We start from the raw sequence: 57,671 nt of genomic DNA on the forward strand, positions 1-57,671 counted from the left end.
GCCCGTTGCGACGGGCGACTCAGGGCTCTGCCCTGAGAACCCGCAGCCTTTGAAAAGGCTGGCGAAACTTTTAGCTCGCCTGCGGGCGGGACGGGAGATTGGTGCGGTGCTTGGGTTAACCACAGTTTTTATCCCCAACCTGTGGAGAACTTCTGTGAATTATGCTATCATTATCTTACATCAATTTCCCAGAAAGGGGTCGGTTCTCTTGCGCAAGACCCGCAACACCAAAGGTCGCATCGTCTCTGCCGCCTGGCGGTTATTCTATGAGCAGGGCTATGACAACACCACGGTCGACGAGATCATCCTCAAATCCGGCACGTCAAAGGGTTCCTTTTACCACTACTTCGAGGGCAAAGACGCGCTTCTCAGTTCTCTGTCTTATCTCTTCGATGAAAAATACGAGGCGCTCGTCTCGCAGATGGATGAGTCGATGGACAGTTTTGACAAGCTCATTTACTTAAACCAGGAGCTATTCTCCATGATCGAAAACAGCATCTCGCTCGATCTGTTAGCGCGTCTGTATTCCTCCCAGCTCATCACCCGCGGCGAAAAACATCTGCTCGACCGTTCGCGGTTTTACTATCGCTTACTCCGGCAGATCATCCTCGAGGGACAGCAGGCCGGACAGCTCTGCGACGATCTCTCGGTCAACGAGATGGTCAAAATGTACGCGCTCTGCGAGCGGGCGCTCATTTACGATTGGTGCATTTCGGGCGGAGAATACTCGCTGCGCGCCTACGGCAAGCAGATGATGCCCAGATTCCTTACTACAATCCGAAAAAATCCTGCACCTGTTATTACCTGATTTCCTAATTTTCGTATAGCTCTTTTTTCCCGGATTTCCATGCGGTTTTCCGGGTTTTTCTCTATCTGAGTATAGAATATAGTCTATACTTTGTTCTGCATTGCAGTCTATTTTTTGTCATGCTATAATAAACTAAATTGTCGCACAAGAACATTGGAAAGGGGTAACACTTCAACATGACAACTGCACAGATCGGCATTTCGGTCACGATCGTCGTGTATTTGATCGGTATGCTGCTCATCGGCGTCTGGTGTTCCAAGAAGAACAACGATACCGGTGATTTTTATTTGGGCGGACGTAAGCTCGGCCCGTTCGTCACCGCGATGAGCGCCGAGGCTTCGGATATGAGCTCCTGGCTGCTCATGGGTCTGCCCGGTCTGGCTTATCTGACCGGTATCGCGGACGCTGGCTGGACGGCGATCGGTCTGGCCATCGGTACTTACATCAACTGGCTGATCGTCGCAAAGCGCATCCGCCTGTACACCCACGTTGCGGGCAACTCCATCACCATCCCGGACTTCTTCCACAATCGCTTCCGCGATAAGAGCGGTCTTTTGATGGGTCTGTCGGCTATCGTCATCATCATCTTTTTCATTCCCTACACCGCGTCCGGCTTCGCTGCCTGCGGTAAGCTGTTCTCCAGCCTGTTCGGCGTGGACTACTTCTGGGCGATGGTGATTTCTGCAATCGTCATCGTAGGCTACACCGCGACCGGCGGCTTCCTCGCAGCTTCTACCACCGACTTTATTCAGTCCATCATCATGTCCCTTGCGCTGCTCGTCGTTCTGGGCTTCGGCGTATACTCGGCCGGCGGTATCGGCGCGGTACTGGACAACGCAAAGTCTCTGCCCGGTTACCTGAGCATGACGCAGACCTACGACCCGGCAACCGGTACGGCTTCGACCTACGGTGCGCTGAGCAGCTTCTCTATGCTGTGCTGGGGTCTTGGCTACTTCGGTATGCCGCACATCCTGCTTCGCTTCATGGCCATTGAGGACGAGAAAAAGCTCAAGCTGTCCCGCCGCGTGGCTTCGACTTGGGTCGTCATCTCGCTGTTCGTTGCACTGATGATCGGTGTGGTTGGTCTGGGCATGACCAAGGCAGGCAATCTGGCATTCCTGGAAGGCTCGACCTCTGAGACCATCATCGTTCGCATCGCTGACCTGCTCAGCCAGAACGGCTTCGTCTGTGCCGTGCTCGCCGGTCTGATTCTCGCCGGTATCTTGGCTTCTACCATGTCTACCGCCGACTCCCAGCTGCTTGCAGCTTCCTCTTCGGTTTCTGAGAACCTCATTCAGGGTGTCTTCGGCAAGAAGATGACCGTTAAGCAGAGCATGACCTGTGCACGTCTGACCCTGCTCGGTATCTCCATCATCGGCGTTTTCCTCGCACGCGACCCCAACAGCTCGGTCTTTAACATCGTTTCCTTCGCTTGGGCTGGCTTCGGCGCTTCCTTCGGCCCGGTCGTTCTGTTCGCGCTGTTCTGGCGCAGAACCAACCGCTATGGCGCAATCGCTGGTATGTTCGCCGGCGGCGTGATGGTATTCGTTTGGAAGTACCTGATTGCTCCGATGGGCGGTCTGTGGGATATCTACGAGCTGATGCCCGCATTCGTCATCGCTTGCCTGGTGATCTGGATTGTGAGCGTGCTCACGCCTGCTCCGTCTGAGGAGATTGCCGCAGAGTTTGATAAGGTCAAGGCACTCAACGCTGAGGAATAAGTAAGCACCGCAGCCAAAATTGAAGCTTTCGCTCAAGCCTTTCTCGAAAGGCTTGCGGAGTCTTGAGGCAGAGCCTCAAGTCGCCGTCCGCAGACGGCGAAACTCTCTTTTTGATTTTCGCCTTGCGAAAATCAACTAAAACAAAAAAATAATCGCTCGCCGCAGCGAGCGAAATACTCCGCGGCCATTGGCCGCTCATGGGAAAGACCGTCCGAAAGGACGGTCTTTCCTTTTTGTTTGTTTTAATTGAAACCCGGGTCGGACACCGGGTTTCAAAAGGGGATTTCGGACTCTGCGGAGTCCGACTCAGGGCGCTGCCCTGAGAACCCGCAAACCTTTGAAAAGGTTTGATCGAAACTTCAATATGGGTGCGGTGCTTATCCTTACAATGTTTCACGTGAAACTTTGTCCGCGGCAGAACATCAACGTGATCGCCTCCCACGTCTTTTCATCGGTCACGCCGTCGGGTGTTAATCCGCACGCACGCTGGATGCGCATGATCGATTGTCGGGTCGATTCATCGTACTGACCGGACGGTTTGGGTGGATGAATGTTGATATAATGCCGTCCGATGGCGGACAGCATGGCTTGCAGCAGCCAGACGGTATCCGACTGGCTGCCCGGTTTGAGTGGGCCGTTGAAGGCGAGCGGGTAGGGCTGTTTCATGGGGTGACCTCCTGTGTTTGGCTTTCGATACGGGCGGCTTGGCGCGCCAGAGTATCCCAAGTGATCGGGCCGACAAAGCCGGTGGGTGTCAGGCCGAGGATGGACTGGGCGGTGGTGAGGGCTTGGGTGGTACGCGGGCCGAACATGCCGTCGGCGGTGAGTTTGGGAATATCGGGGAATTCGGTCGACAGGATATTCAGCCACTCCTGCACCTGACGCACGTCGTTGCCCTGCATGCCCTCGACCAGTCGGCCGGGGAACAGGGGAGCGCCGGCAGCGGCTTCCCACTCGGGCAGGGCTGCGCCGATGTCGTTATAAATCTCGGTGATCTTTGCCCAGGTCTGCGGGCCGACGATGCCGTCGACCGGTAAGCCGTAGTCGCGCTGGAAGATGCGCACGGCCTGCTCGGTCAGGGTACCGAAATCACCGTCGATCGGGATCTGGTCTTCTCCGGTGAAGAATACGCCGATTGCATTCAGGTAGTATTGCAGCACGCGCACGTAGTCGCCCTTGTCACCCCGTCGCAGGTAGTCCGGGAAAATACCGGTCACGTCCTCCAGTCGCACGCCCTCGCTGTTGAGTTCGGCCAGCTTGGTGATCGCGGTATACAGGTAGGCGATGCGGTACCAGGTCGCCTTGCCCACGATGCCGTCCGGGGTCAGATCGAACACCTGCTGGAATTTCTTGACCGCGTCCAGCGTGCCCTGATCGAACACGCCGTCGACCGGGTAAATCTTCGGGATGGCCGGATAATTGTTTGAAATGCGGTTGAGGCGCAGCTGGATGGTGCGCACGTCGTTGGACACGTCGCCCAGACGCAGGGGAGAGCCCGGGTACGAACCCAGATTGGGCGCGGTCGGCGCGTCGCGCACGATGGCAAGGTCGGGACCGTAAAACTCGGTCAGAATTTCATAGGGCGACAGTCCAGCCTCTGCCAGCGGCACCGTGCCCCACTGGCTCAGGCCGTCGCACTGGACGCGGTCGCCGTCGCAATACTGCGCAAACAACGGCTCGACCGAACCCGGTCTGACCAGATAGTCATTGAACAGCTCGTCGGCGATCTCTGAGATGTTGTCGAAAATATCACGCCCCTCGACGTACGCCTGATCGAATGCCGTCGAGTTTGTGATATCAAAATCATAGCCCTGTGAGCGGTACCACTCGGTATAGATGCGGTTGAGCGCAAACGAAATCTGCGCGTACATGTTCGCCCGGATTGCAGCCTCCGGCCAGGTCGGATAAATCTCCGACGATGCCACGTTCTTGATGTAGTCGGGGAAGGGCACGGTCACATTGCGAGCCGTCGGGTCGTCCGGTCGCCCAAGATGTACCGTGATCGTCTCGGGAATATACGGTAATGCCATGTTCCGCTCACCGTCCTCTCTTGCTAAACTGCGTGTCCAGCAGCTCGGGCGGCAGGTCGGTGATCTCGGTTGAATTCCCGCTCGCCGTGGACGGCGTCAGCGGTACCGGCAGCGTCGAGGCAATGCCCGGGAAAATCGAAATGTCCCGCACCTCTGCCGTTTGATACCCCGGCAGCGATACATTCACCGTATAGTTCAAATACGGCGTGGGCTGGTCGGGACTGAGCGAATCAGAAAGTGACGGCGCGGGAAGCTCCAACACCGGCGTGCGCCCCGATGTGTCCGTCCGCACGATTCGATACAAAACCGGCCCGTCCTCAGTCTGCGCCGATACCGTCACCAATGCCCCCGGCAGCGGGATTGTCCCTTGCGCGGTCGTCACCGCCACCACCAGCTTTCCTACTGCCTGCGTCACATCTGCCATCCAGACATCACTCCCTCTTTTTTATGGTTAGAACCATTCTATGACCGGGAGACAGATGGTATGTCGGGGGAAAGAAGGAGAAAAGAGAATGTTTCACGTGAAACATGGGAGAGTGAGGCACCGCACCAATTCCCACGTCCCGCCCGCAGGCGACAAGCGGGTCCGGGTCTGCGACCCGGCGCGGTCCAGCCGCGCAGGCTGGCCGGACTCCGCAGAGTCCGGAACTCTCTCTTGAAACCCGGTGTCCGACCCGGGTTTCAATTAAACAAAAAATAAAAGCGCGTCCGCAGACGCGCAATCTCTGGAAATACCGTCCGAACGGACGGTATTTCCCATGAGCGCACTTTGTGCGCGGAGTATTTCGCTCGCTAGCACTCATTTTATCCGCGCACGGCGCGGAAATTAAGATAGTGACCTACGGGCCGGAGCGCGACTATTTTTCTAGTTTAGTTGATTTTCGCAGAAGCGAAAATCAAAAGGGGATTTCGGACTCTGCGGAGTCCGACTCAGGGCTCTGCCCTGAGAACCCGCAGCCTTTCGAGAAAGGCTGGCGAAAGCTTCAATATGGGTGCGGTGCTGGTCTTGCGTGACAAAGTTACATTTCTCCATCAATTTACACTTCGTTCAAACTTCATCCGCAATCCGTACATATTCCCCTGCTATAATCAATCTATACAGTAGGGGGGCACAGTCTATGCCCCGGAAATGAGGCAGTATTATTATGAAAGAAGTTAAACAGCCCGACAGAAAACGCATATTCTATTTCTATGCAATCGCAATCGCGCTTCTGTTCATCGCAAACATGCTCCTGCCCAGCCTCATCGCTCCAAAAACCCAATCGGTTACGTACGATCAGTTCGTCACGATGGCCGAAGCCGGTCAGGTCGCAGAGGCCGAGATCCAGAGCAGTGAAAACAAGCTGGTGTTTACCTCGGAAGTGCAGCAGGCTGACGGTAAGACGCAAAAACAGGTCTATGAGACCGCGCTTGTCGACGACCCCAATCTGGTCGAGCGTCTGCTGGATGCCAACGTCAAGTTTACTCAGATTACACCCTCGACCCCGTCGCCCATCCTCACCGCATTCCTTCCGCTCGTTATCATCATCGGTTTCGGTGTCTGGATGACCCGCTCGATGCAGAAGAAAATGGGTGCCGGTGCGATGAGCTTCGGCAAGTCCAATGCCAAGGTCTATGTCGCAAGTGAGACAGGCATTCACTTCTCCGACGTGCAGGGTGAGGACGAGGCTAAGGAGCTCTTAACCGAGATCGTCGACTTCCTGCACAATCCCCAGCGCTACGCCGACATCGGTGCGCACATCCCCAAGGGTGCGCTGCTCGTCGGCCCTCCGGGTACCGGTAAAACCCTGCTGGCTAAGGCGGTCGCAGGTGAGGCAAACGTGCCCTTCTTCTCGATCTCCGGTTCGGAGTTCGTTGAGATGTTCGTCGGCATGGGCGCTGCCAAGGTACGCGATCTGTTTAAGCAGGCAAACGAAAAGGCTCCCTGCATCGTCTTTATCGATGAGATTGATACCATCGGTAAGAAGCGTGATGGTGCTGGCGGCATCAGCGGCGGCAACGACGAACGTGAGCAGACCTTAAACCAGCTGCTGACCGAAATGGATGGTTTCGACGGCAGCAAGGGTGTTGTCATTCTGGCTGCAACCAACCGTCCCGAATCCCTCGACCCTGCGCTGCTGCGTCCCGGTCGTTTCGACCGCCGTGTACCCGTTGAGCTGCCCGACCTCATCGGTCGAGAAGCCATCCTGCGTGTACACGCCAAGAAGGTCAAGTGCGAGCCCGGTCTGGACTTCAATGCCATCGCGCGCATGGCTGCCGGTGCATCCGGTGCAGAGCTTGCAAACATGGTAAACGAAGCCGCGCTGCGTGCTGTCCGTGCTGGTCGCGACAAGATCTCGCAGTCCGACCTCGAAGAGAGTGTTGAAGTCGTCATTGCCGGCTACCAGAAGAAAAACAAGATCCTGTCCAACAAGGAAAAGCTCATCGTCTCCTATCACGAGATCGGTCACGCGCTGGTTGCTGCGCTCCAGACCCACTCGGCTCCGGTCACTAAGATTACCATTATTCCGCGTACTTCCGGTGCGCTCGGCTACACCATGCAGGTCGACCAGGAAGAGCACAACCTCATGAGCCGCGAGGAACTGGAAAATAAGATCGCGACCCTGACCGGCGGCCGCGTCGCAGAGGAGCTTGCCCTGCACTCGGTCACCACCGGCGCGTCCAACGACATCGAACAGGCGACTCGTCTGGCGCGTGCCCTCATCTCTCGTTTCGGTATGAGTGAGGCCTTCGGTATGGTCGCTTTCGAGCAGGTACACAATGCTTACCTTGGCGGCGATGCATCCATGGCTTGCGCTGACCAGACCGCGGCTGAAATCGATCGTATGGTCGTTGAGCTGGTGCGCCGTCAGTATGAGAAGGCAAGACAGCTGTTGAGTGATAATATGGATAAGCTGCATGCACTGTCCAAGTATCTGTATGACCACGAGACCATCACGGGCGAAGAGTTTATGAAGCTCATGGAACAGCCCAAGCTCGAAATGGGAATCTCTGAGGAGAAAGAATAAGCACCGCACCCCTAATTGAAGCTTTCGCTCAAGCCTTTCTCGAAAGGCTTGCGGAGTCTTGAGGCAGAGCCTCAAGTCGCATCCCGCAGGATGCGAAATCCCCCATTGAAACCCGGTGTTCGACCCGGGTTTCAACCTGAAAATTAAAAAAATCGCTCGCCTCAGCGAGCGAAATACTCTGCGGCCATTGGCCGCTCATGGGAAAGACCGTCCGAAGGGACGGTCTTTCCTTTTTCTTTGTCCGGACTGCGGCAGCTTGAACGGAGGGAATGTACGAACGGCAGGAGAGGGGAAAACCAATCCCGCAGGTTGGTTTTCCATGAGCCTTACGGGAAAATACCCCGGTGGGGTATTTTCCCGTAAGGCTGTGGCCGACTTGTTCGGCCAAGCCATGAACGGAGAACGGAAGGTTTTCGCTCGCTGCGGCGAGCGCTTTTGTTTTTGTTTTAGTTGATTTTCGCAAGGCGAAAATCAAAAAGGGGATTCCGCTCGCTGCGGCGAGCGGCTCAGGGCGCTGCCCTGAGAACCCGCAGCCTTTGAAAAGGCTGGCGAAACTTTCAGTAAGGGGTGCGGTGCAGGGGATTTTCAAACTCTACCGTTCGTCGATTGTCTTTTCTCGCGAAATCTGATAAGCTTTACAGGGTGATAGGTTTATGAATCAACAGAAATTCGGCGCGCTCATCCGCGTGCTGCGCCGCGAGAAAGGCATGACGCAAAAAGCTCTCGCTGACCGTCTCGGGCTCAGTGACAAGGCTGTTTCCAAGTGGGAGCGTGGACTCGGCTGCCCCGACGTCTCGCTGCTCGGTGATCTCTCGGTCATCCTCGGAGTCGATCTCGCGCGTATGCTTTCCGGTGAGCTCGCGCCCAACGATTTTGTAGGAGGAAATATGAAAAAAGCAAAGTTCTACGTCTGTCCGGTCTGCGGCAATCTTACTCTGTGCACCGGCAATGCATCGGTGTCCTGCTGTGGCCGTACCCTCGAAGCACTCGAGCCCAAAAAGGCGGATGATACACAGAAACTGAAGGTCGAAGTGATTGAAAACGATTGGTATATCACGAGCGATCATCCCATGACCAAGGAAAATTATATTTCCTTTGTCGCGTTTGCAACCGGTGGTCAGATGAATCTGATGAAGCAGTATCCGGAGTGGGATTTACAGGTCAGATTGCAGAAGCGCGGGCATGGTATGCTGTATTGGTACGCGAGTGATCTGGGACTGATGTATCAGTTGCTGTAAGAAACGGAATCCCGCCCGCAGGCGAAATGAAGTTTCGATCAAACCTTTTCAAAGGTTTGCGGAGTCTTGAGGCAGAGCCTCAAGTCGCCATCCGCAGATGGCGAAATCCCCCATTGAAACCCGGTGTCCGACCCGGGTTTCAACCCAAACTTACAAATAAGGAAAGACCGTCCGAAAGGACGGTCTTTTCCATGAGCGCACTTTGTGCGCAAAAGTATTGCGCGACCTGCGGGTCGCGCTTTTGTTTTTATTTTGGTTGATTTTCGCAAGGCGAAAATCAAAAGGGGATTCCGTGTCCTGCGGGACACGGCTCAGGGCTCTGCCCTGAGAACCCGCAGCCTTTGAAAAGGCTGGCGAAACTTTTAGTAAGGGGTGCGGTGCTGATCGTTTTTTGCGCAAAAAAAACAGCACGGTTTTCCATGCTGCGCAAAACAAAGCAAATCAAAATATTATTTTTCTCAGAACAAAAAATCAGAACAGAACAATTCGCGTCAAATCAATTCCACGTCATAAGTACGGAACCAATGGTCGATTTGCAGCAGATACGCGAAGATTTGCGGCGTGCGCATGAGCTGACCGTACCACGGCTCGGGCAGGTCGTTCGGGTGTTCCATCAAATCCTCCAGAACATCCCAGCGGAAGAACTGCGGCAGGATGGACGTTTTATCGTGCATCTTCTCACGCAATGCGTCCGCGACGATCTGGGTATAAACAGGGGAGAAGGTCTTGGGGTAGGGGCTTTTCTTGCGCCAGGTGATTTCCTCGGGCAGGTCGTTTTCGAACGCCTTGCGCACGATGCCCTTTTCCCGACCGTCCAGCGCCTTCATGCTCCACGGCATATTATAGGCATACTCTACGATGCGATGATCGCAGAAGGGGACGCGCACCTCCAAGCCGGAATACATGCTCGTGCGGTCTTTGCGGTCGAGCAGGGTTGCCATGAACCATTGCAGGTTGAGCACGAACATCTCACGCATGCGGGCATCCTTGGGACTGTCGGAGTCCAGTTTGGGCGCCGACTGGCAGGTGCAGGCGTAATGTGCGCGGACAAACTCCTCGCCGTCGCGAATCAGGCCATCGTGCAGCAGCGACTGTCTGAGGGCGGTGGAGCGCGACCAGGGGAAGCAATCCTCGAACAGGATCTCTTCGCGGTGGTACCACGGATAGCCGCCGAACAGCTCATCGGCGCACTCGCCCGACTGGCACACGGTAAATCCCGCGTCCTTCACGGCCTTGCAGAACAGCAGCAGGGAAGAGTCCACGTCCGCCATGCCCGGCAGGTCACGCGCTTCGGTGGCGTCCATGAGTGCCCTTGCCAGTTCGTCCTGTTCGAGCACGACCGTGTGGTGTGTCGAACCGATGGCGTCCACCATAGTCTGAATATACGCACTGTCGGAATTTGGCTGAAAAATACTCTTTGTAAAGTACTTCTCATTGTCCCGGTAGTCCACCGAGAAGGTGTGCAGGGTTTCGCCCTTGTGCTTCATCTCCCGCGCGGCGAGCATGGACAGGATGGACGAGTCCAGACCGCCCGAAAGGAAGGTACACAGCGGCACGTCGGACACCAGCTGGCGTTTTGCCGCGTCCTCAATCAGAAAACGGGTGTGTTCGATGGTCTGGTCAAGGGTTTCGGTGTGCTCCTTTGCGGTCAGCTTCCAATACAGCTGGTAATCAAGTCCGCTCTCGTCGAACACCAGATACTGACCCGGTGTGACCGATCGAATCCCGTGGAACACGCCCGAAAATGGCGGTCGTGCAGGCCCCAAAAGCAGGATGCTGCGCAGGCCGTCTTCGTCCAGCTGGGCGCGCATTTCCGGGTGGCACAGGATGGCTTTCTGCTCCGACCCGAACACCAACATCTTGCCCCGGCGCGCGTAAAATAGTGGTTTTACCCCCAACCGGTCGCGGCACAGCGTCAAACGCCGTTTGTCCTTCTCCCAGATCGCAAAGGCGTAAATGCCGTTGAGCTTCCCAAAGGCTTCGCATCCCCAGGCCAGGTAGGCGTGCAGCACCACCTCGGTGTCCGAGTGTCCGCGAAAACGATGACCAAGATCGGTCAGCGCTCGACGCAGTTCGTCAGTATTATATAACTCTCCGTTATATACTAAGACTGTATTCCCGTCCGGGCTTGTCATCGGCTGACTGCCGCCTTCGGGGTCAACCACGATCAGGCGGCGGTGCACCAGCAGCGCCTGCGCATCCTGATACACACCTTCGGCATCCGGTCCGCGGCGCGTCAGCGCCTGCGCCATACGTCCGGGTAAATCGCTTAGTTCGCGCACGTCACGGGTAAAATCAATCGTTCCGGCAATTCCACACATAACTAGATCACTCCTTTTTTCATTGGTATCCTATGCGCGGTGCGGCGGTTATGCAACCGCCGGTCACCACGGTTCGCTCCAAAAATCTTTGGGCGGACGGACGGACAAGATCCGACGCACCTGCCGCTCGGACAGGTGATAGGTCGCGCACAGCTGGGCCACCGTTGCCCCGTGCGCTGCATCCTGCCGAATCTGCCGGTTGCGGCTCGGTCGGTCAACGCCCTCCAGCTTGGGGATGTACAGCGTAGAGCCGCCGAACGCTCGGCACAACTTCCGCGCATTGCGTGTGCCGATGACCGCTTGCAAAGCAGCCAGGTTTTGCGGCGGCACAGCCGCGGTCGGTTTGACGGGTTTCATCGCAGGCCCTCCGTTTCTTTGGGATATCTACATGATAACGCATAGATCGCCCATTGTCCAGATATTTTTCAAACAAATGTTCGAGCACCTTCGACACAGCGGACAGTCTTACGACGGCAAACGACGGCGTCAAACCAAACACTACACAAGACATTTTGCCCCAAAATATGACACCGGTCGGTTTTTGGGGGACAAAGACGGAAATATGCACAGGGCTGTGGATGGGCTCGCTTACGACCGAAAAAAGCTGCGGAAAAACCGCGCGTTCGGTCGTTTTTTTGTCCCTGCACCGCGACACCGTTCGACACTGCCTGCACACCCTGTGGACAAAAATCTCAGACATACGCCGGATAGACGGTGTCATAAAACCATGTTATGCTATTAACAACGAACATAAGTTCGAACACTTTGCGACAGGAGGTGAAACCTGATGGCCAATCGCCGACAGGACGCAGCAGTCGAACAGGCGCTCTTCCGCAGTGCGGTCGGCGGCGTGCGGCCGGTCAGCAAGCTGTTTAAGGTCAAGCGCGTCGAGTACGACGATCAGACCGGCAAGAAACTGCGCGAGTACGAGGAGATCGTGCAGGGAACCGAGGAAGTCTACGATTCCCCGTCCACTACCGCACAGCAGTTCTGGCTCAAAAACCGGATGCCCCGCGCCTGGGGCGGTGAACCCGCCGCGCAGGACGGCGAAACCGAGGGCGGCGTCATCGAACTGCCTCAGCCCATGCCACCCGAAACCGAATCCTGACCCGGTTTTCCAAAATCACACATTTCCCGCGTTTTCCCATTTTTGCAGGACATTATGTTACAAATTTCATGTATGCCGATTCTTTAGCATAATTATGCAAAACGGAAAACCATCGAAAGGAGGCGTAAAACGTGGTGCTCTGGAGCCCGCAGAAGCGGCAGGAAATCTTTCTCTCCCGCTTCGAGGACGAGGCACTGTACGGCGGCGCGGCGGGCGGCGGTAAGAGTGAAGCGCTGGTGGTTGAGGCGCTGCGGCAGGTGCATATCCCGCACTACCGCGCACTCATCCTCAGAAAAACTTACCCCGAGCTGTCCGAGCTCATCGACAAGTCCCAGCGATACTACCGCGGCGCGTTTCCCGCTACGCAGTGGAGTGAAGCCCGGCACGAGTGGCGTTTCCCGTCGGGCGCGAAGATCAGTTTCGGCGCGATGCAGCACACAAACGACCGTTTTAAATACCAAGGCCGCGCCTACGACTACATCGCGTTCGACGAGCTGACCCACTTTACCCAGGACGAATATCTCTACCTGCTCTCGCGAAACCGCGCGTCCGGTCCGGGTACGCGCGTCTACTTGCGGGCTTCGGCAAACCCCGGCGGCATCGGTCACGGATGGGTCAAAGCACGGTTTTTGACCCCGGCACCGCCCATGCAGACGATCTGGGAAGATGTGAGCATGCTCACACCAGACGGTGCCGTGCTCAACGCAAAACGCAGCCGAATTTTCGTTCCCAGTACGGTTTTTGACAACCAAATCCTGCTCAAAAACGACCCTGCTTACGCTGCCCGTCTGGCAGCCCTGCCCGATGCGGACAAACGTGCGCTGCTCTACGGTGACTGGGACGCATTCGCCGGTCAGGTCTTTTCCGAGTGGCGCGCTGACCCTGCTCACTACGCCGACCGCCGCTACACCCACGTCGTCGACCCGTTCCCCATCCCCAAAAACTGGCGCATTGTCCGCGGCTTCGACTTCGGCTACTCCCGTCCGTTCTCGGTCGGCTGGTGGGCCATCAGCCCGGACGGCGCTCTGTGCCGCATCCGCGAACTTTACGGATGTACCGGCACGCCAAACGAGGGCGTTCGCTGGGAACCCGCTCGCATCGCTCGCGAAATCAAACAAATCGAACAGGACGACCCCAACATCAAAGGCCGCACCGTGCGCGGCGTGGCTGACCCCTCCATCTTCGACGAGAGCCGCGGCGAAAGCATCGCGCAGATGATGGAACGCGAGGGCGTGTTCTTCGATCGCGGCGATAACGCCAGAATCGCGGGCAAAATGCAGGTGCATCATAGATTGGCGTTCGACCATAACGGCATCCCCGGACTGACCGTGTTCCATACCTGCCGGCACTTTATCCGCACCGTGCCTGCACTCGTGTATGATTCGACCAATGTTGAGGACGTCAATACGTCGATGGAAGATCATATTTATGATGAAATGCGGTATGTTGTCATGGAGTTTTCGCAGTGAATCGATCAGCAGCGCACCCATTCCCGCCCGCAGGCGAAATGAAGTTTGGATCAAACCTTTTCAAAGGTTTGCGGGTTCTCAGGGCAGAGCCCTGAGGCGCGCTCCGCAGAGCGCGAAATACCCCTTTTGATTCCGGTCAACGACCGGAATCAACCAAAATAAACAAATAATCGCTCGCCGCAGCGAGCGAAATACTCTGCGCGCCAGGCGCGCTCATGGAATCCGTTCCCTGCGGAACGGATTCCCAAACCGCAGCTGCATCTGTTGCCGCGTGGACTGAGCTGCACCGCTGGGGCGGGAACGGCAGGGGAAAACCAACCAGTCGGTTGGTTTTCCATGAGCGGCCGAAAGGCCGCAGGGGAGTCTTGCCGCCTGCGGGCGGCGCTTGGAATTAGTTTTTGTTGATTCCGGCTGTTGACCGGAATCAAAGAGGGGATTTCGCGTCCTGCGGGACGCGACTCAGGGCGCTGCCCTGAGAACCCGCAGCCTTTGAAAAGGCTGGCGAAACTTTCAGTAAGGGGTGCGGTGATTCTTTTAAAAAAAAAGGAGGTTCTTTCTTTCGTGCAATCCAAAAAACACGTGATCGGCAAGGCCGAAGTCCAACGCGCTGCCGATTTACTCGAGGCCTACCGGCGCGGCAAGCAATCGCTCGACCGCCGCATTCTCGAAGATGAGCGATGGTATCGCTTGCGGCACGGTGCCGCCGTTCGCTCCGGTGAGCCTGCGCCGGCGTCCGGTTGGCTGCTCAACAGCTTACTCGGCAAGCACGGCGACATGATGGACAACTACCCCGCACCCGACGTTTTACCCCGTGAGCCGTCGGACATGCAGGATGCCAAAACCCTATCACGGATTCTGCCGGTCATTCTCGAGCGGTCGGACTTCGAGGGTTTATACTCGCGCAATGCTTACCCAAAGCTCCGCCACGGCACGGCGTGTTACGGTGTCTTCTGGGACCCCGAAGCCGAGGACGGACGGGGTGACGTAAGGGTCACGGCGGTCGATCTCTTAAATCTCTTCTGGGAGCCGGGTGTGCGCGACATTCAGGACAGCCGCAATCTGTTCCTGGTCACCCAGTGCGACAACGACCTGCTCGACGCGGCCTATCCGGCGTTACGCGGCAAGCTGCGCGCGCCCATCGACAGTACCAACCAGCGCATTCCCGAGGATGTGCTCGACCGCTCGGGCAAGTCGCAGGTCGTGGACTGGTACTACAAAAAACGTCTGCCAAACGGCAAAACCATCGTACATTTCTGCAAGTTCGTCGGTTCGACCGTGCTTTACGCCTCTGAAAACGAACAAATGTTTATGAGTCAGGGGCTTTACGATCACGGACAGTATCCCTTTGTGCTCGACGTACTCTTTCCCCTCGAGGACAGCCCGGCCGGGTTCGGCTATGTCGATCTGATGAAGGGCACGCAGGGGTACATCGACCAGCTGGACGCGATCATCTTAAACAATGCCCGTCTGGCCGGTCGGCCGCGTTGGTTCTATCGCGATGCATGCGGTGTCAACGAGCAGGAATTTGCCGACTTTACCCGTGATTTCGTCCACGTCACCGGCAGGCTCGACCCCGACGACCTCCGGCAGATTGAGGTCGAACCGCTGCCCGCGTTCATCGCGAACCACCTGCAAAACAAGGTCGAGGAACTTAAGGAGACCAGCGGCAACCGCGATTTTGCCCAGGGTGGTACCAATTCTGGTGTCACCGCGGCTTCGGCCATCGCTGCCTTGCAGGAGGCGGGCAGCAAGCTCAGCCGTGACCTCATCAAAGGCAGCTACCGCGCGTTCACCCAGGTGTGCACGCTGGTCATCGAGCTGATTCGTCAGTTCTACGACGACAGCCGCGCCGTGCGCATCACCGGTGAGGACGGCAAGCCGGTATTCCTGACCCTCGGCGGTCTGGCGCGGCGCGATCGCCACGTCGCCTTCGACATTCAGGTGCGCGCCCAGAAGGCAAGTCCCTTTACCCAGATGAGCCGCAACGAACAGGCCAAGGAACTCTATCGGCTGGGCTTTTTCCGTCCCGATTTGGCCGGTCAGGCGCTCATTGCGCTCGAAATGATGGACTTTGACGGCATCGAGACCGTCAAAAAGCGCATCGCCGCGCAAGCCGGGGTCCAGCAATCAGCGGTCAATCCACAGGGCACGGCATCGAATGCCAAACAGGGCGCACCGCTCACGGTCGCCCAGCAGCTCATTCCAAAAACAGGCACGTCCGCAAGTCGGGCAGGGGAGGGTGAAACACCATGATTATGATTTTCGCGGGCAGGCGGGACGACCGCTGCGCTCTGCATGTCGCCGGTCACGCCGGCTACGATAACCGCGGACAGGACATCGTCTGCGCCGCCGTCAGCACACTGGTCAATACCCTGGCCGGTGCCCTCGCTGCCTTCGACTGCCGCGGCTTCCATGCCAAGCTCCAGCCCGGTGACGCGCGCATCACCTGTGCCGCCAGCGGTGCGACCGACGTGCTGTTCTACGCCGCCGTCATCGGTCTGGCGCAGCTGCAAAACACCTATCCGAACTACATCCAGATGCGCACCGAAGGGTATTTCTGTGCCGATCGAGAGGAGGAATCCGTTTGAAACAGTCCGTAAAATCCGACCCGTCCCGCGAGCGCCGCTTCCGCGCCCTCATTCAGGGCGAATTCCGACCGGAATTCAACCGCGAAGTCGCCATCGCCGTGCGCCGCGCGCTGCGTCAGGCGCGTGCCAAACAGCAGGGCGCGTCCGATGAAACGGGAAAGACCGCGCTGCCCGTGCGTCTGGCAGCGGGTGACCGTCCGACAGGCGAGGGGATGCGTCCGGGTATCGACCCGGCGCGTGTGATGACCGAACCGGTTCGTCCGGGCGAGCAGCCCGACGAGCGTGTGCGCCAGACCGTGCACGATGCGCTCGTGCGTGCGCAGTACAAGGTCTGGCAGGCGCAGGAGGCCGAGGCCAAGCGGCGTTATCCCGCCATGTCGCTCGAGCGGGAGCTGCAAAACCCCGACTTTGTTCGTCTGCTCACCGACCCCAAGCGTCCCATGACCGTATGCCGCGCCTATGAGGCCGTTCATCTCGACGACATTCAGGCCGACATCGCACGCGAAGCCGCTGTGCGCACCGCCGTCCGCATGGCTGCGCTGTCCCGCCGTCCCCGCGAGAGCGGTGCCGCCCCGCAGGCCGGTCTGCCCATGCATTACGGTGCGTCCGACCCCAAATCCCGCGCCGAAATCGCACGCCGTGCCCTGCGCGGTGAGCGCATCACGCTGTAAAAAATTCATGTTCCACACGAAAGGAGAAACATCTATGTCCTTTAAGTTTGATTATCAGCTGTTCGCCATCAACACCACCGAGACCATGCCGGACGAGATCAAGACCTACTACGACGACTATCTGATCGACTGCTCTAGCCCTAAGCTGGTGCACGATCAGTTCGGTCAGAAGCGTCCCATCCCGGCAGGCCGCGGCAAGACTATCGAGTTCCGCAAGGTCAGCCCGCTGCCCGTGTCCACCACGCCGCTGACCGAGGGCGTGACCCCGGAAAGCCAGCAGCTGACCATTTCCACCGTCGAGGCTCCGGTACAGCAGTACGGCGGCTATGTCGAGCTGTCCGATATGGTCGTGCTGACCGCCATCGACAACAATCTGGTCATTGCTGCCAAGCAGCTGGGCGCACAGGCCGGCAAGACCCTGGACGCCATCACCCGCGAGGTGCTGGCTGGCGGCACCAATGTCCAGTACGCCGAGGGTCAGGTCACCGAGAGAAACCAGCTGGTCGGCGGCAAGGAGGAGGGCAACCACTACCTGACCGTCGATGCCGTCCGCCGCGCCGTGCGCACGCTCAAAAAGCAGGATGCCGAGCCGATCGGCGACAGCTTTATCGGCATCATCCACCCGGACGTTGCCTACGACCTGATGAGCGACCCCAAGTGGGTGAACGTCAAGTCCTATTCCGACCCGGAGGGCATTTACGAGGGCGAGATCGGCAAGATCGAGAACGTCCGCTTTGTCGAGACCTCCGAGGCCAAGGTGTTCGAGGGTGCGGGCTCGGAAGGCCGTGACGTGTACGCTACCCTGATTCTGGGCGACAACGCCTACGGCACCACCGAGATCGAGGGCGGCGGTCTGACGCTCATCGTCAAGCAGCTGGGCTCGGGCGGCGCGTCCGATCCGCTCGATCAGCGCGCGTCGGTCGCTTGGAAGGCAACCAAGGCCGCTGTCCGTCTGCAGGAGGCGTACATGGTGCGCATCGAGACCACGTCCACGTTTACCGGCGAGTGATTTCGGAATATTTATCCGAAAGATGAATAACGGAATGCAGGATAAAATTTAAAATCCTGCAAAATAAAAGCGACACACAAAAGGGAGGAGACTGACCCATGAACAAAGCCAACCAGAAAGACGAAGAGCTCGTTGAGATCACCCTGTTTGCCGACGGCGACCGCTATCAGGACGACGTGTTCGTCTGCGTCAACGGCGAGAGCTGCCTGATTAAGCGCGGCGTGCCGGTCAAGGTGCGTCCGATGTTTGCACGCGCACTGGCCGACTCAGCTGAGCAGGACAAGCTCGCAGAGTCCATGATGCGCCGGGCGCACGAGCGAGGGGAGGCGGTTCGATGACCATGCAGCAGGCACTCGAGCAGCTCGCACGCCGCTGGCCCACCGCCCACGGCGACGACGAGGCGCTCCCGCTCGTCCTGCAAGCCGAAAATATCGCCCGCGCCGAGGTGCTCGGTCAGCAGCCGCTGACCGAAGCGCCGGGCGGTGAGCTGTCCATCCCCGCGCCCTACGACATGGCTTACGTCCATTTCGCCGCCGCCCTGCTCGCGCAGATGGATGGCGTATACGACCGCTACAACGCAGAACTTGCGCTCTATAACGGCCTGTACGAGACTTGGGCACGGGCACATCGACGCGAAAACCTGCCCCCGCGCGGCGCGGAGGTGGTCGCCTATGGCTGATTACCCCTACCTTTCGGGCACGTCTCCCGCGCGCACCCGCACGGACAGCTTTTCCGGTCTGGATCGCCGTGACCGCGCCTCTGCCGGTGCGGTGCGCGACGGTCTGCACCTGTCCACCGACGCGCTGCCCGCCCTGCGCGTGTGTCCGACCGACGAGAAAGTCCAGGATCTGACCGCGTGCACCGACCTGCTTTCGGCCTGCGGCTGTCTGATCTGGACGAGCGGCGGCAATCTGTACGTCGACGGCGTCAACAAGGGCGGCGTGCGCGACGAAAAACACCAGATGGTCGTGCTGGGCAAGCGCCTGTTCCTGTTTCCCGAAAAGCAATATCTGACGCTGGGCGAGAGCGGCGGCTTGCAGAACATGGAAGCGCGCGTGGTCGGCGGTGCGACCTTCACCGACGATTCGCTCGAACTGACCACGACCAAGGGCTTTTCGGTCGGGGACGGCGTGACCATCGAAAAGTGCACCCGCTACCCGGAAAACAACAAGACCGCCGTCGTGCGCGAGATCGACGGCAATACGCTGATTTTCTCCGAGGGATGCTTTACCGCGGGCACTGAGAGCGCGATCATCGTCACCCGCAAGGTGCCCGACCTCGACTTTGTCTGCGAAAAGGACAACCGCCTGTGGGGCGTACATGATAACGCCGTGTGCTGCTCGGTGCTCGGCGACCCGCTCAACTGGATGGTGTACGAGGGTTTGGCGACCGATGCGTTTGAGGCCGAGGTCGGCACCGACGGCGCGTTCACCGGCATTGCGGCTGCGTCCAGTCACGTGCTGTGCTTCAAGGAAAACTGCGTGCACAAGATCTACGGCGCGAAGCCGTCCAACTTTCAGGTGCAGGTCAGCAGCATTCCGGGCGTACAGGCCGGGTGTGAACGCGCCATCCGCAACGTCGGTGAGACCGTTTACTGGTGGGCGCGCGATGGCCTGATGGCCTACGGCGGCGGCATTCCTGACCGCCTGAGCGCACCGCTGGGCGATGCCGGATACACCGACATGTGCATGGGCGAGGACGGTCACAAACTGTGGCTGTCCGGCCTCAGAGACGGTCAGCCTGAGACCCTCATTTACGACATCGAACAGGCCGCCTTTTTGCCCGTGGACAGCCGGAAAGCCGTGCAGTTTGCCTGCCACGACGGGGCACGGTATCTGGCCGAAGAGACGGCGCTTTGGAAGACCGGCACCGATCGCAAAAACACCGACTTTGCCGCCGTGTTCGGCCCCTTCCGCCAGACTTCACCAGCCGTGCTGACCGGTCTGACCATCCTGGCCGACTGCGTGGGCGAGTGCACGCTGGCTTGTGCCGTGCGCACCGAGCGCGGCGACTGGATGCCGGTCTGGGCGAGCGGGAGACTGTCAGACGGCAGAGCGCGCATCCCCGTACCCGCCGTGCGCGGCATGCAGTTCTGGCTGCGCGTGACCGGCAGGGGAGACGTGACTCTGCAATCGATCGTACGTATCCTGCACCCCGACGGCCCGGACGATCTGTAAACCCGAAAGGAGTGATTTTTTCATGGCAGTCTTAACCACAGACGCGCTGCCCAAATACGACCCCAATGACCTGCCCGCGACGGTCAAAAAACTGCACGACTACACCACGTCGCTCACCGAAATGCTGCGCTTTGTGCTCATGAACCTGGACGAGGACAACGTGCAGGGGCTGGACACCCTGAACCGCGAGATGCAGGACGCACAGGGCAATCTGTCCCAGATCCAGCAGACTGCTCAGGGCATCCTCACCCGCGTGGAAAACGCCGAGGGCGACCTGTCTGCCGTCATGCAGACCGCCGACGGCCTGACCACCCGCGTCGAGTCGGCTGAGGGCAATTTGTCCACCCTCACCCAGACCGCAGATTCCCTCGCCGCCCGCGTCTACAACACCGAAATGGGTCTGACTTCGATCAACGTCACCGCCAACAAAATCGAGACCCGCGTCGAGGACTTAAACGGCAAGTATTCCAGCCTTCAGCAGACCGTCGACGGCTTCGACTTCACCGGCATGGTCACCTTCCGCGCCCTCGAACGCGAGGGTGAAAGCGTCATCAACGGCAATAACATCACCACCGGCGACCTGCACGTCGCATCCGACGGCGTGGGTGCCCTGTATTTCTACAATGGCGACGTTGCGATGGAGAACATCGTCGGCGCGATCGAGGTCTATTCGGGTACTTACCCCGACCTGTTCATCGAGAGCCGTTACGGCAATAATATCCGTATCCAGGCCGATGCCCAGCTGGCACTCGAAGCCGGATATCAGGGGCATATCTACATGAAAGCCGATGATTATATCCAGCTGCGTGCAGGCGGCGTGGATTATTACTTCCGCGCAGATGGCATCTATCGCGGCGAGGAGAAGATCCTGTAAACGACACCGCACCCATTCCCGCCCGTGCGCCGCACCCATTCCCGCCCGCAGCCCGTAGGCCACTATCCTCGTTCTCGCGCTGAGCGCGAATAAAACGAGTGTGCGAAATGAAGTTTTCGCCGGCCTTTTTCAAAAGGCCGCGGGTTCTCAGGGCAGAGCCCTGAGGCGAGCCCGCAGGCTCGAAACACCCCTTTTGATTCCGGTCAACGACCGGAATCAACCAAAATAAACAAATAATCGCTCGCCGGAGCGAGCGAAATACTCCGCGCACAAAGTGCGCTCATCAAAAACGCCTCCAGCGTTTTTGCATTCCGTTTGCACTTCATGCGAGATTCCCCGGAAGCTGCACCGCTGGTGCGGCTGCGGCAGGGGGGAACCAACCCGCAGGTTGGTTTCCCATGAGCGCGCATTGCGCGCAGAGAGTCTTGCCGCCTGCGGGCGGCGCTTTGAACGAGAGTTTAGTTGATTCCGGCTTTGGCCGGAATCAAAGAGGGGATTTCGCGCTCTGCGGAGCGCGACTCAGGGCTCTGCCCTGAGAACCCGCAGCCTTTGAAAAGGCTGGCGAAACTTTCAGTAAGGGGTGCGGTGCTGACTCATCCCAATCAATCCACAAAGGAGGAAATTTCTTTTTATGGCTTACCAAAGTTACGATCCCTCGGTCGACTATGCCGATCGCCTGCGCCGCATGATGCAGGCCGGTGCCAGTGCCGCCGAGGTCGAAAGTGTGCTGCGCCAGCGCGTCAACAAGGCGACCTCTGAGCCCGGTCACGAGCAATACGCCTACGACGCGTACTACACCGCCGCACGCGATTACATCAACCGCAACAGTACCTTCGGAGGTCTGTACAATACGAGCGCGCAGACGGGCGCTGTGAGCGGCGGTACGGCATCGTATACCGATCCCTATGCCGAGCGTCTGGAGAGCGCTCTGAGCCGCCTGGAGTCCCGCGAGCCCTTTTCCTATGACCCGGAATCCGACCCGGTATTCCAGTCCTACCGCGATACCTACCGCAGAGAGGGCGACCGTGCGGCAAAGAACACCCTCGGAGAAGCGGCAGCGCTGACCGGTGGGCAGGCGAGCACGGCAGCCGTCGCGGCAGCCTCGCAGGCGCGGGATTATTACAACAGCAAGGTGGGCGATGTCGTGCCCGAGCTGTACCAGCTGGCGTGGCAGATGTACCAGTCCGAGCAGAACAGCCTGCTCAGTGAGATCGAGACCCTGGCCGGGCTGTCGGGCGCAGCCTACGACCGTCAGACCGACCGTCTGGCGCAGGATTACGCGATCTACAAGGACGAGCGGGACTTCGCCTACAACCAGTATCAGGATGTGCTCGATCGTGAGCAGACCGCCGCGCAGGACTGGTACGACCGCACCTACGATTACGACAAGCTCAGCCAGTCGGCGGCGCAGTCGGCTGAAAAGCAGGCGTACACCCGTGCGATGGCGTTCCTGAATGCCGGTGTCATGCCCACCGACCAGATGCTCAAGGCAGCCGGTATTGACAAGGAGACCGCGCGCTCTCTGCGCGCTGCAGCCCTGCGCAAGCTGGGTCAGTAACAGCCGAAAGGAGAGAAAACGCGATGGAAGCACAGTACCGCACACTCGACGAGGTACCCGAATGGGGTCGGGACACCGTCCGCTATTTGCTGGCAAAAAATTACCTCAGACGGCAGGAGGACGGCACCTTGCCGCTCAACGACACCCTGCTCAATGCGCTGGTTATCAACGACCGCGCCGGTCTGTATGACCTGTGATGTGCGGTAGGCAGACGCGGCACAAAGCGGGAGCAAAACAGGCTCTGTACAGTCAAAACCTGTAAGAAAAGTCACAATATGACACAAAAAGACCGGTCACGCGATGGCCTGAACATCGACTGACCGAGATGGCAGGGCAGGGGAGAACACCGGCAAAACGGATACAAAATCCGACCGGTTTCCCCGTCCCTGACCGACAAAAACCATCTGAAATCGTGCATACACGTCAAAAAACCTGTTTGGTTCGGGCTGACATTTGTTCTGACATGTTCAGATAGAACATTTGACAATGTTTAAACACATGTCAAATGAATGTCAAAAAATGTCAAACGGAATGTCAGAACATTGACAAGTTTTGTCAAATCCGGTATGATAGGGGAGAACAAAACCGGAACACAAAACGAACGCAGGAGGAACGAAACGTGTATGAGTCCAGCGGAGCCGGACGGCTCAAAACGCTGCGCGAACAGTCCGGACTGACCCAGCAGGAGCTGAGCCGTCAGACCGGTGTGTCCCGCAGTCTGATTTCCCAGTGGGAAAATGGGGTCATTTCGGTGTCCCTCGCCACCAAAAAGCGCGTCGCGTCCTACTTCGGTGTGGACGTGTCCGAGCTTGACGGCGAGGTGACCAGCGCACAGGCTGCGCCCCGTCCGTCCCAGACGGTGCGGGACAGTCTGCCGCCCAGAGTGGAGATGAGCGCAGCCGCGCGGCAGGAGATGAGCGAGCTTGCCGCACAGTATGCCGCACTCAATCACAAACTCGAACAGATGCTGGGCCGTCTGACCCAGGACGAGCTGACCGCTGTGCGCGAGAGCGCTGCACGCATGGCGCAGGCCGTCGAGACCGAACTTGTTTTCCGTCAGGTCAAGGCCTTTCAGGACAGACCGGACGCAGCCTCACGCGATGAGGTGCTGCGCGCGGTCGAAGCCCTCATGGGGCAGGGCAATGGGTAAGCTTTCCTTGCGCATCGCCCGCGCCGACTATATAATATAGGTAGGCATTCAGGTCAATCTGAAGGAGGAACAACATGAAAGATGGTTTTTTGAAGGTCGCCGCCGCTACCCCGCGCATCCGCGTCGCCGACTGTGCTTATAATACCGCCCGCGTCATCGAGCTCATGGGAGAAGCCATGGACGCCGGTGTCTCGCTGTGCGTTTTCCCCGAGCTGGTACTGACCGGCTACACCTGCGGCGACCTGTTCTTGCAGGAAGCCCTGCTGCGCGCCGCCGAGGACGGTCTGACCCGTATCCTCGAGCACTCGGCACGCTCGCCCATGGTCATCGCCGTCGGTCTGCCCATTCAGGTAGACAACGCACTCTATAACTGCGCCGCGATCTGCTGCCGCGGTCAGCTGCTCGGCCTCGTGCCCAAGCAGAACATTCCCAATTACAGTGAATTCTACGAGGCGCGTCACTTTACCTCGGGCGCTGGTATGGTGACCCGCACGGTTACCCTTTGCGGTCAGCAGGTACCCCTTGGCGTCGATCTGCTGTTCCGCTGCCGCACCATGCCCAGCCTGGTCATCGGCTGCGAGATCTGCGAAGACCTCTGGGTTCCCGCACCGCCGTCCGGCCAGCTGGCAGAGGCGGGCGCAACCGTCATCGTCAACCTGTCGGCCTCCGACGAGCTCATCGGCAAGGCGGCGTATCGCCGTCAGCTGGTGACCGGTCAGTCGGCACGTCTGGCCTGCGGTTATCTGTACGCCGATGCAGGCCTCGGCGAGTCCACCCAGGACCTGGTCTTTGCCGGTCATAACCTCATCTGCGAGAACGGCACCATGCTGGCCGAGTCCGAGCGCTTCACCACCGGCCTGATTACGACCGAGCTTGACCTCGGACGCATCGCCCACGAGCGCCGCCGCATGAACACCTTCGGTCAGTCGCAGACCCACATGACCGACATTTATTTCGACCTGCCCCTGCGCGAGACCCAGCTGACCCGCGTCTTTGCCCAGACACCCTTCGTACCCGCCGACCAGAGCGATCTGGCTGCGCGCTGCGAGGAGATTCTGCACTTGCAGGCGGTCGGTCTGGCGACCCGTCTGCGCCACACCCGCGCCAAGTCCGCGGTCATCGGTCTGTCGGGCGGTCTGGACTCCACCCTTGCGCTGATCGTCACCGTGCACGCCTTCGATCTGCTCGGCTGGCCGCGCAGCAACATCCAGACGGTCACCATGCCCTGCTTCGGTACCACCCGCCGCACCAAGTCCAACGCCGAACAGCTGGCCGAGGCCTACGGCACCAGCCTGCGGTGCGTGGACATCAAGGCAGCCGTCACCCAGCACTTTGCCGACATCGGTCACGATCCGGACACGCTGGACGTCACCTTTGAGAACGCACAGGCACGCCAGCGAACCTATATCTTAATGGACATCGCAAACAAGATGGGCGGTCTGGTCATCGGTACGGGCGACCTGTCCGAGCTGGCACTCGGCTGGGCGACCTACAACGGCGACCACATGTCCATGTATGGCGTGAACGCTTCCATCCCCAAGACGCTCGTGCGCTACCTGACCTCCTTCGAGGCATCCCGTGCACCCGACGGTCTGCGCGAGATCCTGCTCGACGTGCTGGGCACGCCGGTATCGCCCGAGCTGCTGCCGCCCAAGGACGGTGAGATCAGCCAGAAGACCGAGGAACTGGTCGGCCCCTACGAGTTGCACGACTTCTTCCTCTATTATATGCTGCGCTTCGGCTACCCGCCGCGCAAGCTCTACCGCATCGCCTGCCGCGCCTTCGAGGGCGTGCACAGCCGTGCGACGGTCAAGAAGTGGCTCGTCACCTTCATCCGCCGCTTCTTCGCCCAGCAGTTCAAGCGCTCCTGCCTGCCCGACGGCCCCAAGGTCGGTACGGTCACGCTGTCGCCCAGAGGCGACTGGCGCATGCCGTCTGACGCGGTGAGCGAGGTCTGGCTCAAGGAAGCTGAAAACCTGGAATAACAAAAGTTAAAAGTACGAAAATATAATAGTATGTGCAGACAGTCGTCCAACGCGAGCGGGCGGCTGTCTTTTTTTGTGACACTCGTTATCATAAATTCGCTGTTATAACTATCCATATCAGAATACGAATGGTATAAAATTAGAACAAATAAACGGTTTAAAATAGATTTTTGTAATAAAATACACACAATAAATGACAAATGATTACGGTTATGTTACACATTGACCGTAAATATTGAAAAGATAAAATCTCTCTGGTATGATACTGCCATACAAGAGGCGGGGCCGCTGCCCCCCAACGATCAAAAAGGAGGAAATATTCCTATGAAGAATCTGAAAAAGGTTCTTGCCATGGTACTGGCGTTCGCATGCACTTTCAGCATGTTCGCCGGCGCTAAGGTGTTCGAGGATGTCAAGGCTGGCTCCGATTACTCCGAGGCGATCACCATGCTGTCTGACCTGGGCGTTATCCAGGGTAAGGACGACGGCAAGTATCATCCCGAAGACACCATCACCCGTGCAGAGGCTTGCGCAATGATCGCTCGTCTGATGACCGGTGATCCGAACGTTTCTCAGTACGTTGGCGCACAGTCCTTCGTCGACGTTGCAAAGGGCTCCTGGAAGGACTCCGCAATCGGCTACTGCTACATCAACGGTATCGTTGTTGGTGTTGGCAACAACAAGTTCGAGCCCGACCGTGCAATCACTGACGCTGAGTTCGTTACCATGGTTGTTCGTGCAATGGGTTACGAGACCGCTGACATGAAGCAGAACTATCCGTTCTCTTACATGTCCAACGCACAGGCTATGGGCCTGCTCGACGGCGTTAACATGGTAGCAAACACCGACGCTCTGCGCGGTGAGGATGCTCAGGTTATCTACAACGCTCTGTTCGCAGACTACGCTCGCGGCGCGAAGCTGGTTAACACCACCCACGGCACCTCTGTCGAGACCTACCCGACCCTGGCTGAGTCCGTTTGGGGCCTGGATCGTGCAGCAGTCGGCACCTGGAACAAGAAGGATAACGAGGACGCAAAGCTGACCAACTGCAAGGCACATACTTGGGTTGTTCTGGGCGCAGATCCGTCCGCTGAGAACCGCATCCTGGCTTACCCGATCGCTGACGACAAGACCACCCTGTACACTGAGGGCAAGGGCGGCACCTACTCGTTCAAGTACGAGGGCGACATCGCTGCAATCACCGGCTACCAGGTAGAGCTGTGGGGCCAGGGCAAGCACGGCCAGCCGACTTGGGAGACCAAGAACGACAAGTACGTTTGGTCTGAGGACTGGACCATCAAGGCGATCAAGACCGTAAAGGGCCAGACTGCTTACGACTACGATGCTTCCAAGGCTGACTCCAAGTCTGACAACGGCACCATCGAGCTGGGCGAGAGCAAGCTGGAGCTGGATTCCGTAGCAGCAAATGCTTCTACCACCGAGAAGATCTATGCGGTTGACCAGTTCGTAAGCAAGTCCTACAACGGCGAGAAGATCGGCGAGAAGGACGATAAGAAGGTTGAGAAGGCTCTGAATGTACGCGACGGCGCTCAGTACAAGCTGGTTGACTGGGATTCCGACGGCGACATCGACTGGGCAGTTGTAAGCACTGCAAACTACTACAAGGTAGAGTCTGTTAATGCGAAGCGCGCAACCGTTATTTCCATGAAGAGCGGCGACGACTTCGAGTCTCAGACCAAGTCCGATAGCCAGACCTGGAAGCTCGACGACATCACCGAGATCGACGGCGTGAAGTACAACTTCAAGGCTGAGGACCTCAAGCAGGGTGACATCGTAGAGGTTACTTACACCGTTGCATACGACAAGGGCGAGAAGGGCCAGGTTGTTACTGCAAAGGTAAGCAAGGTTGACGCTGACAACAAGAAGCTGGATAAGGTTTCCACCAAGGGTGGCCTGACTCTGACCTTCGGCGGCGACGAGATCAAGGTTGCACAGAACCAGGATAAGGCTGACACCATTGTTCCTGCAAATCCGTCTACCTACCGTGAGTTCAACAGCGAGGAGCTGGGCACTGAGTTCGCTCTGTACCTCAACCGCAACGGCTTCATCGTTTACTCCGACTACGCGACCGAGACCGCAAACTATGCAATGGTTCTGGACGTAGACTCTGGTTCTGACCGTACCGGCAACCGCAGCCTGGCAAAGGTTGACCTGCTGCTGGCAGACAACTCGGTTAAGAAGGATGTCGAGCTGACTTCTGGCGCACGCGTACAGGATGCAGCAGGCAAGGATCTGACCGCTGTTTACGACAACCGTAAGTTCAAGAACGACAAGATGGTTGTTGGTAACGTATACAAGTACTGGACCGATGCTGACGGCAGAATCACCCGTATGCAGTCGCTGTTCACCACCGATGATGCGAAGAACAACGATAGCTACGAGTACAAGTCCAGCACCGACCGTCTGACCCGTACCACTTCCGGCAATGAATATGTTGCATCTCTGGAAGAGGCTGACGTAATCTTCGCTGTTAAGACCGACGGCAGCAAGTCCTTCATCCGTGGCACCGACAACACCGGCGACGGCCTGTATGTTGATGCAGGTGATGTTCTGGCTGTAAAGGCAAAGGATATCCCGGACATCAATAAGACCACTGACACCAAGATTGCAAAGCTGGACAACGAGAACAAGGCAGAGTGGATCAACAACACCACCGCTACCTTCATTGCAAATGCAAACACCAACAAGGCTGGTTCTGCTGCAATCCTGGGCGTTGACAGCTTCAACAAGTTCAACTCCGGCGCAACCAAGATCGGTCTGGTAACCAACGTTTCTTACAGCAACTCTTCTGACGGCAAGTATGTTGAGGTTGACGTCGCTGTAAACGGCAAGGTTCAGACCCTGGAGTCCAAGAAGAAGGTTGACTTCAGCGACGTTGTTGAGGTTAAGGACAATAACGATTCTGACCCGACCATCAAGAGCGAGAGCACTGTCATCCAGACCGGTGTATTCCACGATGTTAAGGGCAAATCCATTGCACTGGATAAGTACCTGGAGAAGAACGCAGCTTACGCAGAAATCACGACCGACGGCGACGGCAAGGTAACCAAGGTAACCTTCCTGGATACCGAGAAGGGCAGTGCAGACGAGAACAAGCTGAAGGGTAACTACTACACCGTAACCCGTAACGTTCTGACCGAGAACAAGACCAAGTCCTTCAACTACGTTGATGCGACCGCTCACTACGCATCTGAGAAGAAGCTGTACTCGGTAGACCGTATGCTGACTGCAAATGCAGGCATCGCTGACGAGGCTGCTTACTACACCATCTCTGCTCGTCCGACCCGTATGGACGGCGATTACAAGAACACCCAGATGGTTGTATCTGCTGGCTTTGACGGCACCCCGAAGATCGAGGCTGCTGATAAGGCATCTATGCTGACCGCTTCCATCGACAACCGTTACGATTCCGATACCTACTACGTAGCAGATATCGCATTCAACGGCGACAACGATATCGCAGCAATGTTCAGCTTCACCGATGATATGGGTGAGACTGAGGCTAAGGACACCATCCTGATTGGTTCCTTCGGCAACAACAAGGATGAGAACAACAGCACCATTAAGGCTGGCGAAGCTGATCAGACCATCAAGGTAACCGTTCCGAACGGCCAGTCCCTGACCGAGGGCAAGATTGTTGTTAAGGACGCATCCGGCAAGGAAGTATCCGATCCGTCCGTTGCATGGAACAGCCATAACCTCAAGCTGTCCGCAACCCGCGCAGCAGCTGCAGGCACCTACACTGTAGAAGTTTACGGCCGCACTCAGGGCTCGACCGACGTTGTTGTGGCAACCTTCAAGTTCACCGTTGAGGCTGCTGACGCACTGGTAGCTGATGGTATCACCGGTACCGAAGCAGGCGGCGCAGCAAAGGTTGACGCTTCCGGTAAGGTAATGGATATCAATGTCAAGGCTGGTTCCACTGGCGTTACCGGTCTGACCGATAAGGATATCGAAGTTTCTGTTGATGGCTTCAAGGCAAACTACACGGTTGCTGAGAACTCTTCTACCGCAGGTCTGTACCGTGTTACCTTTACCAATTCGGTAAATGGTAAGGACATCACCGTTAAGGTTGGCGGCAAGTCGGTTATCTTCCCGGCTATTTCCACCACCACCGGCGTAACTCTGGCTAATGCAGGCACCACCTACACTGCAACTGTTGCAGCTGGCGGTACCGGCTTCACCTGGTCTGCATCTGAGCCGCAGGCAACCAACGCAATCACCATCAATGGTGTAGCAGGCACTCCGGAGCTGGTTCTGGAAGGCACTGGCCTGGCTCAGGCAGTAAAGCTTGAGAATAACGAGGTTAAGATCGACAAGGCAGAAGCTGAGAAGCTGGCAGTCGGCACCTACACCGCTAAGGTAAAGGTTGGCACTGTTGAGTCTGGTGCGATCACCCTGAAGGTTGAGAAGCAGGCTCTGACGATCAGCGCGATTGCACTGGATACCGGTGCAAAGACTCTGACTCTGACTGTAAATGCAGATGTTGCAGATGCATTTGAGAAGGAACTGGCAAATGTTGACTGGAGCGCACTGCTTGCACAGGCAAACTGGCAGAATGCGACCGGCAATATCGAGCTGGCAGCTGATGGCCACACCTACACTGGTACTTCCATCGTGCTGAAGGTTGCAGATCATAAGAGCGCATCCACCGGCGGTAACCAGATTTCCAGCGCGAAGTTCTCTACCGACCATCTGGATCTGACCATCACCAGCGTAACTCCGACCATCTCCTAAGATAGGTCAAATCAATAAAGGACACCCTTCGGGGTGTCCTTTTTCTATTCCCACGCCCAGACTTCCCGCCAATAACCCGGGAAAAATTTCCGGTTTGGCGGCTTGTTTTACAAATATATTTCATTTTCTGCGGTACTATTGTCCATTTGATGTGCGTTCGTTATACTGGAGATAAGCATAAAATCTGCAAATGGAGGTGTTCATTTCTATGCTGCGCAAAATATCCCGCATCGTGGTATTTTTCTGTGCGCTTGCGCTTGTGACGGTTGGCACAGCGCTGGCGGCAGCACCGGCGGGTTCTCTGTTTGCCGTACCCAAGACCGGTATAGACGGCGTAGAGCGCTGGGGCTATATGGACGGAACGGGCAAGGTCGTGATCGAGTGTACCTACGCGGCGGCCGAGCCGTTTGACGAGTCGGGCGTTGCGGCGGTGTATGATGACGCCGGACGGGCGGCACTGATCGACGCACAGGGCAAGGTGCTGACCGGCTGGCAGACCGCACCGCAGTCGATCGAGTACGAAAACAGCATTGCAGCCTTCCGGTATACCGACCGCACGATCTTTTTCACTGCTTCGGGCACGCGCATCGGTGAGTATCCGGGCGCGATTGGCTTTCCGGTCAATGAGCGCGTGTGTGTCAAGACCGGAGAGGGCAGGGAGGCCCGATACGGATACGTTGACCTGAGCGGTACGTCGGTCATCGCACCGGTGTATCTGGAGGCCGGACAGTTTTCGAATGGCCGCGCGCTGGTGCGCGACTTGCAGGGCAACTGCCACTTGATCGGCACCGACGGCAGGGAACTGGCCGCGCTGCCTGCGGGTGCAGACCCGGCGACGCTGACCATCTATAATGACTGCGTCATTATCCTGTATAACCGTGCCGATAAGTACGCGCTGTACTCGGTCGAGGACATGCGCTTTGCGACCAGTTATTCGTATGATGAGATTTTACCGTTCCACGAAGACCGCGCGATGGCACGCGTGGGCACCGACTGGGGTCTGCTGACCGTGGTCGGCACCGAGGCAGTTAAGCCGACCTATCCCTATATGAGCTATATGGGTGACGGCCTGTACGCCGTGCGCGGCGTGGACGCGGGTGCGTCGGTCATCGACCACAACGGCAAGGAAGTTTACCGTACAGACACCTACGCGGGCGGCTTCCAGACCTTCCGGTACGGTATTTCGTGGCACGGCACGGCGGACGGCGACGTGGTATTCTTCAACGCGTCGGGCAGTCTGAAAAAGACGGTGTCGGGCATTGAGACACCGGAGATCGTCGCTGAGACGGTCGCCAAGGTGTACAAGGACGGCACGACTCAGTATATCAACATTTACAATGGCCGTACCTTATATAATAATGTACGCGCATACGATCTCGAGGGCGGCATTCACGTGACGACCGAGACCTACGAGAAGTACCTGGGCATGCAGGAGGACGGCACCGAGTACGGCTGGTACATCGAGTACCCGCGCCTGAGCGGCATGGAGAACGAGGCGGTGCAGACGCGCATCAACGACAGCATCCGCGCATTTTTCACGGCAGGGCCGAGCGGCCAGTCCGGACGCATTGCACTGACGGCGACCTACGGCATGTCGGTAGAAGGCGACGTGCTGGTGGTATGGGCGAGCGGCGTGAGCGACCTGGGCGAGGCGGCGACCATCTGGGACACGTCGATCGGTCTGGATTTGAACACGGGCGCGCGCTACACAGCCGACAAGGACCTGTTTAACGACAAGCTGCTGGAGGTCACGAGCAAGCTGCTGCCGCAGAGTGCACCGTACTACGGCTCGCCGCGCATGGACAAGGACGGCGTGACGTTTTTCCGTGACTACCCGGCGACGGGCACGGCGCAGCCGTACACCGAGAGCATGCATCTGACCTTCGACCAGCTGGCCGAGGCGATCAACTTTGACGGCGCGTGCTACCGTGCGCTGACCGGTTTTACGGGCACGGTGTACGCTGATGTGCCGTATAGTCATTGGGCGTTTGACTACGTGGCCGAGGTATCGTCCAAGGGACTGATGACGGGCGACGAGCGCGGCTTCCGTCCGGAAAGCCCGATTTTGACGAGCGAGGTCTGCGCGACCGTGGCGCGCGTTTTGGAGCTGCCCGACGGCACGATGCCGGGCGTAGACGCGAGCAAGTGGTACGCGGGCGAGCTGGGCGCGGTGTACGAGGCCGGACTGCTGGACGGCTTCGACGTGTACTGGTTCGACCCGGACGCGGTGATGACGCGCGCGGACGCGATGCAGCTTTTGGCGAACGTGCTGACGCACCAGGGACGCGCGGGCACGGAGATGAGCGCGAACGAGGTTATGAGTAACATTTCGCACTTCCCGGACGCCGAGCGCGTGCCGGCAAACCGCCGCCGTGCGGCAGCGATTTGTGTCAGAGCCGGACTTGTGCAGGGTGATGAGAACGGTCTGCGTCCGTCCGACGCCTTTACGCGGGCGGAATTTGCCAAGATCGTGCTGTCGATCGCGGAAAACTGAACCAAAAGAGACAATCCCCCTTGAACGGTGACGGATGAAAAATCGGTCACTGTGTAATCAAGGGGGATTTTTTAACAAAGTGTTGTCACAAAACCTGTGTAATATTACACTTGTGTTACGTCTCGGGGTGTCACATTGACTTTGCGTTTTGAGACTGTTATGATGTATCCATAAAAGAGGCGGGGCAGGAATGTCCCGCGAGATCAAAAAGGAGGAAATATTCCTATGAAGAATCTGAAGAAGGTTCTTGCTATGGTACTGGCGTTTGCATGCACTTTCAGCATGTTCGCTGGCGCTAAGGTGTTTGAGGATGTCCCGGCGGGCTCCGATTACTCCGAGGCTGTTACCATGCTGTCCGATCTGGGCATTATCCAGGGTAAGGACGACGGCAAGTATCATCCGGAAGACACTATCACCCGTGCAGAGGCTTGCGCAATGATCGCTCGTCTGATGACTGGCGACCCGAACGTTTCTCAGTACGTTGGCGCTCAGTCTTTCACCGACGTTGCAAAGGGCTCCTGGAAGGATTCCGCTATCGGCTACTGCTACATCAACGGCATCGTAATCGGCGTTGGCAACAACAAGTTCGAGCCGGACCGTGCAATCACCGATGCTGAGTTCGTAACCATGGTTGTTCGTGCAATGGGTTATGAGACCGCTGACATGAAGCAGAACTATCCGTTCTCCTACATGTCCAACGCTCAGGCTATCGGCCTGCTGGACGGCACCAACATGGTAGCTTCCACCGACGCTCTGCGTGGTGAGGACGCTCAGGTTATCTACAACGCTCTGTTCACCGACTACGCTCGTGGCGCTAAGCTGGTTAACACCACCCACGGCACCTCTGTTGAGTCTTACCCGACCCTGGCTGAGTCTGTTTGGGGTCTGACCCGTGCAGCTGCTGGTACTTGGAAGGACAACAGCGACGGCGACAAGACCGCTACTCTGGAGTACTGCAAGGCTCATACTTGGGTAGTTCTGGGCGCTGATCCGACCGCTGAGGGCAAGATCATTGCTTACCCGATCTCCGACAACGACGGCGACATCTACGTGACCGATAAGGATCGTGTTGCTTACTCCTTCAAGTATGACGGCGACGTTTCCGCTGTTGCTGGCTACCAGGTAGAGCTGTGGGGCGAAGGCAGCCACGGCGAGCCCGAGTGGGACAACAAGGCTGACACGTACGTTTGGTCTGAGGACTGGACCATCAAGGCTATCAAGACCGTAAAGGGCCAGACCAAGTATGACTACAATGCCTCTATGGCTGACTCCAAGTCCGACAACGGCGAGATCGTTCTGGGCGAAGAGACTCTGGATCTGGATGCAGTAGCTGAAAATCAGAAGTTTGCACAGCAGTATGCTGTCGATCAGTACGTTGCTAACGAGTACAACGGCTATAAGATGGACTCCGCTAAGAACGTTGAGAAGGCTCTGAACGTTCGCGACGGCGCTCAGTACAAGCTGATGGACTGGGATTCCGACGGCGACATCGACTGGGTAGTTGTAAGCTCTGCTAACTACTACAAGGTTGAGAACGTAAACTCCAAGCGTGCAACCGTTGTTTCCATGGTTGACAAGGACGACTTCGAGTATCAGACCAAGTCTACCAGCGAAGTATGGGAGCTGGACGGCCTGACCGATACCGATGACAGCAAGATCAAGTACGACTACAAGGCTGAAGACCTGAAGGAAGGCGACATCGTAGAGGTTACCTACACTGTTGCTTACGACAAGAGCGAGAAGGCTCAGGTTGTTACCGCTACCGTTTCTAAGGTAGAGGCTGAGACCAAGTCCCTGGATAAGGTTTCCACCAAGGACGGCCTGACCCTGACCTTCGACGACGAAGAGATCAAGGTTGCTGAGAACAACGCTGTTGGCGATACCATCGTTCCGGCTAACCCGCGCATCTACCGCGAGTTCAACGGCGAGGAGCTGGGTACCGAGTTCGCTCTGTACATGAACCGCAACGGTTTCATCGTTTACTCTGACTACGCTACCGAGACCTCGAACTACGCAATGGTTCTGGACACCGCTGACGGCAACGACCGCGCTGGTAACCGTGAGCTGGCTAAGGTTGACCTGCTGCTGGCTGACAACTCCGTTGCTAAGGATGTTGAGCTGACCTCTGGTGCTCGTATTCAGGACAACAACGGCGATGATAACGACAAGGCTTACAGCAGCCGCAAGTTTGATGAGACTCTGGTAGTTGGTAACGTTTACAAGTACTGGATGAACGAGGATGGCCAGATCACTCGCATGCAGGCTATGTTCAACGATGAGACTCAGGACGATGCAGAGCTGAAGGGTGCAGATACTGATCGCAAGTATAACGATTCTTACAGCTACAATGCAGACACCGATCGCATGCAGGATAGCGCAAATCAGTACGTTGCATCTCTGGAAGAGGCTGATGTAATCTTTGCTGTTGCTACCGATGGCAATTACATTAAGGGTGAAACCACTGATGATGATGGCCTGTATGTAAAGTCCGGCGATGTTATGGCTGTCAAGTATGACCAGATTCCGGACATCGGTGAGACTAAGGAAACCACTCCGGAGAAGCTGGATGCTGAGACTGGCTGGCTGGATAACGACGACGCTACCTTCGTTGTATCCGCAAACGGCAACAAGGCTGGCATGGCTGCTCTGATCGGCGTTAACAACTTCAGCAAGTTCGACGCTGCTGCTACCAAGATCGGTCTGGTAACCGACGTTGCATACGTTAACTCCTCCGACGGCAAGTACGTTGAGGTTGAGGTTGCTACCAACGGTAAGGTTGGCACTATCGAGTCCAAGAAGAAGGTTGACTTTGACGACATCGTTGAGGTTCTGGGCAATACCGAAGGTGATGACGCTGTTAAGAGCGAGAGCACCAAGGTTAAGAATGGTGTATTCCACACCACCGCTGGCGCAGCAATTGATCTCGACAAGTACCTCGAAGACAACGCTGCTTACGCTGAGATCACCACTGATGCTGACGGCAATGTAACCAAGATTTCCTTCCTGGATACTGCTGACGGCAAGGTTGAGACCAACGAGCTGAAGGGTGACTACTACACCGTAGAGCGCCGTGTTGTTACCGAGAACAAGTCCAAGTCCTTCGATTACGTTAACACCACTGCTCGTTACGCTGCAGAGAAGAAGCTGCACTCTGTTGACCGTATGCCGGTTGTAAATGCTGGTATCGCTGACGAGGCTGCTTACTACACCATCGACGCTCGTCCGACCCGTGCTGATGAGGACTACGCTGATCTGGCTCTGCTGACTGCATCTGCTGGTTTCGATGGCACTCCGAAGATCGAAGTTGCTACCAAGGACGATATGAACACTGCTTCTATCGACAACCGTTACACCTCCGATACCTACTATGTAGCTGATATCGCATTCAACGGTGACGGCAAGATCGCTGCAATGTTCAACTTCACCGATTACATGGCTGAGACCGATGCGGAAGCAGGCGTTGTTGAGGCTAAGGGTGTTACGTATAACATTAAGGATGAAGTTGCAGACTACACCTTCAATTGGGAAGAGATCGGTGCTAACGTTGTAGATGCTAAGATCGTAGATAACGGTACTGGCGCTACTCTGAAGGAGACCGGTGCTAACCTCGAGAAGGAAATCGTTCAGAACTACGTTACCGTAAGAGTTCCGGACACTGCAAAGTCTGGTACTGCTACTCTGGTTCTTACCGATGACAACGGCAAGGAGTGGAAGGTAGACATTACCCTTGAGTATGCTGCAGCTAAGACTATGAAGGTAACCGAACTGGATCCTAAGCGTACGGCATTGACTCAGGCTGGCGGTGTAGGTGCAGCTACGATTACTGATGCGTCTGGTAATGCTATCGTAGATAACACTGACGATATGACTATTACCGTAACTGGCGTACCGAATGGCGGTGATGTATCGGATGTACGTGTAGCACTGACGAATGCTGACAAGAAGACCATTAACTTCGGCACCTCTGAAACCACTCTGGCTGGTGAGTACACCGTTGAAGTAGCTGTTAAGGGCTATAAGACTGCTTCGTTTAAGGTAAATGTAGAGAAGGCTGATGCAAGTGCAGCTACTCTGACTAATGGTACTGCTGGCAATGTAGGTATGGAATTGGCTGCTACTGGTTTGACCGGTGATGCACTGAAGGCTTCTGGTCTTAAGCCTGAGAACTTCACTGTTACCTATGTTCAGGAAGATGATCTGACTCAGACCGAACACAAGGCTGTTGTTAAGTCTGTTAGCGTAGATGATGCAAATCAGAAGCTGAACATCATGCTGGAGACTCCGATGGCTAAGGGTCATGATTATGCAGTTAAGGTTGTTGTTGCTGGTACCGACAATCTGGAAGGCTTCATTGTAACTGGCACTGTTAAGGTTTCTTAATCACCCACGTGATTAACCCTCAAGTTAACACTTGAGTTCCGAAAGGGCTCCGCTTCGGCGGGGCCCTTTTTCTATTTCTCTCTATCAAAAACCTGATCTTTAAGTGACAGATTTTGCAATCAAAACACTGGAATTTTGTAACTATAATGTCATCTTAATAAAGTATTTTCAAATTGTTCACAAAAGAGGGGAACTTTTCATTGTTCCCGTTCGTCTATTATGATAGAATAGGGATAACAAGGTATCCTTTATCGCCCGGTCGCCGTCAGCGTCCGGCGAAAAAAACCGGAAATGAGGAGGTCTTACTCAATGAAATTCATCAAGCGTTTGGGTGCGCTCTTTGTCGCCCTCTGCCTGATGGCCACCATGGTTCCCGCAGCTTTTGCCGCTGACGCAAAGGCCACCGGTGCCATTACCCTCACCATCGGCAGCCCGACCATGTCGGTCAATGGTACTTCTACCACCATTGACGCAGAGGGTTCCCGCGCAACCCTCTACAAGGGATATACCATGCTCCCGCTGCGCTCTGTCGTCGAGAATATGGGCGGCACGGTTTCCTGGAATGCTGCAAACCAGCAGATTACCATGAAGTATAACGGCTCCACGGTCAGCATGACCCTGGGTTCCAAGACCGCTTATGCAAACGGTGTGGCAAAGTCCATGTCTGTCGCACCCTTCACCGACAACGGACGTACTTACGTCTGGCTGCGCTCGCTGGAGTTCTTCCCGGGCGTGACCGTTGACTGGCGTGCAGACACCCGTCAGGCAACCGTCGTTTACCCGATGGTCGCAGGCTCTACGCTGGCGACCCAGCCGGTACAGCTCAAGATCACCAACACCTCGACCGTTGCTTATAAGGAGATCCGCTTTGCTCCCGCCGGCACCGAGGATTGGGGCAACAATATCCTGACCACCCAGCTGTACGCAAACAGCATTGCAAACGTCACCGCGAACTTCGCAAAGGTCAAGTACGACATGCAGCTGACCGGTGTTTACGGCTATAAGTCCTACATTCGCAACCTGGACTTTTCGAACGCAGGCACCTACGGCTCGCTGACCATCACCTCGGCTGACGCTGCGACTCTGGTACTCGACGGCGTACTGGCTTCGGGCACCGACTCGAGCGTTCTGCTGACCGTCCGCAACAACACCGGCAACGTCATCACCTCGATCGTTTACGGCTCGGCAGCAACCGGCGCATGGTCTGACGAGCAGCTGGCGACCCGTTACCTGGCAGCCGGCGGCTACACCACCATGACCCTGCCTTACGCTTCCGCGAAGCCCTACTACGACTTCCGCATCACTTATCAGAGCGGCTGGCAGGTCACTTACACCAACGTAAACCTGGCTTCTGCCTGGGGCACCCAGATGGTGACCTTTAACGCAAACGGACAGGTTTCCTACGCGAACTCGTCCACCTCGACCAACAGCGGCAGCACCGAGATCACCTTCAAAAACAGCTACGGCAAGACCGTTTACGAGCTGCGTATGGCACTGTCCAATACTGACTCGGCATTCCGCAACGCAAAGAACCTGATCGATACCACCAAGAATGGCGATACCGATAAGTTCAGCATCGACCTGACCGGTATGCGCAAGTGGTATATCCGTGCGTACGATAAGGACGGCGACGTCATCGAGTCCGGCAGCATCACGTTCTCGTCCACCTCGCCCAAGACCGCTACCATCACCCTCAAGAAGAGCGGCTTTGCACTGGGTTCGTCTTCGTCGGCTGATACCGGTCTGCTGATCTCAAATACCTCGAATAAGGATATTTATGCGATCTTTGCAGTTGATCCTGATGATGTCGATGATTATGACGATTACGATGAGTTCGAGGACGATTACGACGATCTGGGCTCGCTGGATATCGGTGAGTACGACGTATTCGATCTCGATCTGTATGGCTCGAAGGATAATGAGGTAGCTCTGGTTCTCTTCTATGACGATCCTGATGATGACGACGATGCATTTGCAGTCGAAACCATCAAGTTTGATACCGATATTTCTGACATTGGTGTTGTCTGTGTTACCAATATCAATACGAGCTCGGATCGTTTCAGCTATGATAAGTACGATGACGGTGCGAAGGATTTGGATGACGGCGAACTGGTCTTCGAGATTTACAACAGTGATAAGAACAGAAAGCTGACTGGCGTTTATGTTCGTGATGCTGCTGATGGCGATAAGAGTGATGATCGTGAGAAGGACTTCGACAGTAAGAATCTGCTTGGTTCTTCCTCCATCAGCGCAGGCGCAAGTGATTCCTGGATCATTGACGACGATGAGTACGGCGATGACGGCTACGCTGACTTCCTGTTTGTATTCGATCAGGGCGACAACATCGTTCTGGATGACGTGGATACCACCGATTACAGCTACTTTGTACAGATCAATGTAGATCGCAAGGGCGCCGATATGGACGGCAAATAAATCCTACACGGTATAAAAGTCCCCCGGCCATACCGGTCGGGGGATTTTTAGATAAGGGACGATTCAGGGACGTCCGATGGATTATAAGGAGGAATCACAATGAAACTGCGAAAACGGCTGAGTGCGCTGATCGTGAGCGCAGCTCTGCTGCTGACCGCACTGCCGGCAATCGCGCCCGCAACCGCGTCAGCGGCAACGACGATGGGCTCCATCGTTCTGACGATTGACAGCCCGACCATGACGGTAAACGGCACGTCCAAGGCGATTGATGCTGAGGGCAGCAAGCCGACACTGGATGCCGGCGGCTATACCATGCTGCCGCTGCGCGGCGTGGTAGAGGCGATGGGCGGCAGCCTGACTTGGGATGCAGCAAACCGCATCGTCACCATGGTAAAGGATGGCCAGACCATCAAGGTACCGATCGGCTCGACTAAGCTGACCGTGGACGGTGTCCAGAAGGACATGCTGGCAAACAACGGCACCTACAAGGCTGCATACATCAATAAGTCCGGCCGCACGCTGGTTCACGTGCGTGCGCTGCAGGCGTTTGGTAACACCACCTGCACTTGGAACCAGACCACCAAGCAGGTAACGGTCACTTACCCGATGGATGCCCCCGTGGTATCTTCCAAGAACTACCGCGTTGACCTGATTAACCAGACCGGCGCAGACATCAATGCACTGTACTATGGCCAGTCCGGCACCTATTCGTACAGCAAGAACGTTCTGACTTCCACCCTTAAGAAGAACGGCACCGCATCGTTCTACATTTCGGTACCGGACAATGCAACCACCCGTCTGTATGACTTCTATACCGAGGGCGTGGGCACCAAGTTCTTCAACGGTCTGAACCTGACCGGCGTTAATGCCTATGTCACCGTCGTGCTCAAGGAGAACGGCAAGTTCGAGCAGGCAAACGACAAGACCATCACGGTATCGACTGGCGACACCGCACTCAAGGTCGAGAACAATTCCAAGCTGGATATTGAAAAGCTGTACATGTCCAAGGACAGCAGCTTCTCGAGCTCCGAGATCATCTGGGACAAGACCATCGACGCAGGCGATGACGAGACCATCGACATCGATCTGGACGGTACCAAGACCTGGTACTTCCAGGTTGTCGATGAGGATGGCGATAAGTACTCCAGCGGTAAGGTAACCTTCTCGAGCAGCACGGTCAAGAGCGCAACCCTGACCTTCTCGAGCAGCAAGAAGCTGTCGCTCAAGGGCAGCTCGTCCGGCGACTCGACGATTACCTTTAAGAATGAGTCGGGCGATACTATCAAGGCCATCTACATGGCAGGCTCCAAGAGTGAACTGGACGACGCAGACGATCTGCTGGACAGCACGCTCAAGGACGGCAAGTCGGTTGAGATCGACATGGATCTGGAGAGCGACACCAGCTGGTACATCACGGTCGAGTTTGAGGAATATTCGGATATTGAAGAATACTCCCTGAGCTTCGACTATAAGGACCCGGCATCGGCTACGCTGGAGATCACCAAGAAGGCTGTCGAGATCACCAAGGAGAAGAAGACCAGCAGCCGCGGTGAGCTGTCTGTTGCCTTTGTCAACACCTCGGGCCGAGAGATCGTCGAGGCATATCTGGTAGATGACGTAGATGACTTTGATGTCAGCGACTATGACGACCTGCTGGACGGCGACGGTCTGGCAGATGATGCTGGTATCGTGATCGACGAAGCAGCAGATGCAGACACCTACGATCTGGTTCTGTTCTATGACGACAGCGATGACGATGATGATGCGTATGATTCGATCGAAGTCGATTTTGACGATGCGACCGATTACGCAGCTGTTTGGATCGACAGCTCGACCAGAACCAGCTTTGACGGCACGGAATATACCGATGGCGGCGACAAGATGATCGTTGGCGTTTACAATAACACCGATGATGATCTGACCAGCCTCAAGGTATATGATATCGATGACGATAGTGTCGAGTCGATCGGCAGCTTGGATGAGGAGAAGTACTCCTTCTTTGAGCTGGACACCGACGACTATCCGGACATTTACTTTGAAGCATCGGAGAGCGATGAATCTTACGATGTAAGCGATCTGGATGACGAAGTTCCGTTCGCGGTTGTAAATCTGGATGATCTGGAAGACGGCGACTGCTCGCTGGACAGCTTCGACGACATCAGCGATTTCGATTTTTAAGCACAAATGCAAACCCCTGCTAACCAGCAGGGGTTTTGTGTTTGCCATGCGGAGCAAGCAGAGTAAAGTGTAATATAATAGACAAGAAACGCGACAAATTGGTTAAAGTTACACAGATTTCAGTAAAAAAGGTGACAAAAAGGTTAAATAACCGAAAAAGGGGTTTCTTTTGAAACAATAATTTGCTATAATGAGACAACACAATGGGAGACAGGAGGTTAGACCTCTTATGAATATTCAAATTTTTGGAAAAAGTAAGTCGTTTGACACAAAAAAAGCTGAGAGATGGTTCAAAGAACGCGGAATTAAGTTCCAGTCGATCGATCTTGCGCGGTACGGCATGTCGCGTGGCGAATTCGACAGCGTAAAGCGTGCAGTTGGATCGATCGAGGCGCTGATCGACGAGAAGGCCAAGGGAGCAGCGGCGCTCAAGTATCTGGCTTACGAGTCGGACAGGGAAGAAAAACTGCTCGAAGAACCCGCGCTGCTGCGCGCACCGATCGTGCGCAACGGCAAACAGGCGACCGTGGGATATGCGCCTGACGTGTGGGAAATGTGGACAAAGGGATAATCAAACGAACAAATTATACAATTTGTAATCGTTTGCAAAGGGGACCGATTTGCGTAGCGGCAGGAAAAAATCGGTGGTATGCTTGGTAAAAGAATCAGACCATAAAAATCAAGCGAAGATGGCATCATAAATACAGAAGATAGGCAATGCCCGATGCGTGTGAGGCAATTTGGGCAGGTAGGAGGTATCTATGCTGTTTACGGAGCTGAAAAAGATTCAAGATAACGATATTGAACAGACACTGGCCGAGAAGCTGGAAGCGCGGGGCATTGACCCGTCGATCTTGCAGCAGGAACTCGGAGGCACCGAGGTAACGGTTGAGCAGTTGATTTCCGAGGTGGTCGAGGGACTGATCGCGCAGGCAGCCGATGCCAACCGCGAGAGCTTCCGCGCACGCCAGCGCAAGGGCTTTGAGCAGGCGCAGGCAGCGGGCAAGTCGGTCGGCCGTCCGTCGCGCAAATCGCCCGAATCCTTCCGTCAGGTGCAGCAGATGTACGAGACGCACGAGATCAGCGGCACACAGGCGGCAGCTTTGCTAGGGGTTGCACGCGGTACATTTTATCGCTGGCTGAAGGAAGCGCAGGAGGGTGCACCGCAGTCGCCGTGACATAAAAAAGAGGGTACGTTCGTACCCTCGTCTTTCGCTCCCAGCATGGAAACTGAGATGAATGTTTTGATTCCGCTTCCCGTATTGGAACCGGTCAGGCCGTTCCGTATGGAGCGGTCTTTTTTTATTCTGCCTGCGATTCGGTGGACTGTGCAGCAGCTTCTGCGGCTTCGGCCTCAGCCTTTGCCTTGGCCTGCAGGCGCTTGGTGGCGTATGCACCGATCAGGTAGCCGATGACCGCACCGACGATGCCGGGAATCGAGGAGGTGGTGACCTCACGGCCGGTGATGATGCCGAACAGACCGGTCACCAGCAGACCGCCGCCGTAGCCGAAGCAGATACCGTAGAGGGCAAGGCGATAGACGCCGAACACCTTGTCGCAGTAGGGCGGGGTGTTGTCGACTTCCTCTTCGACTACTTCGTCGTCTTCTTCCTCATCATCGTCCTCTTCGTCCTCGTCGTATTCCTCGCTCTCGGGGACTTTATCCTCACGCAGCGTGACAGCCTGCTCGGTCGGCTCGGCCTGCTCTGCGGGGGTGTCGTCGACGGGTGCGGTCATTTCGTCTGCCTGCACGGCATCGGTGCTGACCGTCTCGTCGGTTTCTCTCAGGATTTTCTCTTCCATTCTCTCGTAACCGTCCTTTCCGGGGATTGCCTTTATTGTAGCACAGACCAAGGCGAAAATCATCAACAAATTGCAAATAGGGCGGTATTTTGACGACAAAAAAGCCTGCCGCAGGAGGGCGGCAGGCTGGGGAAACAGGGGAGATCAAGGCTCATCGGGCATAACCACAGCGGCGAGAATATAGAGAATGATGCCGGTGGAGAAGCCGAGCACGGCGAGGGCGATGAAGGCCAGACGGACAAGGGTGGAGTCCAGACCGAAATAGTCTGCCAGACCGCCGCAAACACCGCAGATTTTGCGGTCGACCGCCGAGCGATACAGACGCTTGGGGGTATTGTTTTTGTTGTCGTTCATGGAAAAACGCTCCTTTCCGCGTTTGAGTTGTGTTAAGCTTGGGTGGTCAGGTTGATGGAACCCATACCGCACGCAAGGTTCAGATGACGCGAACCGCTGCCGGCTGCGACCTCACCCGCGATGCCCTCGGTCAGCGTGATGCCGTTTGCCGTGACGCTGCCCATACCCGAGGTGACATCATAGCGGTAGTCGCTCCAGCCGCCGCCCAGCTTGACATCGGCCGAGCCTGCGCCGACGGTCAGTTCCAGTTCTTCCGCATCGAGCGCGTCAGCGGTCAGACTGCCCGCACCTACATTGACTTCGATCTCGTCAGCGCCCAGCGCACACAGCGCAGCCGAGGCCGCGCCGATGTTCAGCTCAACCTGTTCGGGACGGAAATTCTGGGGCAGGGTGATGGTGACCTTGCGGTCTTCCTGCTTACTTTGCCGGTCTTCGTAAAAAATATTCCACGTATCGCCGTCGACCCAGTTGGTCAGCGCGTCCAGACCGGTGCCCGAGATGGAAAACTGGTCGTCCTGCCCGCGCACGATGGTGTATTCTCCGCGTCCGAGGCTGAATGCCAGATTTTTGGTGCGGTTGTCGGTGAAGGCGGTCTCACCGTTCTGCATGGAGCCGGTGTGCTCGGATTCCGGGTGATGACCGACCGCGTCCCGCGCATCGTCCAGTGCATCGCGTGCATCATCCAGCGCGTCGCGGGCCGCGTCCTTGGCATCGTTCACGATATCGCCGCGTTCATTTTGCCAGCTGCTCCAGCCGATGCTGAACGCCTCGCGGAAGGGGTGAAGCGCACCATTGTACCAGGCCGAGTAGACCGAGCCGCCCATGGCGTGACCGGCGGCGAACAGGATACCGCCGAGGATGAGTACCACGACGGCGAGTTTTGCCAAAAATTTCATGTTCACGCACCTCGATTCAGACAGTTACGGATTTTTTCAATCGGCCAGCGGACGAGGGCGACCAGTCCGCGAATGATGGGAGGGACGAAGAGGATACACAGCTTGATGACCAGCAGCACGAGCAGCAGACCGACCGCGCCGACGGCCAGACCGGCGCCCAGCGTCGCGAGGGCAGAAGCCGGGGTTGCCCAGAGCAGGAAGGAGAACAGCACGAGCGCACCGCCGCCGATCAGGGTGGCAGCCGGGACGGCGACCACGCAGGCGGCAATGCCGATGACCAGACCGACGACCGCGAGGATGATGGCACCGATGACGGTGATGGCGACCGGGCCGAAGATCAGGGCGAGCAGCACGATGCAGGCCAGCATCCAGGGATTGATTCCCTTTTTGCGGGGCTTGCCGTCCCGGCCGAGCGGGACACCGTCCACGGTCTGCGCTTTTTCCTCCTCAAAGCGCTCGGGACGACGGCGGGCAACGCCGGTGTAGTCGCGCAGGATGGCTTCTGCGACCTGCTCGGGAGGCCCCAGCTGCTCGATGACCTGGGCTGCGTTTTCATCCCCCGCGTCCAGGAAATAGTCCTCATAGTAGCGCATGGCGCTGTCGATTTCGTCGTCCGGCAGGACGGCGAGCGCCGCGCGCAGCGCCTGTAAGTATTCGTATGCGTTCATTTGGAACTCCCTCCAAAAAAGACAGATTCGATCTTGTCGCGGTAGTCAGCCCAGTCGGACAGATATTGCATCAGCTGCATGCGGCCGATGGGCGTGATTTTGTAGTAGCGCCGCATACGGCCATCGACGGCCTGATCGTAGGTCTCGAGTGCGCCCGCCTTGAGCAGACGGCGCAGAACCGGATATAAGGTAGAATCGGAAACGTCGCAAACCTTGCGGATGTCCTGCGTGATTTTGTAGCCATAAGTCCCCTCACGGGAGACGACAGACAGCACGATTGCATCGAGCAGGGCGGCAGAGATGGGGAAAGACACGGCTCACACCTCCTTACTTGTTGTATAATACTATACGGCATATAATATTGCGTGTCAAGAGGCATAGAGTGGATTTACAAATCGTTCACAGCTGTGCCGCAGGGTGCACAAGGGAGGCGAGCGACACAGAGCACTTTTCGGAAGACTTTTTATGCAAATCGTTTGTATTTCCTTCTGGTTTATCGTATAATAAATACTGAGTAAATATGTAAAAGAGGGTTTGGAAAAACATGTTAAAACTTGCGGTTTTATTCGGCGGACTGTCGAACGAGCATAGCATTTCTCTGTTGTCTTCGGCTTCCATCCTGCGGAACGTCGACCGAAACAAATATGACCTTGCAGTGATCGGTATTACCCGCGACGGCGCGTGGTTCCTGTACGAAAATGCCGACCCGGACAAGATCGAGAGCGGAGCATGGGAGAAAGAACCAGGCCTGCGCCGTGCGCTGCTGTCGCCCGACCGCGAGACCCACGGCATCATCCTGCCCGAGACCGGCGAGACCATGCGCATTGATGTTTGCTTCCCGGTGCTGCACGGCATGGGCGGCGAGGACGGAACCATTCAGGGCCTGCTGACCCTTGCGGGCATTCCGTTTGTCGGCCCGGGCGTTGCCGCTTCGGCAAACTCGATGGATAAGAGCCTGACCAAGATCATCGTCGATACCACCGGCGTGCGTCAGGCCGATTACTACATCGCGCTGCGTCCCGACTACGAGAAGAACGCACAGGCAGTCGCTCGCGCAGCGGCTGAAAAGCTCAAAAATACCTATCCGATGTTCGTCAAGCCTTGCTCGTCCGGCTCATCGGTCGGCGTTGCCCGTGCGGACGATTTTGACACCCTGGTTTCCGGCCTGGCTGAGGCATTCCGCTGGGATACCAAGGTACTGGTTGAGGAGTTTATCGACGGACACGAGGTCGAGTGCGCGGTACTGGGCAATATCGACCCGGTCGCATCGACCGTCGGCGAGATCGCTCCGACCCAGACGTTCTACACCTTCGACGCAAAGTATAACGACGAGACTTCGGCGCTGTACATCCCGGCGCATATCTCTGAGGAAGCCATCGAGACCGTGCGCAAGAACGCTGTCCGCGTCTATACCGCGCTGGGCTGCCGCGGCCTGTCGCGTGTCGACTTCTTCTGTACTTATAAGGATAACGAGATCGTGTTCAACGAGATCAATACCATTCCGGGCTTTACCAGCATTTCGATGTACCCCAAGCTGTTCGAGCATGCCGGCCTGTCCTATCCGGCACTGATCGACCGCCTGATCGAGCTGGCGCTGGAGGAAGCACATGGATAACCGTCCCATCGGGGTCTTTGACTCGGGCGTGGGCGGCCTGACCGCCGTGCGCCGCCTGCACGAGATTTTACCGCACGAGGATATCATCTACTTTGGCGATACCGGACGCGTGCCTTACGGTACGCGCTCGGCCGAGACTATCTTAAAATATACCCGTCAGGACGTGCGCTTTCTGCGCAAGTTCGACATCAAGGCGATTGTCGTCGCGTGCAATACCGTGTCGGCCACCGCACTGGACATCGTCGCAAACGAGACCGACGTTCCCATGATCGGCGTGGTCTGGCCGGCATGCGCCGCCGCTCGCGCTGCGACTAAGACCGGCCGGATCGGCGTTATCGGCACCCCGGCGACCGTCCGTTCGGGCGTGTACGATCGTATGCTCAAGGCCGCCGACCCAAACCTCGCGGTGTTCATGCAGCCCTGCCCGCTGCTTGTCCCGCTGGTGGAAAACGGTCGTGTGCATTGCGGCGATATCGTTGCCGAGACCGTGGTGCGCGAGTATCTGGCACCCATTAAGGCACAAAACGTCGATACTTTGATTCTGGCTTGTACCCATTATCCCTTGCTGAGCGAAGTGGTTGCCGCGGAAATGGGCGAAAACGTGACGCTGATCGACTCGGGCGCTGCTGCTGCCGAGAGCGTCCGCGGCATGTTGGTTCCGGCAGAGGAACGACAGGGAAAAACCCGGTATTTCGTGTCCGATGACCCGCAGGGCTTTAATCAGCTCGCACCGGGATTTTTGAACGGAAGCCTGGATTTCCCCGCGGAACAGGTCGATATCGACGCATATTAAGCAAAACCACCGCACCCCTTACTGAAAGTTTCGCCAGCCTTTTCAAAGGCTGCGGGTTCTCAGGGCAGAGCCCTGAGCCGCGCTCCGCAGAGCGCGGAATCCCCACTTGAAACCCGGTGTCCGACCCGGGTTTCAACTGAACTCTCGTTCAAAGCGCGTCCGCAGACGCGCAAGACTCTTTTGATTCCGGCCAAAGCCGGAATCAACTAAAAAAATAAATTCGTTGATTCCCGGGCCGAATCCCGGGAATCAAAAAGAGGTTCCGCGTCACACTCATTTAATCCGCGCACGGCGCGGGAATGAGGATAGTGGCCTACGGGCTGCGGGACGCGGCTTAGGGCGCTGCCCTAAGGACCTGCAAACCTTTGAAAAGGTTTGATCCAAACTTCATTTCGGCTGCGGCCGGGATTCCCTTATCTTTTTTCCCTTTGACTCATACACAGAGAGGAGGAGACAACCATGGAAAATATCAAGAAAGACGTCTGGCTGTCCATCCATTCAACCCAGTGTTTTGAAGGCTGCGATCAGGAAGAAATCAATCTGGTCACCGCCGCACGTTTGTATCGCCGCAACGGTAAGTATTACATCGCCTACGACGAGAGCGAGATTACCGGTCTTGAGGGCACGCGCACCACGCTCAAGCTCGACGGTAAGACGGTCTCCATGATTCGCACCGGCACCTGCCCGTCCGAGATGCTGTTTTTGGAGAACCAGCGCCACGTCGGTCTGTACCAGACCCCGATGGGTATGTCGGTCACCATTTCCACCCATACGTCGCGCATTCGCAACACGATTGGCGAGAACGGTGGAGAGCTGGCGATTGATTACACGGTCGAGGTCGACCACAATCTTGCAGGCAGCCATCACTTTGAGCTGACCGTTGCTACCCAACCCATGTAAATACAAAAAGAAATAAAAAATAAGAATATTACGGAGTGTATTATCTATGAACCTGTTAGACACCGCACGTCAGGCCGCTGCCGACGTCGTCAAGGCCGCATACGACAAGGCAGTCGCTGCCGGAACCCTGCCGCAGGCCGAGCTGCCGCCGGTTGCTGTTGAGATGCCCAAGGATGCCGCAAACGGCGACTGGGCTTCCACCTTCGCAATGCAGTGCGCAAAGCCGCTGCGCATGGCGCCCCGCAAGATTGCCGAGGCAATTGTAGAAAATCTGTCGCTGGACGGCACCTGCTTCGAGAAGATCGAGATCGCAGGCCCCGGCTTCCTGAACTTTACCTTGAATCCTGCTTGGTATCAGGACGCAGTCCGTGCCGTTGAGACCTGCGGCGCAGACTACGGCAAGACCAAGGCTGAAAAGCCCGAAAAGATCATGGTCGAGTTCGTATCGGCCAACCCGACCGGTCCGATGCACATGGGCAACGCACGCGGCGGCGTTCTGGGCGACTGCCTGGCCGAGGTACTGGCATGGGCAGGCAACGACGTGACCCGTGAGTTCTACATCAACGATGCCGGCAATCAGGTGGACAAGTTTGCGCACTCGGTTGAGGGTCGTTACATTCAGGAGCTCAAGGGCGAGGACGCAATCGAGTTCGACCCGTCTTGGTATCAGGGCGCGGACATCCGCGAGCTGGCGCACGATCTGGTTCTGATGCACGGCGACAAGCTGCTGGACATGACCCCCGAGGAGCGTTTTGACGCAATCGTCGGCTACGGTCTGCCGCACAACATCGAAAAGATGCAGAAGGATCTCGAGCGCTATAAGATTCACTACGACGTATGGTTCCGTGAGTCCACCCTGCACGACTCTGGCGCGGTTGCCGAGACCGTTCAGATGCTGACTGACGCAGGCGTAACCTACGAGCAGGACGGCGCACTGTGGCTCAAGTCCACCGCATTCGGTGCAGACAAGGACGACGTTCTGCGCCGTGCGAACGGTTTCTACACCTATTTTGCAGCTGATATCGCATACCATCGCAACAAGTTCGTCACCCGTGGCTTTGACCGCGTGATTAACATTTGGGGCGCTGACCACCATGGTCATGTCGCTCGTCTCCAGCGTGCACTCGATGCACTGGGTCTGGACGGCTCGAACCGTCTGGAGATCGTGCTCATGCAGCTCGTTCGCATGATGCAGGGCGGTGAGGTTGTCCGTATGTCCAAGCGTACCGGCAAGAGCCTGACCCTGTCCGACCTGCTCGACGAGATTCCGGTTGACGCAGCGCGTTTCTTCTTCAACTCCCGTGCCGCTGAGACCCAGATGGAGTTCGACCTTGACCTGGCTGTTAAGCAGGACTCCGAGAACCCGCTGTACTACGTCCAGTACGCGCATGCGCGTATCTGCTCGGTACTGCGCAACGCAGCCGAGAACGGCGTATCCGTGCCCAAGGCTGCTGATGTTGACCTGACCGTGCTGACCCACGCAGACGAGAAGGCACTGATCAAGGCTATCGCCCTGCTGCCCGAGGAGATTCGTGAGGCTGCGCTGTCGCGTGACCCGTCCAAGCTCAACAAGTACGGCGTCATGCTGGCGGCTCAGTTCCACAGATTCTATAACGCTTGCCGCATTATGGATGCCGAGCCGGCTGTGCGCGACGCCCGCCTGTGCCTGTGTCAGGCGACCGTGCAGACCATCAAGAACGTGCTGGGCATCATCGGTGTAGACGCACCCGAAAAGATGTAAGCAAAGGCCGGGCGCGGCCTTCGCGCCCGATTCACCCAAGGAACTCTGGTATCCGCCGTGAAAGGAGCGTATCTTTGAAGCGAATCCTGCAAACCTGTATGGCAGTCGTGCTGTGTCTGACCATTTTGACCGGACAGGCGGCAGCGCTCACCGCATCCGAGCGTTTTCGCCGCGCCGCCGACATCATCAACGAGCGCGGACTGATTGCCGAACAGTCACCCATTCCGCAGGAAACCATAGACGAGGACGCGGTTTATCTGGAAGACAACCCGGACGCGCTTTCCAACATCTTAAACGACATTCTGAGCGGCATGGACGCGCATTCCATGTACCTGACCGCGGAGGAGTACCAAGCCGGATTTTCCACCCTGTCGGGCTACGCGGGCATCGGCATCGCGGTAGCGCAGACCGATGACGGGCTGATCATCCGCGAGGTCGTGCGCCACTCACCGGCAGCCGAAGCGGGCATGCAGGTAGATGACCGCCTGATCGCGATTGACGGCAAGGACGTGACGCAGACCCCGCTGAGCGAGATCGGCACGCTGCTGCAAGGCGAGACCGGCAGCACCGTGCGCGTGACGGTCGAGCGGGACGGTAAAAAAGTAGATTTTTCCCTGATTCGTGAGACCATCCTGAGTGAAAACGTGTCTGCCCGTCAGGCTGCACCCGGCGTGGAATATATCGCAATCAGCGCGTTTTCGTCCATGAATGACGCGGAGGATTTCGAGGAGATCTGGAACGGACTGGACGAAAAAGAGACCAAAGCGGTCATTTTGGACCTCAGAGACAACGGCGGCGGCATGATCGACGCAGCGCTTGCCATGCTCGACCTGATGATCGAACCCAAGACCAAGATCGCCACCATGCACTACCGCGAAGATCAGGGCGGCGATGAAGTTTACTATTCCACCGGCGGCGGTCTGCCGCTCAATAAGATCACTGTGCTGGTTAATGGCAATACTGCCTCGGCAGCCGAGCTCATGGCGGGCGTGCTGCACGAGGTCGGCGGCGCAACGCTGGTCGGAAGCAAGACATACGGCAAGGGTCAGGGACAGTACCATCTGAAGCTGGACGGCGACTATCTGGTGCTGACCTGTCTGGAAATGCTGCTGCCGGGGTCGGGCGGCTGGGAAGGCAAGGGACTGACCCCGGACGTGGAAGCGCACGCGCTGCGCACCATCCGGGGATACCTCAAGGACGCCGCCCCGCTGGACGAGACCAAACCGGTGCGCTACGGCGAGCAGAGTGCGCAGGCAAAGGCGGTCTGCCAGCGCCTGCACGCTTTGGGCTACCTTGCCGAACCGACCGACGTACTCGATACCCCTGCACTCGGCGCACTGCGCCGGTTCCAGACGGATGCCGGACTGGGCACCCGCCTGAACGCGGATACCGATACGCTGCAGGCGCTGAGCCTTGCCTGTGAGAGCGCATCGAGCCGCGGACGCATGATAGATGACGTGTATTATACGGCGCTTGCCCTGTGCACCGAGGCGGCACAGAAGCCGCTGCGCTACGAGCCGCAGGCAGATGGCAGCTGGCGCGCCGCCTGACACCAAGGAGGAGACCATGGAACCCATTCCCTTATCCGGTGGACAGCTTATCCTGACCAATCCGGACGATCACACCCTGCTTGCGCGTGACCCGTCGCTGATCGGCGGCGCACTGGCGCACGATCTGGACACCCTGCAGAAAATGCGTATGACCTGCCCGGAAGTACCGGTGGGACTGGCGGCGGCTTGCCCGCCGCTGCCCGAAGATCGCGACGTACCCCTGTGCGAGCGCTACATCCGCACCTGCCGCGCGGCATTTAAGCCGTTTGTGCAGGAACGCCCGGCGTTTTACTACCTGCACGGTGCGGAGAACTTCCGTGCCCTGCGCGCCGCCGTGCTGGCGATGACCGATCTTTCGGGCGCAGCCCTCATGGCCGAACTGCCGGTCGACGCGGACGGACGCATGGAGGACGGCACCGACGTGCTGGCCGCCGTGGCGGTCCTGCAGCGCATCGGCGTGTCGACCATCATCCTGACCGCTGAGGAATCCCAGGATCTGACCGACGCATTGCGTATCATCGCGCCCTATGCGCGGGTCTCGCTGGGTGTCAGATGCCCGGCTGTCTGGCTGCTGCGCGATATGGAGCTGCCCAACGTCGAGCTGTTCGTTCCGCTGCCGCACGAACGCGCCAGACGTCTGGCCGATCTGGTGCGCACCAGACCGCATGGCCGCACGGTCATCCCGCGCGAGGTAGACGACGTGGCACTGGTGTCCGATGGCAGAGACGCACACTTTATCGACTGGACGACGGGTATTTCGGACGAAATTCCGTGCGATCACGAACTGGACGAGCGTCTGATTGAACTCGAGGACGAAGCCCCGGCAGCGTTTAAACTGCTCATCGAAGAGGAAGAGGACGTTATCACACTGGAAGAGAATCTGTATATGATCACTCGCCCGGTGTGCCTGTGCGCCCAGTCGCCCGAACTCTTGGAAAAGGCGCTGCGCGTGTATGCGGGTCTGGCATTGTATGACGGAACCTGGGAACAGGAAGAGCGGATTTTGAAGTATTTTACTGAGAAATATGGCTTGATTTGCATGTAAAGATAAGCACCGCACCCCTTACTAAAAGTTTCGCCAGCCTTTTCAAAGGCTGCGGGTTCTCAGGGCAGAGCCCTGAGTCGCCCGTCGCAACGGGCGAAATTCCCCATTGAAACCCGGTGTGCGACCCGGGTTTCAACAAAACTCTCGTTCAAAGCGCTCGCCGCAGCGAGCAAGATTCTTTTGATTCCGGCTCTAGCCGGAATCAACTAAAAAAAGAAATTGGTTGATTCCCGGGTCGAATCCCGGGAATCAAAAGGGGAGTTTCGAGCCTGCGGGCTCGACCAGGTTCCACCTGGACGGGCTCAAGGGACCCGTCCCTTGAGAATCCCGTTCTCGCCTGCGGGCGGGATTACCTTACCTTCTCACATCAAAAGGAGAAACCACATGGATTGGATTGAAGTGACGATTTTCACCACGACGGCGGGCATTGACCCGGTCGAGGGTGTGCTCGAAGACCTCGGCATTGAGGGCTATGCGCTGGAAGATGCCGCGGATTTCGAGGAATTTTTACAGGATACCGAGATTTACTGGGATTATGTAGACGAGAAGCTGTGCGAGGAGCTGCGCGGACAGGAGACCAAGCTCAAGGTCTACATTGAGGACTCGGACGACGGCAGAGCGCAGATTGCAGCGCTCAATGACCGTCTGGCCGCACTCAAGGCGACTGATACCGACGACGTACTCGGCAGACTGGTGACCGACCAGAGCGTGACCCGTCAGGAAGACTGGGAATGGGGCTGGAAGCAGTATTTTAAGCCCTTCCCGGTGGGTGAAAAGTTCCTGATCAAGCCGTCGTGGGAGACCGTAGACGATCCCGGCGCACGTCAGATTCTGGAGATCGACCCGGCGTCCTCGTTCGGCACCGGTACCCATGACACCACCCAGCTGTGCATCACCATGCTGGAAAAGACGGTCAAGGGCGGCGAAAAGCTGCTGGATATGGGCACCGGTTCGGGTATTCTGGCCATTGCAGCCGGTATGCTGGGTGCAAACCCCGAAGTCGCAGTCGATATCGACGAGCACTGTCTGACCTGCGCACTGGAGAACGCCGAGCGCAACGGCGTGACCATTAAAAAGACCCTGCACGGCGACGCGCTGCGCGATGACAAGCTGGCCGAGGAGATCGGCGGCGGCTATGACATTATCTGCGCGAATATCGTTGCCGATATCATCATCGGCATGGCGCCCATGTTCTTTGAAAAGCTCAAAGAGGGCGGCACGCTCATCACCTCGGGTATCATCGAGGAGCGTGCAGACGAGGTCGGACAGGCGCTCGAACAGGCTGGATTCCGCCTCACAGACCGTCAGATCTCGAACGGCTGGGCAGCCTTTACCGCGGTACGATAAGACCGATTTTGGCAGTTCTCGGGCTGCTTTCGACGAAATTTGCCCTAGACAAGTGTGCGGGAGTTTGCTAAAATGGTTTGAGAATAGCGAAAGAGAGAGAGGGGGATCGCCTTGCCGAGATTTTTTGTAGACGGGGCATGCGACGGGGATACGATCGAGCTTACCGGCGATGACGCACACCACATCACGCGTGTTCTGCGCATGAAGCCGGGCGAAGCCCTGACCGTGTGCGACGGTGCGGGAACCGATTATCATTGTACCCTGACCGATACCGCAGGCGGTACGGCAGTTTGCCGCGTGGACGCACGCGAAGCCTCGCGTGGCGAGCCGAACGTTTTCGTGACCCTATATATGGCGCTGCCCAAGGGCGATAAGATGGATTTCATCGTCCAGAAGGCGGTCGAGCTCGGCGCGTGCCGGGTCGTGCCCTACGTGGGCGCACGCAGCGTGTCGCGTCCGGACGGAAAAGCGCTGCAGAAGAAGATCGAGCGCTGGCGCAAGATCGCACGGGAAGCCGCACAGCAGTGCGGCCGTGGCCGCGTGCCCGAGGTAGGGGAGTGCGTCTCCTTTGCCGAGGCGGTGCGCATGGCGAGCGAGAGCGATCTGCCCTTGTTTTTGTATGAGAGTGAGCAGGAAAACAGCCTGCGCGCGGTGCTGACCGCGCATTCCTTTGCCTCAGCCGCCCTGATGGTCGGCCCGGAGGGTGGATTTGCGGATGAGGAAGCCCGGGACGCTGTCCAGGGCGGTCTTGCGTCCGTATCCTTAGGCCCGCGCATTCTGCGCTGTGAGACCGCGCCCTTGGCTGCGATCACTGCGGTGCTGTACGAGAGCGGCAATCTATGAAAGTATTAGGAGTTGATTTTTTTGGCTGCACAGATGCCTGAAAAGAATAGCAAACAGACGATACCCGGCAAGACCGATCCCAAGAGAAGCGAATACATCACCAATAAGGTGCTTCTGGTGTTCTCGGGCTGCCTGCTGGGTGTACTCGGACTGATGTTTCTCAACAATGTGCTGGGATACTCGGTGTACTGGGAGATCGGCCTCGCGGCAATCGGGGTTATGCGCATTGTAGGCGTCGTGCTTGCGGTCATCGGCGTGCTCCTGGTACTGCGTGAGAAGAAGCGCGGATTTGATATGTCCTATCGCGTGTTCAAGGGCAGTACCTTGGTCGTATTCGGCATTGCGCTGGCGATCGTGTTCTCGATCATCGACTATAACGCTGCGACCGGTATCCACTTCCTGTACGTTGCACTTCCGGCATACGCCTTCGCGTATCTGATTTACCACTCCTACCAGCCTGAGTTCTTCATCATCGCGATGGACTGCGCAGCGGCAGCGGGTGCGATTGCAGCCGGACAGACGGCTGTGGGCGAGAACTATAAGAAGATCCTGCTTGCGGGCGTGCTGGTGCTGTACGTCTTGCAGATCATCGGCGTTGCAAAGGTCAAGAGCGATCTCGGCCGTATCCGCCTGGGCGACAAGCGCCGCTATGTGTTTGACTTCTCGCGCAATGCGTACGTGATGATGTTCCTGACTCCGGTAATCATGGGCGCTGTCTCGGCGGCAGGCCTCATGCTGACCGGCCGCGTGCCGTTCGGCTGCATGGTAGCCGCAGGCGCATACTTCTTCATTACCGCGGTCTATTACACCGTCAAGCTGGTGTGATAAATCGCCCTTGGAAAGACCCTGTTTGGAGCGCAAAAAGCGCTCCAAAATTCTTTTCAAAAAAATAAAAAAAGGTGTTGACAAAACGCACCTCATAGCATATAATAAATATCGTCGCTGGCAGAGAGCCGCGCGAAGGAACTGTTGAAATGGCGGTATAGCTTAGTTGGCTAGAGCGTTCGGTTCATACCCGAAAGGTCATTGGTTCAAGTCCAATTACCGCTACCACAGTTTGGCCCGTTGGTCAAGTGGTTAAGACACGGCCCTTTCACGGCTGTAACATGGGTTCGAATCCCGTACGGGTCACCACATGGAAGTTTAGCTCAGCTGGGAGAGCATCTGCCTTACAAGCAGAGGGTCACAGGTTCGAGCCCTGTAACTTCCACCAGAAAAAAGAGACACCGAATGGTGTCTCTTTTTCTTTTGCTTAGGGAAAAGAAATCCCGCCCAAAGCCCGTAGGTCACTATCCTCATTCCCGCGCCGTGCGCGAATGAAACGAGTGGGCGAAATAAAGTTTCGATCAAACCTTTTCAAAGGTTTGCGGGTTCTCAGGGCAGAGCCCTGAGACGCTCGCCGCAGCGAGCGGAACCCCCTTTTTGATTCCGGCCAAAGCCGGAATCAACCAAAAAATAATTAAAAGCGCCGCCCGCAGGCGGCAAGATTCTCTCGCGCGCAAAGCGCGTTCATTAGACCCGACCTGCTGGATCGGGTCTTTTTTCTTAAATCCCCCCATTTTCCACCTCGCCACCCACCCTTTCGGTTTCCTTTTCACTAAAAGTTCATAGAAATGATACCTGGTTGAAACCATTTCGTTTCTGTTTTGTTATCGACAAACCCCTAAAAAGTTGTGTATACTAGCACAAATCCAAGAAAACAACGAGTATACAGCTGCTTTTGCAGCGAAAGGAGATAACAACATGAGCAGATTAAATAGAAAGACTATCGCTGGTATCGCCCTCGCATTGGCGCTCGCCCTGTCCATCACCGCATGCGGCGCAAAGAAGCCGACCGCAGAAAAGCAGGACACCAAACCCACCACCGTGACCGAACAGACCACCGAAAGCAAGGACAATGCGGTCGTTCACGTGGAATCGGCGAAGATCACCGATGCCATCCGCTATCCGCAGGTGACCGAAGCACCCGGCGAGCTGATTATGGAATATATGAACCAGTCGCTCGAGGCTCCGGCGGCAGCGCTTCAGGAGATGCAGGGCGAGAGAGAAATGTCCTACGAGGTCAAGCGCAACGATAACGAGATGCTGAGCGTGCTGTACACCCAGACCGTAAAGGGTGAGGACGGCAAGGAAGTCAAGACGCTGATTCCGGTCAACC

General features: G+C 56.9%; 47 protein-coding genes and 3 tRNA genes (1 of these 50 running past the window's edge). 38 read left to right on the forward strand and 12 right to left on the reverse strand.

Annotation, left to right across the window (positions count from 1 at the left end; genetic code table 11):
* Positions 1–208: 208 nt before the first annotated feature.
* Together B5D52_RS11565 and putP are read left to right on the forward strand one after the other, a co-directional pair.
* On the forward strand, positions 209–808 hold the full coding sequence (locus tag B5D52_RS11565; protein WP_040333028.1) for a TetR/AcrR family transcriptional regulator: 600 nt from the start codon (positions 209–211) through the stop codon (positions 806–808).
* Positions 809–984: 176 nt separating this feature from the next.
* Positions 985–2,529 (forward strand): sodium/proline symporter PutP, encoded by a 1,545-nt coding sequence (gene putP / locus B5D52_RS11570; RefSeq protein WP_016148852.1) that lies wholly within the window; start codon positions 985–987, stop codon positions 2,527–2,529.
* 393 nt (positions 2,530–2,922) lie between these two features.
* Here the strand turns inward: putP and B5D52_RS11575 are convergent, their stop codons facing one another.
* From B5D52_RS11575 to B5D52_RS11585, 3 genes are read right to left on the reverse strand one after another with little or no spacing between them, the layout of a single operon-like run.
* Positions 2,923–3,195: a peptidoglycan-binding domain-containing protein gene (locus tag B5D52_RS11575; RefSeq protein ID WP_016148851.1), complete on the reverse strand. Its 273-nt coding sequence runs from the start codon at positions 3,193–3,195 to the stop codon at positions 2,923–2,925.
* Positions 3,192–4,559: a peptidoglycan-binding protein gene (locus B5D52_RS11580; protein WP_016148850.1), complete on the reverse strand. Its 1,368-nt coding sequence runs from the start codon at positions 4,557–4,559 to the stop codon at positions 3,192–3,194. The genes B5D52_RS11575 and B5D52_RS11580 overlap by 4 nt, the downstream gene beginning before the upstream one ends.
* Before the next feature lie 7 nt (positions 4,560–4,566).
* Positions 4,567–4,983: a carboxypeptidase regulatory-like domain-containing protein gene (locus B5D52_RS11585; RefSeq protein ID WP_016148849.1), complete on the reverse strand. Its 417-nt coding sequence runs from the start codon at positions 4,981–4,983 to the stop codon at positions 4,567–4,569.
* Positions 4,984–5,704: 721 nt separating this feature from the next.
* On the opposite strand from B5D52_RS11585, the gene ftsH reads away from it, so the two are divergent.
* Complete coding sequence (ftsH, locus tag B5D52_RS11590; protein ID WP_016148848.1) at positions 5,705–7,567, forward strand: ATP-dependent zinc metalloprotease FtsH; 1,863 nt, start codon at positions 5,705–5,707, stop codon at positions 7,565–7,567.
* 28 nt (positions 7,568–7,595) lie between these two features.
* Here ftsH and B5D52_RS15950 read toward each other — a convergent pair whose 3' ends face one another.
* Positions 7,596–8,156 carry a hypothetical protein gene (locus B5D52_RS15950; protein WP_143149502.1) on the reverse strand — a complete coding sequence of 187 codons (561 nt, stop codon included), beginning with the start codon at positions 8,154–8,156 and terminating at the stop codon, positions 7,596–7,598.
* 64 nt (positions 8,157–8,220) lie between these two features.
* Here B5D52_RS15950 and B5D52_RS11595 point away from each other — a divergent pair, with 64 nt between their 5' ends.
* A complete protein-coding gene (locus tag B5D52_RS11595; RefSeq protein WP_016148847.1) occupies positions 8,221–8,805 on the forward strand; it encodes a helix-turn-helix domain-containing protein in 585 nt (194 codons plus the stop codon).
* Between the two features lie 491 nt (positions 8,806–9,296).
* On the opposite strand, the gene asnB is transcribed toward B5D52_RS11595, so the two are convergent.
* Together asnB and B5D52_RS11605 are read right to left on the reverse strand one after the other, a co-directional pair.
* Positions 9,297–11,126, reverse strand: coding sequence for an asparagine synthase (glutamine-hydrolyzing) (gene asnB, locus B5D52_RS11600; protein WP_016148846.1), 1,830 nt, complete (start codon positions 11,124–11,126; stop codon positions 9,297–9,299).
* A gap of 63 nt (positions 11,127–11,189) precedes the next feature.
* On the reverse strand, positions 11,190–11,483 hold the full coding sequence (locus B5D52_RS11605; RefSeq protein ID WP_016148845.1) for a Mor transcription activator family protein: 294 nt from the start codon (positions 11,481–11,483) through the stop codon (positions 11,190–11,192).
* Positions 11,484–11,913: 430 nt separating this feature from the next.
* Between B5D52_RS11605 and B5D52_RS11610 the strand changes: the two genes are divergently transcribed.
* The 21 genes from B5D52_RS11610 (at position 11,914) to B5D52_RS11705 (ending at position 43,136) form a co-directional block, all read left to right on the forward strand.
* Complete coding sequence (locus B5D52_RS11610; RefSeq protein WP_016148844.1) at positions 11,914–12,234, forward strand: hypothetical protein; 321 nt, start codon at positions 11,914–11,916, stop codon at positions 12,232–12,234.
* A 131-nt stretch (positions 12,235–12,365) separates the two neighbouring features.
* Complete coding sequence (locus tag B5D52_RS11615; protein ID WP_016148843.1) at positions 12,366–13,703, forward strand: terminase large subunit domain-containing protein; 1,338 nt, start codon at positions 12,366–12,368, stop codon at positions 13,701–13,703.
* A gap of 561 nt (positions 13,704–14,264) precedes the next feature.
* Complete coding sequence (locus B5D52_RS11620; protein ID WP_016148842.1) at positions 14,265–15,956, forward strand: portal protein; 1,692 nt, start codon at positions 14,265–14,267, stop codon at positions 15,954–15,956.
* Positions 15,953–16,291, forward strand: a complete 339-nt coding sequence (locus tag B5D52_RS11625) for a ribosomal-processing cysteine protease Prp (RefSeq protein WP_016148841.1) — start codon at positions 15,953–15,955, stop codon at positions 16,289–16,291. Before B5D52_RS11620 ends, B5D52_RS11625 begins: the two co-directional genes overlap by 4 nt.
* The gene (locus B5D52_RS11630) at positions 16,288–16,962 is read left to right on the forward strand and encodes a hypothetical protein (RefSeq protein WP_016148840.1); all 675 of its coding nucleotides are present in this window, start codon (positions 16,288–16,290) and stop codon (positions 16,960–16,962) included. The genes B5D52_RS11625 and B5D52_RS11630 overlap by 4 nt, the downstream gene beginning before the upstream one ends.
* Positions 16,963–16,996: 34 nt before the next feature.
* Complete coding sequence (locus B5D52_RS11635; RefSeq protein ID WP_016148839.1) at positions 16,997–17,971, forward strand: N4-gp56 family major capsid protein; 975 nt, start codon at positions 16,997–16,999, stop codon at positions 17,969–17,971.
* Between the two features lie 98 nt (positions 17,972–18,069).
* Complete coding sequence (locus tag B5D52_RS11640; RefSeq protein ID WP_016148838.1) at positions 18,070–18,309, forward strand: hypothetical protein; 240 nt, start codon at positions 18,070–18,072, stop codon at positions 18,307–18,309.
* On the forward strand, positions 18,306–18,650 hold the full coding sequence (locus B5D52_RS11645; RefSeq protein ID WP_016148837.1) for a hypothetical protein: 345 nt from the start codon (positions 18,306–18,308) through the stop codon (positions 18,648–18,650). The genes B5D52_RS11640 and B5D52_RS11645 overlap by 4 nt, the downstream gene beginning before the upstream one ends.
* Positions 18,643–20,148, forward strand: a complete 1,506-nt coding sequence (locus B5D52_RS11650; protein WP_016148836.1) for a hypothetical protein — start codon at positions 18,643–18,645, stop codon at positions 20,146–20,148. The genes B5D52_RS11645 and B5D52_RS11650 overlap by 8 nt, the downstream gene beginning before the upstream one ends.
* Positions 20,149–20,170: 22 nt before the next feature.
* On the forward strand, positions 20,171–21,022 hold the full coding sequence (locus B5D52_RS11655; RefSeq protein WP_016148835.1) for a gp58-like family protein: 852 nt from the start codon (positions 20,171–20,173) through the stop codon (positions 21,020–21,022).
* Between the two features lie 631 nt (positions 21,023–21,653).
* Positions 21,654–22,580, forward strand: a complete 927-nt coding sequence (locus tag B5D52_RS11660; RefSeq protein ID WP_016148834.1) for a hypothetical protein — start codon at positions 21,654–21,656, stop codon at positions 22,578–22,580.
* Positions 22,581–22,603: 23 nt separating this feature from the next.
* Positions 22,604–22,777 carry a hypothetical protein gene (locus B5D52_RS16150; RefSeq protein WP_016148833.1) on the forward strand — a complete coding sequence of 58 codons (174 nt, stop codon included), beginning with the start codon at positions 22,604–22,606 and terminating at the stop codon, positions 22,775–22,777.
* A gap of 422 nt (positions 22,778–23,199) precedes the next feature.
* Complete coding sequence (locus B5D52_RS11665) at positions 23,200–23,730, forward strand: helix-turn-helix domain-containing protein (protein WP_016148832.1); 531 nt, start codon at positions 23,200–23,202, stop codon at positions 23,728–23,730.
* A 74-nt stretch (positions 23,731–23,804) separates the two neighbouring features.
* Positions 23,805–25,715, forward strand: coding sequence for an NAD(+) synthase (locus B5D52_RS11670; protein ID WP_016148831.1), 1,911 nt, complete (start codon positions 23,805–23,807; stop codon positions 25,713–25,715).
* Between the two features lie 324 nt (positions 25,716–26,039).
* The gene (locus B5D52_RS11675) at positions 26,040–30,473 is read left to right on the forward strand and encodes an S-layer homology domain-containing protein (RefSeq protein ID WP_016148830.1); all 4,434 of its coding nucleotides are present in this window, start codon (positions 26,040–26,042) and stop codon (positions 30,471–30,473) included.
* Positions 30,474–30,681: 208 nt separating this feature from the next.
* Positions 30,682–32,967 (forward strand): S-layer homology domain-containing protein, encoded by a 2,286-nt coding sequence (locus B5D52_RS11680; RefSeq protein WP_016148829.1) that lies wholly within the window; start codon positions 30,682–30,684, stop codon positions 32,965–32,967.
* A 225-nt stretch (positions 32,968–33,192) separates the two neighbouring features.
* Positions 33,193–37,347, forward strand: a complete 4,155-nt coding sequence (locus tag B5D52_RS11685; RefSeq protein ID WP_016148828.1) for an S-layer homology domain-containing protein — start codon at positions 33,193–33,195, stop codon at positions 37,345–37,347.
* Between the two features lie 309 nt (positions 37,348–37,656).
* Positions 37,657–39,780 carry a copper amine oxidase N-terminal domain-containing protein gene (locus B5D52_RS11690; protein ID WP_016148827.1) on the forward strand — a complete coding sequence of 708 codons (2,124 nt, stop codon included), beginning with the start codon at positions 37,657–37,659 and terminating at the stop codon, positions 39,778–39,780.
* A 99-nt stretch (positions 39,781–39,879) separates the two neighbouring features.
* Positions 39,880–41,958, forward strand: coding sequence for a stalk domain-containing protein (locus B5D52_RS11695; protein ID WP_016148826.1), 2,079 nt, complete (start codon positions 39,880–39,882; stop codon positions 41,956–41,958).
* Between the two features lie 229 nt (positions 41,959–42,187).
* Complete coding sequence (locus B5D52_RS11700; RefSeq protein ID WP_016148825.1) at positions 42,188–42,529, forward strand: arsenate reductase family protein; 342 nt, start codon at positions 42,188–42,190, stop codon at positions 42,527–42,529.
* 190 nt (positions 42,530–42,719) lie between these two features.
* Positions 42,720–43,136: a helix-turn-helix domain-containing protein gene (locus B5D52_RS11705; RefSeq protein ID WP_016148824.1), complete on the forward strand. Its 417-nt coding sequence runs from the start codon at positions 42,720–42,722 to the stop codon at positions 43,134–43,136.
* A gap of 124 nt (positions 43,137–43,260) precedes the next feature.
* On the opposite strand, the gene B5D52_RS11710 is transcribed toward B5D52_RS11705, so the two are convergent.
* From B5D52_RS11710 to B5D52_RS11730, 5 genes are all read right to left on the reverse strand, one after another.
* A complete protein-coding gene (locus tag B5D52_RS11710; protein WP_016148823.1) occupies positions 43,261–43,761 on the reverse strand; it encodes a hypothetical protein in 501 nt (166 codons plus the stop codon).
* 144 nt (positions 43,762–43,905) lie between these two features.
* The gene (locus B5D52_RS11715) at positions 43,906–44,115 is read right to left on the reverse strand and encodes a PspC domain-containing protein (RefSeq protein ID WP_016148822.1); all 210 of its coding nucleotides are present in this window, start codon (positions 44,113–44,115) and stop codon (positions 43,906–43,908) included.
* 32 nt (positions 44,116–44,147) lie between these two features.
* The gene (locus B5D52_RS11720) at positions 44,148–45,011 is read right to left on the reverse strand and encodes a DUF4097 family beta strand repeat-containing protein (RefSeq protein WP_016148821.1); all 864 of its coding nucleotides are present in this window, start codon (positions 45,009–45,011) and stop codon (positions 44,148–44,150) included.
* Between the two features lie 2 nt (positions 45,012–45,013).
* On the reverse strand, positions 45,014–45,679 hold the full coding sequence (locus B5D52_RS11725; protein WP_016148820.1) for a DUF1700 domain-containing protein: 666 nt from the start codon (positions 45,677–45,679) through the stop codon (positions 45,014–45,016).
* The gene (locus B5D52_RS11730) at positions 45,676–45,993 is read right to left on the reverse strand and encodes a PadR family transcriptional regulator (protein WP_016148819.1); all 318 of its coding nucleotides are present in this window, start codon (positions 45,991–45,993) and stop codon (positions 45,676–45,678) included. Before B5D52_RS11730 ends, B5D52_RS11725 begins: the two co-directional genes overlap by 4 nt.
* Positions 45,994–46,223: 230 nt before the next feature.
* On the opposite strand from B5D52_RS11730, the gene B5D52_RS11735 reads away from it, so the two are divergent.
* The 12 genes from B5D52_RS11735 (at position 46,224) to B5D52_RS11790 (ending at position 56,726) form a co-directional block, all read left to right on the forward strand.
* A complete protein-coding gene (locus B5D52_RS11735) occupies positions 46,224–47,294 on the forward strand; it encodes a D-alanine--D-alanine ligase family protein (RefSeq protein WP_016148818.1) in 1,071 nt (356 codons plus the stop codon).
* On the forward strand, positions 47,287–48,087 hold the full coding sequence (gene murI / locus B5D52_RS11740) for a glutamate racemase (RefSeq protein ID WP_016148817.1): 801 nt from the start codon (positions 47,287–47,289) through the stop codon (positions 48,085–48,087). The genes B5D52_RS11735 and murI overlap by 8 nt, the downstream gene beginning before the upstream one ends.
* A gap of 459 nt (positions 48,088–48,546) precedes the next feature.
* Positions 48,547–48,987 (forward strand): YwiB family protein, encoded by a 441-nt coding sequence (locus B5D52_RS11745; protein WP_016148816.1) that lies wholly within the window; start codon positions 48,547–48,549, stop codon positions 48,985–48,987.
* Positions 48,988–49,033: 46 nt separating this feature from the next.
* Positions 49,034–50,728 (forward strand): arginine--tRNA ligase, encoded by a 1,695-nt coding sequence (gene argS, locus B5D52_RS11750; protein ID WP_016148815.1) that lies wholly within the window; start codon positions 49,034–49,036, stop codon positions 50,726–50,728.
* A gap of 74 nt (positions 50,729–50,802) precedes the next feature.
* A complete protein-coding gene (locus B5D52_RS11755) occupies positions 50,803–52,278 on the forward strand; it encodes a S41 family peptidase (protein WP_016148814.1) in 1,476 nt (491 codons plus the stop codon).
* Entirely contained in the window at positions 52,256–53,323 is a 1,068-nt protein-coding gene (locus B5D52_RS11760) for a hypothetical protein (protein WP_040333025.1), read from the forward strand. Before B5D52_RS11755 ends, B5D52_RS11760 begins: the two co-directional genes overlap by 23 nt.
* 384 nt (positions 53,324–53,707) lie before the next feature.
* Positions 53,708–54,670 carry a 50S ribosomal protein L11 methyltransferase gene (gene prmA, locus B5D52_RS11765; RefSeq protein WP_016148812.1) on the forward strand — a complete coding sequence of 321 codons (963 nt, stop codon included), beginning with the start codon at positions 53,708–53,710 and terminating at the stop codon, positions 54,668–54,670.
* Positions 54,671–54,781: 111 nt separating this feature from the next.
* Entirely contained in the window at positions 54,782–55,513 is a 732-nt protein-coding gene (locus tag B5D52_RS11770; RefSeq protein ID WP_016148811.1) for a 16S rRNA (uracil(1498)-N(3))-methyltransferase, read from the forward strand.
* Between the two features lie 21 nt (positions 55,514–55,534).
* Positions 55,535–56,338: a hypothetical protein gene (locus B5D52_RS11775; RefSeq protein ID WP_016148810.1), complete on the forward strand. Its 804-nt coding sequence runs from the start codon at positions 55,535–55,537 to the stop codon at positions 56,336–56,338.
* Positions 56,339–56,489: 151 nt separating this feature from the next.
* A tRNA-Met gene (locus B5D52_RS11780) sits at positions 56,490–56,566 on the forward strand.
* A gap of 6 nt (positions 56,567–56,572) precedes the next feature.
* Positions 56,573–56,647, forward strand: a tRNA-Glu gene (locus B5D52_RS11785).
* Positions 56,648–56,650: 3 nt separating this feature from the next.
* A tRNA-Val gene (locus tag B5D52_RS11790) sits at positions 56,651–56,726 on the forward strand.
* Between the two features lie 133 nt (positions 56,727–56,859).
* Here B5D52_RS11790 and B5D52_RS11795 read toward each other — a convergent pair.
* Positions 56,860–57,072, reverse strand: a complete 213-nt coding sequence (locus tag B5D52_RS11795; protein WP_016148809.1) for a hypothetical protein — start codon at positions 57,070–57,072, stop codon at positions 56,860–56,862.
* A 184-nt stretch (positions 57,073–57,256) separates the two neighbouring features.
* Here B5D52_RS11795 and B5D52_RS11800 point away from each other — a divergent pair, with 184 nt between their 5' ends.
* Positions 57,257–57,671, forward strand: partial view of a hypothetical protein gene (locus tag B5D52_RS11800; protein WP_016148808.1) — the 5' portion only. The gene runs 242 nt beyond the window's last position; only the first 415 of its 657 coding nucleotides appear in the window; its start codon is at positions 57,257–57,259; the stop codon falls past the right edge of the window.

The organism is Butyricicoccus pullicaecorum DSM 23266 (genome assembly GCF_900167005.1).
In the GTDB taxonomy this organism is placed as follows: Bacteria; Bacillota; Clostridia; order Oscillospirales; family Butyricicoccaceae; genus Butyricicoccus; species Butyricicoccus pullicaecorum.

Coding starts and splice junctions, on each gene's coding strand:
- putP (WP_016148852.1), top strand. CDS start 985: ATGACAACTGCACAGATCGGCATTTCGGTCACGATCGTCGTGTATTTG.
- B5D52_RS11575 (WP_016148851.1), bottom strand. CDS start 3,195: ATGAAACAGCCCTACCCGCTCGCCTTCAACGGCCCACTCAAACCGGGC.
- B5D52_RS11580 (WP_016148850.1), bottom strand. CDS start 4,559: ATGGCATTACCGTATATTCCCGAGACGATCACGGTACATCTTGGGCGA.
- B5D52_RS11585 (WP_016148849.1), bottom strand. CDS start 4,983: ATGGCAGATGTGACGCAGGCAGTAGGAAAGCTGGTGGTGGCGGTGACG.
- ftsH (WP_016148848.1), top strand. CDS start 5,705: ATGAAAGAAGTTAAACAGCCCGACAGAAAACGCATATTCTATTTCTAT.
- B5D52_RS11595 (WP_016148847.1), top strand. CDS start 8,221: ATGAATCAACAGAAATTCGGCGCGCTCATCCGCGTGCTGCGCCGCGAG.
- asnB (WP_016148846.1), bottom strand. CDS start 11,126: ATGTGTGGAATTGCCGGAACGATTGATTTTACCCGTGACGTGCGCGAA.
- B5D52_RS11605 (WP_016148845.1), bottom strand. CDS start 11,483: ATGAAACCCGTCAAACCGACCGCGGCTGTGCCGCCGCAAAACCTGGCT.
- B5D52_RS11610 (WP_016148844.1), top strand. CDS start 11,914: ATGGCCAATCGCCGACAGGACGCAGCAGTCGAACAGGCGCTCTTCCGC.
- B5D52_RS11625 (WP_016148841.1), top strand. CDS start 15,953: ATGATTATGATTTTCGCGGGCAGGCGGGACGACCGCTGCGCTCTGCAT.
- B5D52_RS11635 (WP_016148839.1), top strand. CDS start 16,997: ATGTCCTTTAAGTTTGATTATCAGCTGTTCGCCATCAACACCACCGAG.
- B5D52_RS11640 (WP_016148838.1), top strand. CDS start 18,070: ATGAACAAAGCCAACCAGAAAGACGAAGAGCTCGTTGAGATCACCCTG.
- B5D52_RS11645 (WP_016148837.1), top strand. CDS start 18,306: ATGACCATGCAGCAGGCACTCGAGCAGCTCGCACGCCGCTGGCCCACC.
- B5D52_RS11650 (WP_016148836.1), top strand. CDS start 18,643: ATGGCTGATTACCCCTACCTTTCGGGCACGTCTCCCGCGCGCACCCGC.
- B5D52_RS11655 (WP_016148835.1), top strand. CDS start 20,171: ATGGCAGTCTTAACCACAGACGCGCTGCCCAAATACGACCCCAATGAC.
- B5D52_RS11660 (WP_016148834.1), top strand. CDS start 21,654: ATGGCTTACCAAAGTTACGATCCCTCGGTCGACTATGCCGATCGCCTG.
- B5D52_RS16150 (WP_016148833.1), top strand. CDS start 22,604: ATGGAAGCACAGTACCGCACACTCGACGAGGTACCCGAATGGGGTCGG.
- B5D52_RS11670 (WP_016148831.1), top strand. CDS start 23,805: ATGAAAGATGGTTTTTTGAAGGTCGCCGCCGCTACCCCGCGCATCCGC.
- B5D52_RS11675 (WP_016148830.1), top strand. CDS start 26,040: ATGAAGAATCTGAAAAAGGTTCTTGCCATGGTACTGGCGTTCGCATGC.
- B5D52_RS11680 (WP_016148829.1), top strand. CDS start 30,682: ATGCTGCGCAAAATATCCCGCATCGTGGTATTTTTCTGTGCGCTTGCG.
- B5D52_RS11685 (WP_016148828.1), top strand. CDS start 33,193: ATGAAGAATCTGAAGAAGGTTCTTGCTATGGTACTGGCGTTTGCATGC.
- B5D52_RS11690 (WP_016148827.1), top strand. CDS start 37,657: ATGAAATTCATCAAGCGTTTGGGTGCGCTCTTTGTCGCCCTCTGCCTG.
- B5D52_RS11695 (WP_016148826.1), top strand. CDS start 39,880: ATGAAACTGCGAAAACGGCTGAGTGCGCTGATCGTGAGCGCAGCTCTG.
- B5D52_RS11700 (WP_016148825.1), top strand. CDS start 42,188: ATGAATATTCAAATTTTTGGAAAAAGTAAGTCGTTTGACACAAAAAAA.
- B5D52_RS11705 (WP_016148824.1), top strand. CDS start 42,720: ATGCTGTTTACGGAGCTGAAAAAGATTCAAGATAACGATATTGAACAG.
- B5D52_RS11710 (WP_016148823.1), bottom strand. CDS start 43,761: ATGGAAGAGAAAATCCTGAGAGAAACCGACGAGACGGTCAGCACCGAT.
- B5D52_RS11715 (WP_016148822.1), bottom strand. CDS start 44,115: ATGAACGACAACAAAAACAATACCCCCAAGCGTCTGTATCGCTCGGCG.
- B5D52_RS11720 (WP_016148821.1), bottom strand. CDS start 45,011: ATGAAATTTTTGGCAAAACTCGCCGTCGTGGTACTCATCCTCGGCGGT.
- B5D52_RS11725 (WP_016148820.1), bottom strand. CDS start 45,679: ATGAACGCATACGAATACTTACAGGCGCTGCGCGCGGCGCTCGCCGTC.
- B5D52_RS11735 (WP_016148818.1), top strand. CDS start 46,224: ATGTTAAAACTTGCGGTTTTATTCGGCGGACTGTCGAACGAGCATAGC.
- murI (WP_016148817.1), top strand. CDS start 47,287: ATGGATAACCGTCCCATCGGGGTCTTTGACTCGGGCGTGGGCGGCCTG.
- B5D52_RS11745 (WP_016148816.1), top strand. CDS start 48,547: ATGGAAAATATCAAGAAAGACGTCTGGCTGTCCATCCATTCAACCCAG.
- argS (WP_016148815.1), top strand. CDS start 49,034: ATGAACCTGTTAGACACCGCACGTCAGGCCGCTGCCGACGTCGTCAAG.
- B5D52_RS11760 (WP_040333025.1), top strand. CDS start 52,256: ATGGCAGCTGGCGCGCCGCCTGACACCAAGGAGGAGACCATGGAACCC.
- prmA (WP_016148812.1), top strand. CDS start 53,708: ATGGATTGGATTGAAGTGACGATTTTCACCACGACGGCGGGCATTGAC.
- B5D52_RS11795 (WP_016148809.1), bottom strand. CDS start 57,072: ATGGGGGGATTTAAGAAAAAAGACCCGATCCAGCAGGTCGGGTCTAAT.